A 56379-nucleotide genomic window follows, 5' to 3' on the forward strand; every position below is an offset into this window, starting at 1 on the left:
TCTGGCGGGTCGTTGGCAATGTCTGCGATCTCTTCACTGAGGAAGAGTGCTACAACTTCTTCAAGGCCGCAGGCTATGAAACTGATTGAACGCAACTCGCTCTAACTCAACGTCAATTCGAAACGGGGCCTGCCGATCCGCATTGATCGCCGCCAGCGCGTGGATCGAAAGTGACATGACGCGAGGAGGCGATCATGCGCACGAGAGCGACGTCCATATCGCTGAACGGAAATTTTCGGCTCGTAATGGCCGGGCTCGAGGTCGAGGTCCGGGCCAGCAGAGCGCGGGCGATCGTGGCGATCCTCGCTACCGCTCACGATCACAAGAAATCCCGCGATGCGCTGAAGGCAATGATTTGGCCGCGCAGCGATGAAAAGCAGGCCTCCGGCAGCATGCGCACGGCGCTTTCGAGCCTGCGCCATGACCTAGGCGAGAATGCCGACCTCGTCGGTGCGAACCGCACCCATATCTGGCTGAACGGCCCGGTCGAATTGCTCCGTCCCGACGATGGCGGGGCGTTTTTCGAAGATGCGCCGACGGATATCGGTGCGGATTTCGAGGATTGGCTGCAGACCGAGAGAAACCGCTCGGACCGGCAACTGCCCATCATCGCCCCGCTGGAATGTGGCCCGACGCGCCGCATCTGCATTGGCATCCTGCCGATCCATGAGCGGCTCGATGAACCGATGGCTGCGCTGCTGGCCACGCAGGTGCTCGATTTCGTGATCGAAAGCTTGAGAGCCCACGAAATATTTCAGCTTTTCGATTTCAGGGACCTCGAGACGGATCATTTCTCGGGCGGAGTTCCGGGCATCTCCGACCCGGAGATGTATCTGCGGCTGAGCCTCACAAAAGTGCGTTCGATGGCGCAGTTGTCGGTCTCGGTCCTGAGCGGACGCCAGATCCTGTGGGCCCATGCGACCTCGGCCGATCAGTCCGGTCCGTTCCTGTTTTCGCATGACGATGTGGCGGCCTTCGCAAACCAGACGGTGGATGCGATCCTGAAGGCCGCGTTTCGCAAATATGAAGGCGCCGCCTTTCGCGGCAAGGGGCCGCAATCCATGATCGGCGTCGTGCATCAGCTCTATGGCATGTCGCGCGAGGGCCAGTATTCGGTGCGCCGTTACCTTGAGGGGCATCCCGAATTGGAAGGCTCAGCGCTGGCCAACGCCTGCTACGCGTTGTCGGTTGCCAACACGCTGGGGGAGGGAGAGCCGACCTTGGCCGATCTCGAAGAGGCGCGGCGCCATGCAACGCGTGCCCTCGAACTCGATATGCAAAATCCCTTGGTTCTGGCGTTTTGTGGCCATGTTTTCGGCTTTGCCCTACGGGAATTTGCGGTCGGGGCCGAAGCCACGAAACTGGCGCGGCGGCAGGCGCCCGCAATGCCGCAGGCCTGGGATTTTTCGGCGATGAACGCAATCTATCGCGGTGCGCTTCCGGATGCGATGCGCTTCAGCCGAAAGGCGGCCCAGCTCGGCCAATACAGTCCATATCGTGAATTGTTCCGCTCGTCCCTTGCCATAACGGCGACCCTTACGGGCGAGCATGAGACCGCCGTGCAGGTGTCGCGCTCCGTATTGATGCGGTTGCCGGAATTCCTGGCCGTAATGCGCCATGCCGCGGCGAGTTATTCGGCGCTCGGCCAGCTTTCAGAGGCCGAGAGCATGGTCGAGCAGGTCCGGGCCCGCGATCACAGGTTCAGCCCTGAAGCCGTGCAGGACCCGAAATACCCATTGCCGAGCGCAGATAGCCGGGACGTGATCGGACGCACGTTCCGGATGCTCGGCCATAGTTGAAAGTGTTTTGAAAACGTCCGCAACGGGAGGATTTGATTATGTAATTTTCACGTCGCAGCGTCCTGCTGGGGGGCGCGTCGGCTCTGGTGGGCCTCAGGGTGGACGGCGCGTTTGCGCAAGGCTCGGACTGTTTCATCCCTACCAGGCAAGGATTTATCGGCAGCTTGCGGTCCGCGGTTTTGAGCGCGCAGACCCGCGGGGTTCCCAAGATCGTGAATTGCTACACGCCGCGTGGCGTCGCCCCGCTCGACCTTGCCGGGCTCTATGCGAAGCCGACGGGACGGTTCGTAGTGGAGGACGCACAGGGCAATCAAGAGACTGTGGTAGTGATCGGTCATGAAGCTCCGGCGGATGCCGTCATCGACGAGTCCCTCGCCATCTGTCACAGCCCGGCAGACGGATTTCCAGAAAACATCTTTGGGATCGATACGATCACCGGTCTCGGGCGCGGTCGTGGTCGGGGGCGCGGACGCCGGGGGCGCGGACGCCGAGGCCGGGGACGAGGGCGCGGGCCCGAAGGCATGCTGGCCGGGACCGGAAGCGGCCAACAGCGTCTCGACCTCCTCTTCGAAGAGGAGACGGCGCACTACCGCCAGCGCGTTACCGACAGCCTGCCGACGATTGCCGAATTGCTGCGGGAGCCGGGGGCCGACGATCCTTACGTGCTGCGGCCTCCGGAGTATTCCGGCACCGTGACGCAAGATGAAGTCGAGGCTCTCCTCGAGATGCAGATTTCCGACGAGCGCGACGTGCGCCTTCCAGAGATCAACGCGCAGGTCGACGATATCGCCACTCCGTTTCTCGAGCTGGTGTCGGATTACGCGGGCCCTCCAGCGGGCGTCTTGCGGGTCCTGAACCTGATGGACATGGCCGGCTTCGTGGTGGGCTATTACTTCAAACGTCAGTTCGGACGGTTGCGCCCGAACGTCTTCGATCCCCGGATCGTCCCGTCGATCCCGGTGCCGACGCATTCGTCCTATCCCAGCGCGCACGCGGTTCAGACCCATCTCATCGCGCATGGCTTGGCGGAAATCTACGAGGACTCCGCCCTGGTGGCGCGGTTCTTCGATACGGCGGAACGGATCAGCGTCAATCGCGAATATGCCGGGGTGCATTATGCGTCCGATACCGAGGCGGGCATCATCGCGGCCCGGGCCGCCTTTCCGATCCTGCGGCTGGTGATGGACGAAGTCTTCACCGACGCCATTGCGGAAATGAACATCAGCCCGCAAGCCAATTGCCACATGCTCGGAAGCCCCGGCGAGATCGAGCAACCGCCGGTGAAATCGGATCCTGCAGCGGGGAACGGTTGGAACCTCGGTGCGCTCGGAATTCGGAACGCCGGCCCGTCGGAGACCGGCAAGAAGACGGTCGTGGCGCTTTTCGACACTGCGGTGGATGTCCACCACCCCGCGCTTAAAGACGCGATCCAGAACGAGTTCATCAATCTTGACTATCCGATGCCATTGGATGACCCATGGTGCATGGGCTCGAAAGGGATCGGGCACGGAACGGCCATGGCGGGGCTTGTGGCCGGATCGATGGGCGGCAGGAGCCTCGGCGTCGCGCCCGATGCGAAGATCCTGCCTGTCCGCTGCGCGAACCTCGCGCGTGACGATCATGACGACCGGTTCGAGCTGGGCGTAGCCATCCTCGGCGTCGGTCTGGCGGGAAATCGCGGCATGCTGCCCAATTGCCCAGCGGAGGCTGACGCGGCCCGTATCGCGGCGGTGGTTCTGTCGCTCGACTTCCAGAAGCCTGATTACGACCGCGCCGGTTATCTCTCCGCCTACGAGATCCGAAAGGCCGCCGAGGAAGGTAAGCTGGCCGAGAAGATCAAGGAGGCCCGAGATGAGGACCGACCCGCCTGTGATCCTTTCGCCCTGGCGATCCTGATCGTGCAGACCCAAGTCGCCGTGGTAATCCCCGCGGGCAATGGCGGCGGCGACCGCCTGGCCTATCCGGGAAATCCCGACGACTACGCAGCGATTTTCGAATTACTGAAACATCCCGAGGGGCGCGATTTCGTGTACGATTTGCTGCTCGAAATGATCGACAGCTACAACATGTCGTTTTCGAGAGACATGCGGTTTGAAACGCGGCAAGCGTTTGATGCTTTCCGCGAGGACGCGCTGGAACCGCAGCCGCTCTACACGCGATCCCCCGATGACGACGGCGATCCGTTTGAGCAAACCGGGATCATCGTCGTGGGGGCGGCGAATTACGAAGGCGCGCCGGATCTCGACCCCGACAACTTGGATCGCAGCACCCATATTTGTGCGGGCTACAGCCAATATGGCCCGGGCCTTTGCGTCCTTGCGCCGTCCGACCGGGACACGGATCCGCCCTATCGCTGCGACACCGCGGATGGCGCGGGCAGCGTCCCCGTTCCCACCGCCGACATACGCGGGCCGGGCGGTTTCGCGGCCGATCCCCTCGCGGATTACAGCCATGCGGGCCAGAAATACGGCTTCGGCGGCACTTCGGCGGCCGCCGCGCAAGTCGGCGGTGTGATCTCTCTTCTCGCGGAACGGAAGATAACCCAAGCGCCTAGTGCACCCCTGAACGGTCCCGATTTGCGCAGAACGTTGACCGGCCTGGTCGTCGAGGCGCGGGATTATATTCCGGCCGCGCACGGGAAGGGCGCCGTCGACCTGACCGGATTTTGAACATGAAGCGAATCATGAATTATGCCTGCACCGCGGCCCTCTCTGCCTGTCTTGCTTTTGTCGTTCCGGCAGCACCCGCACAAGCACAGCAAGACTCGAGTGCGCTTTACGTCATGCCATATGCGAATCCGACCGAGGTCGTCAGCGCCTTCAACAGAAACCAAGGCGCTTTCTCGAGCCGGGGAGTTTTGGACTGGCCAATCGCACCGACCGTGCCCGAGGCCATCGCCGACGAATTGGTCGTGGACTATACCGAGCGCCACGTCGCGCTTCTCGAAAGGATTCCAGAGGCGCTTTGGCCCCGGATCGACGCTGGGCTCGACTGCGCGGGCGGCCGTGCGCTAATTCAGGTCGACCACGGGGAAACCTTTGCCGCCTATCTCTTGGGGGGCCAGCTGGTCGTCACCGATGCCGGCCGGACCCTGGAGCTGCGCGAGGACCTTCCGGACCAACTAGCGAGTGCCGGAGAGGTCGTGTTCCAGCCGGGTTCCGGGAGCGCTTTGCGCGATTGCGGAGATATCGTCAGCCTGTTCAACTTCGGTCGGCCCTTAGAGCCTCCGAAGAACGAAAACCGTCCCACCCTCGCGGGCAGCGGTCTGCGCATTCCCTGTGACGCGCTGAACCCCGACGCCAATATCGGCTGCGCGTTCCATACCGTGCGGCTGTCGGACATGGTCCGCGGCCTTTTCTGTACCGGCTCCCTAATCTCTCCGCGGCATGTATTGACGGCGGCGCATTGCCTCTGCGATCGTGTCGTCAACGGTCAATTGCGGGATGACGTGGCCGTTTCTGTGGGCATTTCGAACGATTGGGCCGCGATCTACCCCAAGCAGGACGGCGTTCACTTTTACAACCAGACCAGCGTCTGCGCCTCCAGCGGCGCGCCCTTCGAGCAAAGGATCGAAAACGGCGATCTTGCGCTTGTGACGCTACCAGACGGCAGTCTCGACGCGGCCAAGACGCAGTTGATCGAGAAGGGGCGCGACCCTGAACATGTGGCGCGCAGCCTCGTGTCGATCGCGGCGCGGGACCTCTCCGATACGGTCTGGGTGACTCCGAACGCGGGCCAGAACGAGTTCACGACGATCGGCTACGGCATCACGCAAGACTTGCAGGCCCGGGCGACGAAACGCGAAATGCGGATGGCCGCCCGGCAACTGGGCCCATGTCACGGGCCGGTGGAGGCCGACGGGCGCTGCGCCGGGCACCAATCAGCTGTGTTTCTCGAAGACGGCAAGGCGATCTGTCCCGGAGACAGCGGCAGCGGGATGTTCAAGTTCGCGGACGATCCGCCGGAGGGCTATGGTGGCCTCGTGCTGATGGGTGTCGTCTCCGGCATGGGCCTCGTGAACCGGTGCCACCACGCGGAGACCGATGCCGTGCTCGAGACGCAGCCGCCGCGCAATGTCGTCCGCATCGACACTAGGGCCGTTCAGGATTGGCTCGACGCGGTGATCGGGGAAGACAGGCTCGTGCGCGGCACGCCGCTCGATGCGCCGCTTGTTTTTGCCGAAGCCCCGCAATGAGTGCACCAAAATGCCAACGGCTGGATCTCCGCTTCCGACACGTCGGGGCGGCGGTCTTTTTGTGCCCTAAGACGCTGAAATTAATGATTTCTACATTATTGACGATAGCCTGACGGTGCATTTGCGCAGCGTTGCGCGTCCGGGCGCAGTCTGGGGCTGTTCCCGGGGATTTCTGGGACATTCAAAGCTGTGAAAAAGGAGAATTGATATGTTCATTCGTGTTGTCACCGCTGCTGCCCTCGCCATCGCGCTGCCCGGACTTGCCGCGCAGGCCCAGGAGTCCGTGCACGAGCGGTTCGCCCGCAAGCTGGGCCTCGATCCGGCGCAATACTCGCTCACCCAGGTCGTCCAGATCCGGAACGCCGATGTCCATAACGGCGAGCGCAAGGCCCGGATCGAGATCATCGACCGGCAGAACCAGGCCTTCCGCGACGCCGTGTTGCAGATGATGCAAGGCGGCTCGGTGGAGACCGTCACGCGCGCCGCCAATTGATGCGGCCACCGACCCCAGGTCGGCCTTCCAGAGGCCGATCCGGATGTCAGGACAGATCAGCGTGCATCGCCCGCCCGCCCGCTCGCCGACCCCGCCGGCCGGCGGGCGCGCTTGCGTTCGGGCGTCGCTAGCCGCGCGTCATCAGCGAGGGCAGGAATGTCGCGATCTCCGGAAAGACGATCAGCAGCGCCGTGGCCGCCACCAGCACGAGGAAGAAGGGAAAGGCCATCTTCGCGACCGACAGAAGATCGTGCCGCGTCATCGCCTGCAGGATGAACAGGTTGATCCCGACGGGCGGCGTGATCTGCGACATCTCGATGACGATTACCAGGTAGATGCCGAACCAGATCAGGTCGATCCCGGCCGCCTGCACCATCGGCATGATGACCGAGGCGGTGAGCACGACGATGGATATCCCGTCGAGAAAGCAGCCCATCACCACGAAGAGAAGCGTCAGCGCGATCAGCAGCTCGAACCGGCTCAGCTCGAACGAGCCGACCCAGGCGGCAAGGTTGCGCGGAATGCCGGTAAAGCCCATCGCCACCGACAGGAACGCGGCCCCTGCGAGGATCAACGTGATCATGCAGGTGGTGCGGGTGGCGCCCGCCACGCTTTCGGTGAAGGAGGACCAGCTCAGCATGCCCGACAGCGCCGACAGGATGAGCGCGCCCAGCACCCCGACGGCGGCGGCTTCGGTGGGGGTGGCAAAGCCCGCATAGATCGACCCGATCACCGCGATGATGAGCCCCAGCATCGGGAACAGACCCGCGGTGGCGCGGATGCGCTGCAGGAAGGGCACGCGCGGCTCCGGCGGCGGCGTGCGGTCGGGATGGGCGGCGGACCAGATCATGATGTAGCCCATGAAGAGCACCATCAGCATCAGCCCCGGCAGGATGCCCGCGATGAACAGCCGGCTGATCGACACCTCGGCGGCCACCCCGTAGACGATGAGGATGATCGAGGGCGGGATCAGGAAGCCCAGCGTCGCCGAACCGGCAAGACTGCCGACGATCATCTTCTGATCGTAGTCGCGCTTTTCCAGCTCCGGGATGGTGATCCGTCCGATCGTGGCCGTCGTCGCCGCGGACGATCCCGACACCGCCGCGAAGAGCCCGCAGCTGACCACGTTGACGTGCAGAAGGCGGCCGGGCAGGGCGTTCATCCACGGCGCGAGGCCCTTGAACATGTTGGCCGCCAGCTTCGTGCGATAGAGGATTTCGCCCATCCAGATGAAGAGCGGCAGCGCGGTCAGCGCCCAGGAATAGGACTGGCCCCAGATCGTCGTGGCCATGATCGCGCCCGCAGGCGCGCCGGAAAAGAGTGCGATCCCGAGAAAACCCACGATCATCAGCGTCAGCGCGACCCAGATGCCGAGGGCCAGCATCACCAGCATGATGCCGATCAGGAAGAAGGAGACGAGGCTTGGATCCATGAGAGGCGGGTCTCCTATGCTGACCGGGCCGAAGCGGCGCTGCGGGATGGGGCGACGGGCGACGGGGTCGAAATGATGCGGCGGGGCGGGATCATGGCCGGTTGCGGAGGGCTCACGACGCGGCGGGCGGATCGTCGCCCTCGGCGTTCCGGGCCTCAAGCTCGCGTTCGGCCGCGTTGAAGGCGGGCTGGCGCCCGGTCAGCGCGCAGAACAGATCCTCCAGAAGCGCGATCCCGAACAGCGTCACGCCGATGGCCATGCCCAGCTGCGGCACCCAGAGCGGCATCGGCACAAGCCCCGACGTGACCTCTCCGCGGCTGAAGTTCTGGATGACCATCCCGATCGTGTGCCAGGCCAAAAGCAGGGTGATCGCTGCCGCCGTCGCCAGCGCCAGCACCAGTAGCGCGCGTTCGGCCGTGCCGCGCAGGCCCTGCACGAACAGCGTCACCCGGATATGGCTGCCGCCGCGAAAGCTGTAGGCGAGGCCCAGAAACGACGTCGCCGCAAGGCAGAAGCCCGCATATTGATCCGCGGAGGGAATGATCGTGCCCATCTGCCGGGCCACAATCTGGCCCGTGACGATGACGCAGATCGCGACCAGGAAGACGCCCGCCAGCGCACCGGCCGCGTCGTAGAGCCTGTGGAGAAAGCCTGTCAGCATGAAATCGGTCCAATCGCCGGCACCGGCCTGCGCGCAGCGGGCGGATGCGGGGAAAACAAGGCCCGGACCCGCAGCCTGCGCTGCCGGACCGGGCCGGTGTCGCGGATCAGTTCAGCGCGTCGAGGATCGCCTGACCGTCTTCGCCGACGCTTTCGGCCCATTCGGCGGCCATCGTCTCGCCGACGGTGCCCAGATCGGCCTTCAGCGTGTCGCTCGGCATGTGCACGGTCATGTTCGCGCCCAGCTCGGCGACCGATTCCTCGGCGATGGCGGCGCTCATCTCCCAGCCGCGGGTCTCGGCGGCGGCGGCGGCATCAAGCACGGCCTGCTGCTGATCCTCGGGCAGGCTCGAGAAGGCCGCTTCGTTGACGATGATCATGTTCTTCGGCAGCCAGGCCTGCAGGTCGTAGAATTCCGTGGTGAAGTCCCACGCCTTCGTGCGCACGCCGGTCGCGCCCGAGGTGACCATCGCATCGACGATGCCCGTCGAGAAGGCCTGCGGGATCTCGACCGCCTCGATCGTTGTCGGTGCGGCGCCCAGAAGCTCGGCCATCCGCGCAGTCGTCGCGTTATAGGTGCGGAAGCGCATGCCTTCGAGGTCGCCCCCCGCCTCGAGCGCGGTGTTGGTGTAGAAGCCCTGGCCCGGCCACGGCACCGCATAGAGCAGGCGGATGCCGTCCTCGGCCAGCTTTTCCTCGACAAGCGGGCGCTGCGCGTCCCAAAGCGCCTTGGCCTCTTCGTAGGTCGTGGCGATGAAGGGGATGTTGTCGGCGCCGAAGATCGGGTCTTCGTTGAAGAGGTTCGCCATCAGCACCTCGCCGATGGGCACGAACTGGTTCTGCACCGCGCGCTTGATCTCGGGATGCTTGAACAGCGAGGAACCGGAATGCACCGTGATATTCAGCCCGCCCTCGGTCGCCGCCGAGATGTCTTCGGCGAATTGCGCGATGTTGCGGGTGTGGAATTCGGCGTCCGGGTAGGGCGTCGCCATGTCCCACGCGGTCTGCGCGACAACCGGCGCCGCATGGCCGAGCGTGACGAGCGTGGCCGAGACGGCCGCGAATGTCTTCAATCTGGTAAAGGTCGTCATCTTCATTCCCTGTTTCTATAGGCGCCTCTCGGGGCGCTCTGGTTTCGCCATGTGCCTGTCCACGGAGATCTTGCCGCCTCCTCCGGGCCATGGTGCCCGCCACATAAGAGCGGTTCGCACGCCATGGCGCAAGGGCGCTGCCACCGTGAAGGGGCGGGCCCGGCACCGGCCGCGCCGCCCTCTGCGCCGACATTTCCGTCCGCTTCCGCGGGGAATTGCAAGGCTTTGGCGTCCTTGGGGCGGGGTGGCGCACGACATCTGCCGCTTTCTTGGGCCGGGCTGGCCGGGCCCGCCCCCGGATGCCGGACGCTGGTGCGATAGCGGCACCCCGCCGCGCGCGACCGAGAAATCAGCCGACAGAAATCCCCCGAACTCCGTAGCTTTGGGTATTCCGCGGGTCGGCAGCGAACGCTAGTGTCACGCCACTTAACGATCCGCCGGGGAGAGGATCGTCGCGTCGCGCGCGGGGGATAACCCGCGCCGTGCGCCTCCTCCCGGCCATTAAATGGGAGGAACCACATGGATCGTCGTGCATTTCTGAGAACGTCCGCGCTTGGTGGCACCGCTGCCGCCGCCGCCTCGACGCTGGCCGCACCGGCCTATGCGCAGGGCAAGCGGACGCTCACCATGGTCACGTCCTGGCCCCGCGGCTTTGCCGTGCTGGACGATGCGGCCAGCTATCTCGAGCAGTATGTCGCGGCGCTGTCCGATGGCGAGCTGACCATCGACAAGAAGGCCCCGGGCGAACTGGTGGGCGCGCTCGAAGTGTTCGACGCCGTGTCCTCGGGCCAGGCCGACATGTATCACTCGGCCGATTACTACTTCGTCGGCCAGCATCCGGGCTACGCCTTCTTCACCGCCGTGCCCTTCGGCGGCACCGCGCAGGAGGTCACCAACTGGTACCACCATGGCGGCGGCCAGGAGCTGCATGACGAGCTGGGCTCGATCTTCAACCTCAAGGGCCTGATCGCAGGTAACTCGGGCTCCCAGTCGGGCGGCTGGTTCCGCAGCGAGATCACCTCGGCCGAGGATTTCAACGGCCTGAAGTTCCGCATGCCGGGCCTCGGCGGCCAGGTGCTGGGCAAGCTCGGCGCGTCGGTGCAGAACATCCCCGGCGGCGAGCTCTACCAGGCGCTGTCCTCGGGCGCGCTGGACGGTCTCGAGTGGGTGGGCCCGATGGCCGACGAGCGCGCGGGCTTCCAGGAAGTGGCGAAGATCTACTACACCGCCGGTTTCCACGAGCCGGGCTCTGCGCTCGCGGCCTCGGTGAACCTCGATGTCTGGAACGAGCTGAGCCAGAAGCACAAGGACATCCTGAACATCGCCTCCCAGGCCGTGACGCATTACCAGCTCTCCGAGACGCTGGCGAATAACGGCGCCGCACTGGCCCGCCTGCAAAGCCAAGGCGTGCAGACGCTGCAATTCCCCGACGATGTCTGGGATGCCTTCGGTGCCGCGTCGAAAGAGGTCATGGACGAGAACATGGGCGACGAGCTTTTCGCCAAGATCCGCACCTCCTTCGACGAGAGCCTCGCGGCCTCGGCGTCCTGGATCAACAAGTCCGACGGCTACTACGTCGCACAGCGCGTCCGCGTCCTCGGCGAGGGCTGATCCGCGCAGGACAGGAAACACGAAGGGCCCCGCATCCGCGTGGGCCCTTCGATCAAGACCAAGATAACTCCGGCGCACTGACCGGAGAGGGGGAGAGATGGAAGAGGAAGCAGCGATCGGCCTCGGCGGTGCCTTCGCGGCGCTCGGATCGGGCCTCGTCTGGGTGATCCAGAACATCGCGCTGGCGTTCTACAATTTCGGCTACGCGATCACCCATCCCGGGCTCTGGCTCGACTGGTCGAACAAAGAAGCGATCATGCGCTTCGTCTATTACGGCGGCTCGACCGAGTTCTTCTTCGTGGTCTTCACGGCCTTCCTGGTGCTGACCGGCGTGGGGCTGTGGAAAAACTCCATCATGTGGGGCGCGGTGCGGGGGCTCGAGGGGCTGGCCAACGTGCTGGGCCGCGTCTTCGCCTGGGCGGGGCTTCTGATGGTCATCCAGCAGGTGGTGATCGTCTTCATGCAGCGGATCTTCACCCGGCCCGACATCTCCTTCGGCTTCGGCATTCCGCTGAGCTTCGATATTTCCTGGTGGGCCGAGGAACTCAAGCTCTACAACGCCCTGGTGGTCGCGCTCTGCCTGACCTACACCTTCGTGCAGAAGGGCCATGTGCGCGTCGATCTGGTCTATGCCGCCGTCAGCTTCCGCACCAAGCGGGTGATCGACATGTTCGGCAGCCTGTTCTTCACGATGCCGATGGCCGTGCTGATCTGGCTCTATGCGTGGTTCTTCATGTGGCGGCACCTCATCGTGCCGAACCCCTCGGCCTCGGACACGCTCGACCGGCTTCTGCTCAAATCCCGCGCGCTGCGCTGGAACGTGGAGACCATCGGCTTCAGCCCGAACGGCTTCACCGGCTATTTCCTCTTCAAGATCCTGCTGCTCTCGATTGCGGGCCTCATCTTCCTGCAGGCCATCGCCTTCTTCTACCGCTCCTATCTGGAGTGGAAGGAAGGCCCCGAGAGCGAGGACAAATATCTCGACATCGACCGCCTCGACGATCCCGTCGAAGTGCACGCAGACCGCGTCGACATCTAAGGGGCAGGGGACAGACCTATGCTATTCGGACTGGACGGGGTCGAAATCGGCCTGATCATCGTCTTCATCACGCTCTTCTCGGCGATCCTGTCGGGCTTCCCGGTGGCCTTCGCCATCGGCGGGGCGGGGGTCATTTCCTTCGCGATCATCGCCGCACTCGACAGCGCGGGGCTGCTGATCCACCAGGCGCTCGATACGGGCTCCGCGGAATATGCCGCGGTGGTGGCCGCCGGGGCCAACGAGAAGGCGATCTCGATCTTCACCCATCCCGATCTGCCACGCGTGGCCGACGGGGTCTTCCCCGATGGCTGGCAGGTGGCGCTCGACCGCAACGTGTCCTTCATCGTGAACCGCATCAACGAGCGCGTGCTCGCGGGCCAGTCCATCGAGACGCTGCTCGCGGTGCTGATGTTCGTGCTCATGGGCATCGTGCTGGAACGCTCGAAGATCGCCAATGACCTGCTGACCACCATGGCGCGGGTCTTCGGCCCGCTGCCGGGCGGCCTTGCGGTCTCCATCGTCGTGGTGGGCGCGTTCCTCGCGGCCTCGACCGGCATCGTCGGCGCAACCGTGGTGACCATGGGCCTTCTGGCCCTGCCCACGATGCTCAGGAACAACTACTCGCCGGAGCTTGCGACGGGGGTCATCGCTGCCTCGGGCACGCTGGGCCAGATCATCCCGCCCTCCATCGTGATCGTGCTTCTGGGCACGCTTGCGGGCGATCTCTACTCGGCCGCGCAGGAAAACCGCGCCCAGCTTGCGGGCTGCACCGATGCGCTGACCTATCTGGGCGAGCCTGCCGTGGTCTCCGTCGGCACGCTTTTCCAAGCGGCGCTTCTGCCGGGGATCCTGCTGGCGTTTCTCTATGCCGCCTATGCCTTCGGCTACGCGCTGCTGAACCCCTCGAAGGCCCCCGCCGTCGAGATGGGCAGCGCCACGGGCGAGGTCATCACCCCGGGCGAGAAGCTGACCTGGTTCCTCTTCGTGCCCGTGGCCCTGATCGCCGGCACGCTGCTCCTGTCCAATGTCAACCTCGTGGGCAGCCAGTCCACGCAGGTCGACAGCTTCACCGCCTCGGGCGAGGCCGCGTCGCTGCGCACCAATGTCAGCCCCGAATGCCAGGCCTCGATGATCGAGCTGCATGGCCAGGAGGCCTGGGACGCCGCCGTCGCCGAACAGACGGCGATCAACGAGGCGGGCGGCAGCGTCACCAGCGAGCGGCGCACCCCCGAGGAGATCGAGGCCGCCCGTGCCGAGCAGATCGCCAATGCCGCCCCCATCGGCACCGGCATCGCGCTCATCGCGCTCTTCTTCGGCCTGATGCTGGCGGTGGGCCGGGGCGTAGCCCCCATAGACGAGCCCATGCCGCTCATTGCGGGGGCGGTCGGCACGCTTGGCGTGCTGCTGGTCGATATCGTCCTGATCTCGCCCATGACCTCGCCGCTCGCCACCGTGGCGCTGATCGCGATCCCGGCGCTGGTGGCGCTCTGGGGGGTGAAACACGCCGCCGCCCGCATGGCCCGGAACGAGCTGATCCGGGTGGTCTTCCCGCCGCTGGTGCTGATCGTGGCGGTGCTGGGCTCGATCCTCGGCGGCATCACCAACCCGACGCCCGCCGCGGCGCTCGGGGCGGCGGGGGCCATCATGCTCGCCGCCTACCGCAAGCTGAAAGAGCAGGACCGCGATCCCTGGATCATCACCTATGCCACGCTCGCGGTGATCGGCACGATCCTGATCGGCATCAATTTCGACCTCAGGATCAATATCGAGAATGTCTCCGCAGAGAACTGGTTCGCCTTCTTCGTGGGCTACGGGTTGTATCTCTTTGCCTTCTTCGGGCTGCTCTATGCCTGCTGGGTGCTTTTCGCTGGCGGGGTTCTGACGCCCGCGGTGCGCGAGACGGCGAAGGTGACCTCGATGGTCTTCACCATCCTCATCGCCTCGCAGCTTCTGAACCTCGTGGTGATCTCCTTCGGCGGAGAGCATTACATCCAGCAATTCCTGCAAAGCTTCGACAACGAGTTCAAGGTCTTCCTGATCGTGATGCTCGTGCTCTTCGTGCTGGGCTTCGTTCTGGACTTCCTCGAGATCATCTACATCGTCGTGCCCATCGTGGGCCCGGTGATCTATGGCGGGTCCTTCGACCCGAAATGGGTCACGATCATGATTGCGGTGAACCTGCAGACCTCGTTCCTGACGCCGCCCTTCGGCTTTGCGCTGTTCTACCTGCGCGGCGTCGCCCCGAAAGAGGTCACCACCGGGCATATCTACCGCGGCGTGGCGCCCTTCGTGGGAATCCAGGTTCTGGGCCTCGCGATACTGTGGTTCTTCCCCGGGATCGTCACCATCGTGCCGGACCTGATCCCGAACTGAGTGTCCAGTGTTGTAACGAGTGCCGGGGCGGTCCTTCGGGGCCGCCCCGTTTACGTGTCCGGAACGCGCAAGGCCACGCGACACAGGACGGACCTGCGCGCTCAGCGCTCGAAACGAAACTCGGGAAAGGTGGCGCGCTCAGCGCACCGGGTCGGGCAGGGCGATATTCGCCACCTGTTCGGCGATGGGATCGGTCCCGTCGGGCGACAGCTCTTCCGAGAAGTCCTCGCCCCCGGTAAGCCGCTCCCACGTGCCCTGGCGGAACACCTCGAGGCCGGTGAAGTTGCGCTTGTAGCCCATCTTCTGGCTGCCCGGCACCCAATAGCCCAGATAGACGTAAGGCAGGCCCGCTTCCCGCGCGAGATCGACATGATCGAGGATCATGTAGGCGCCCAGCGATTGCCGCGGCAGGTCCGGCTCGTAGAAGGAATAGACCATCGACACGCCGTCATCGAGCACGTCGGTCAGGCAGGTCGCGGTCAGCTTGTCGGTCCTGCGGTCGACATATTCCACCACCCGGCTGCGGATCGGGGTTTCCTCGATCATCGCGGCGAATTCGAAAATGTCCATGTCGGCCATGCCGCCATCGGCGTGACGCGCATCGAGATAGCGGCGGAAGAGGGCGTATTGCTCCTCCGTGGCCCAGGGGCTGGTGGCCCGGCGCACGAGGTGGCTGTTGCGGTTGATCGTGCGGCGCTGGCTTTTCGACGGCGCGAAGGCCGACACGTCGATCCGCGCCGAGAGGCAGGCCGAACATTCCGAACAGGACGGCCGGTAGAGCACGTTCTGCGACCGCCGGAAGCCCTGCTTCGACAGCGAATCGTTCAGCCGCTCGGCCTGCGGTCCCTGCAGCGCGGTGAACAGCTTCCGCTCCATCCGGCCTTCCAGGTACGGGCAGGGCTGCGGGGCCGTGACATAGAACTGGGGTGCCAGGGGCAGCGAATGGCGCATGGAGGGGTCGGGTCCGCTATTGATGTCCTCGGACGGTAGCAACGAAATCTGGAGCCGCCAAGGCCTCTGGGCGCGCCATCCGCGGAAAGACGCACCGGCCCCGGTTCGAAGGGCCGGGGCGCGCGGCGGGGCGGACCGGCGTCAGACGCGCCGGTTGATCATGACCGTGCCGAGAACGAGGTCGCTCAGGCCCTGTTTGCGCTCGGTGTTCAGCATCAGAAGCACCGATCCCAGCTGCACGATGAAGGTCGACACCGACAGCGCGTAGCCCAGCGTGTGCATGAAGGCCGTGCCCGCATCGAGCCGGTTGGCATAGGCGTCGCGCAGCTCGATCGCCATGGCGCGCATGCCCCAGGTGGCCGATCCGTTGGCGATGGTGATCCAGCGATAGGTGAAGCCCACGGCGATCCAGACCAGCGGGAAGAAGAACAGCGCGATGCCGAAGGTGAAGACGATGGCCGGCACCACCAGCAGGGCGACGAAGATCGTGTCGATCACCCAGGCGAGGAAGCGCTTGAGCGTGACGCTGTCGTAGAACTCGGGCTGGCGCACCGGGTCGGGCAGATGCGTATCGAAGGCGGTCATGGTCTCTGGGCTCCTCGCGGGGCTTTTCGTGACAGGGAGGTGGGGATTTCGCGCGGGCCGCGCAAGGGCCCGGGCCCCGGTCGGGGCCCGAAGGAAGGTCGGGTCTTGGCCTCAGGCGGTCTCGGCGCCGCCCTCGTGGTCCGCGCGGGCCTTGCGGTCTTCCATGAACTGGTCGAACTCCGCCTTGTCGCGCGCTTCGCGCAGGCGCCGCAGGAAGCTTTCGAACTCCGCCTGTTCCTGTTCGAGGCGGCGCAGCGTTTCGGACTTGTAGGCATCGAAGGCCATGTTGCCCGAGGGCTTCATCGCCGAAAAGGCGCTGCGCGAGGTCGAATGGCGGCGGGACGAACAGGAAAACATGCGTTTGCTCCAGATCATGTAGGCAAGAAGGGCGAGGCCCACGGGCCAGAAAAGGACGAAACCGAGGATCATGGCGGCGATCCAGGCGACTTTGCCTTTCTGATCGAGCCACGCTTCGGCGCGGCTCAGCCAGCCTGCATTGGCGGGCAGATTGTGGGTTTCGGCGGCGATACTCATCGGATCTCCTTTCGAGGGCTCGGGTGCTGCGATGTGAATGTCTTTCACATTGATGTAGATCGGAATGCCTTCCGGCGCTTTCAAGGGTCCATGTGAAGACTTTTAACATTTTTTTGCGGACCCACCCCGGCATATTTGAGCAACGGGGCGCTTCCCATGCATGGAGAGAGCGACGCGGCCCCACAGATCCGACCCGCCGCACGGCCCTCTTTCCAATCCCCGACCCGCCCCCCTGCCAGCCGGCAAGCCACGCCCCTCCGCGTCCCGCCGCCCTCGCGCCCATTGCGCTTTGTCCCCAGCCATGGCCACATCCCGACATGACCTTTGCATCCCGCATGACCCGCTGTCCGCGCCCCTTCGATGCCGATCACGGACGGGACGGCCGCGCCGCGGCGCCCTGGGCTGATGGCGCCATCGCCGACCTGATCGAGGGCGCGGCGGGGTCCAGCCCCTACCTGAAAAGCCTTGTCGAAAAGGAAACCGACTGGCTCCAAACCGCTTTGAACGATCCCGAAAGCGCCTTGGAGACCCTCTATTCCGATCTTCGCGACGGCGCTCCGGACAAGCGCGCCACCGATCTGCGGCAGGGCAAACGGCGGATCGCGCTGCTGTCCGGGCTGGCGGACCTGGCCGGTGTCTGGCCGCTCGAAACCGTCACCGGCACGCTGAGCGATTTCGCCGACCTGTCGGTGCAGCTCGCACTCGAGGCGACGATCGGCGCCGAGATCAAGCGCGGCAAGCTGCCCGGCGCCACCGAGGACGACATCGCCGCCGCGGGCGGCATGGTCGCGCTGGCCATGGGCAAGATGGGTGCGGGCGAGCTCAATTATTCTTCCGATATCGACCTCATCTGCCTCTTCGACGAAGGCCGGTTCGACCCGGACGATTACCACGAGGCGCGGGCGAGCTTCATCCGCGCCACCCGCAAGATGTCGTCCATGCTCTCCGAGATGACGGGCGAGGGCTACGTCTTCCGCACCGACCTGCGACTGCGCCCCGATCCCGCCGTCACCCCCGTCTGCATGGCGATGGAAGCGGCGGAGCGGTATTACGAAAGCGTCGGCCGGACATGGGAACGCGCGGCCTATATAAAGGCGCGCCCGGCGGCAGGCGATATCGCCGCGGGGCAGCAATTTCTCAAGACGCTGACCCCCTTCGTCTGGCGCCGTCATCTCGATTTCGCGGCCATCCAGGATGCCCACGACATGCGGCTGCGCATCCGCAAGCACAAGGGGCTGGGCGGGCCGATCACGCTTCCCGGGCACAACATGAAACTCGGTCGCGGCGGCATCCGCGAGATCGAGTTCTTCACCCAGACCCAGCAGATCATCGCCGGAGGGCGCGATCCGGACCTGCGTCTGCGCGGCACCGTGGAAAGCCTGCGGGTCCTGGCGAAAAAACAATGGATTCCAGAGGCTTTGGCCGCGACCTTGACGCAGAATTACCGCGCCCATCGCGAGGTCGAACACCGGGTGCAGATGATCCACGACGCGCAGACCCATCTGCTGCCCAATTCCGACGAGGGATTCGCGCGGCTGTCCTGCCTGATGGATATGGATATCAAGACGTTACAGGGTGATATTCATGCACGGCTGGAAGAGACCCACGCCGCGACCGAGGGCTTCTTCCGCCCCGATGCCGGGGCCGCGTCCTGCCCGCCGGACGCGCTCGATTTCGGCGGCGACGTGCTGGCGCGCTGGCCGACCTATCCCGCGCTCCGCTCGGCCCGCGCGGTGGCGATCTTCGACCGGCTGAAACCCGATATCCTGTCCCGCCTGCAGAAGGCCGCCCGCCCCGAAGAGGCGCTGGTCGCCTTCGACGGCTTCCTGTCCGGTCTGCCCGCCGGGGTGCAGCTTTTCTCGCTTTTCGAGGCCAACCCGCAGCTCATCGACCTGCTCGTCGATATTGTCGCGACATCTCCGGACCTTGCGCGCTATCTTTCACGCAATGCGCAGGTATTCGATGCGGTGATCGTGGGCGATTTCTTTGCCGAATGGCCGGGCTGCGACGCGCTGCGCGCGGCTCTCGACGACGTCCTCGCGCGCGAGGGCGATTACGAACGCTGCCTCGACGCGGCGCGCCGCTGGGGCAAGGAATGGCATTTCCGCGCCGGCGTGCACCTCCTGCGCGGGCTCATCACCCCCGAGGAGGCCGCAGCGCAATATGCCGATGTGGCCGAGGCCTCGCTCGCCGCGCTCTGGCCCATCGTGGTGGCCGAGTTTTCCCGCCGGCACGGCGCGCCCCCCGGCAAGGGGGCGGTGGTGCTGGGGATGGGATCGCTCGGGGCGCTGCGTCTGCATGCGCGCTCCGATCTCGATGTCATCGTCATCTACGATGCCGATGGCGTGGAGGAATCGAACGGCAAAAAATCCCTGTCCGCAAGGCCTTACTACGCGCGGCTCACGCAAGCGCTGGTGGCGGCGATCACCGCGCCCATGGCCGAGGGGCGGCTATACGAGATGGATATGCGGCTCAGGCCCTCGGGCAACCAGGGCCCCGTCGCCACCGCCTTTTCGGCCTTCCGCGAATACCAGCAGAGCCAGGCCTGGGTCTGGGAACACATGGCGCTGACCCGCGCGCGGCCCGTCGCCGGCGATACCGACCTGGGCGATGCGGTGGAGGCGTTCCGCCGCTCGCTTCTGTCCGGACGGACCACGCCGGAGGACGGGCTGCGCGAGCTTGCGGAGATGCGCGCGCGGATAAGTGCCGCGAAGGGGACCGGCAGCCCGTGGGATCCCAAGGTCGGGCGTGGCCGCCTGCAGGAGATCGAGCTCCTGGCCCAGACCGGCGCGCTCTTGTCCGAAGAGGTGCCGCGCGGCACCGATGAGGGCCTGCGCGCCGCGGCCGGGGCGGGGCTTTTCCCCAAGGCGGATGCAGAGGAGCTCTGCGACACCTATCGCTGGCTCTGGGCGCTCCAGATCGGCGCGCGTCTGGTCAGCGACGGCCCCTTCGATCCCGAAACCGCCGGCGGCGGGGCAGTGGATTTTCTGCTGCGGCTGAGCGGCGAGACCTCGACCGACGCGCTGGCGCAGCATATGGCGGAACGGACCGAGGCTGCGGGCCGGATCATCGACCGCGCGCTCGGCCAGGAGACCGCGCCATGAGCGAGACAGAATTCGACCCCAAGGGCCTGATCCGGGAAGCCTACCGGATCGAAGGGATAGACGAGGCGGATTGCCGGACGATCTTCCTCGACTGGGCGCTGGGACTGCCGATCGAGGTGGACAATGCCGAGGCGATCCGCGTCATGCTGGCGCGCCACGACGTCCCGGGCCACCCGATGACGAAGGTTTTGCAGGAAGGGCTGGTCAGCCTCGGCGCGCCGCGCAGGCGCGGCGGCTGGCGCGCCCGGCACTAGCTCAGCGTGCCAGCGCCGCCGCCTCGCGCGCCAGCGCCGTGATCCCGTCCCAGTCGCCCGCCTCCATCTTGTCCTTGGGTGCGACCCAGGAGCCGCCCACGCAGAGCGTGTTGGAGAGGCCCAGGTAATCCGGCGCATTGGCCAGAGACACGCCGCCCGTCGGGCAGAAGCGCACCTGTGGCAGCGGCGCGCCGATGGCCTTCAGCGCCTTGGCGCCGCCATTGGCCTCGGCGGGGAAGAATTTCTGTACGCTGTAGCCGCGTTCGAGCAGCCGCATGACCTCGGAGGAGGTGGCGGCGCCGGGCAGAAGCGGCAGGTCGGCGGCCTCGCAGGCCGACAGGATGGTGTCGGTGGCACCGGGCGAGACGCCGAATTTCGCGCCCGCCGCGACCGCCTTTTCCACATCCGCGGGTGTCAGCAGCGTGCCCGCGCCGACGACCCCGCCCTCGACCTTGGCCATCTCGGCGATGGCGTCGAGCGCGCAGGGCGTCCGCAGCGTCACTTCGAGGACCGGCAGGCCGCCCGCGACCAGCGCCTCGGCGAGGGGCCGCGCATGGGCCAGATCGTCGATGACGAGCACCGGGATCACCGGTGCCATGCGGCAGAGTTTTTCGGAGGCTTGGCTGGCGTCTTGGGGGCTGATCATGGTGCTGTCCGGTCTTGCTGGCGTCGTTATGCGTATGTGGAAAGAGGCAAGCGCAGAGGCGGGGTTCAGACCACCACCGCCGCGCCGTCGGAGGCGAGGCCCACGTTCTGGCGGAAGGCCTCGAACAGCTCGCGTCCGACGCCGTGGCCGTTATCGGCGAGGTCGGCTTCGACCGGCGTGCGGCTGTCGAAATCCTCCGCGAGGCAGCTGATCTCGCCCTTGACTGCGTCGACGCGGATCACGTCGCCGTCGCGCACCTTGGCCAGCGGCCCGCCCTTGGCGGCCTCGGGCGCGAGGTGGATGCAGGAGGGCACCTTGCCCGACGCCCCGGACATGCGCCCGTCGGTGACGAGCGCCACCTTGATCCCGCGATCCTGCAGCACGGCGAGGGTCGGGGTCAGCGAATGCAGCTCGGGCATGCCGTTGGCCGAGGGCCCCTGGAAACGCACCACGACCACCGTGTCCTCGGTGAACTCGCCCGCCTTGAAGGCGACCTTCACCGCCTCCTGGTCCTGGAAGACGCGGGCCTTGGCCTCGATCACGTGGCGTTCGGGGGCCACGGCAGAGGTCTTCATCATGCCGCGGCCAAGATTGCCCGCCAGCTGCTGCAGCCCGCCGGTCTTCTGGAACGGGTCGTCCGCGGGACGCAGGATCTTGTCGTTCTGGGTGATGCCCGCGCCCGCCTCGTAGACCACGCGGCCCTCTTTCAGCTTGGGCTCTTGCGTGTAGAGCGACAGCCCGTCGCCGGCGGCGGTCTTGACGTCCTCGTGCAGGAGGCCGTGCTTCAGAAGCTCGCCGATCATGTAAGAAAGCCCGCCCGCAGCGTGGAAATGGTTCACGTCCGCAAGGCCGTTCGGATAGACCTTGGCCATCAGCGGCACGGCGTTCGAGATCTCGTCGAAATCCTCGAGCGTAAGCTCGATCCCCGAGGCGCGCGCCATCGCCGGCAGGTGCAGGACGAGGTTGGTGGAGCCGCCCGTGGCCATCAGCCCGACGATGCCGTTCACGAAGGCCTTGGCGTCGAGGATGTCGCAGACCGGCCGGTAATCGTTGCCGAGCGCGGTGATCTCGGCCACCCGTTCGGTGCCCGCCACGGTCAGCGCCTCGCGCAGCGGCGTGTTCGGGTTGACGAAGGAGGCGCCGGGCAGGTGCAGGCCCATGAACTCCATCAGCATCTGGTTCGAATTCGCGGTGCCGTAGAAGGTGCAGGTGCCCGGCCCGTGATAGGAGGCCATCTCGGCCTCCATCAGCTTGTCGCGGCCCACTTCGCCCGCGGCGAATTGCTGGCGCACGCGGGCCTTTTCGTCATTGGGCAGGCCGCTCGTCATCGGGCCTGCGGGCATGAAGAGGCCGGGGATGTAGCCGAAGGTGCCCGCGGCGATCACGAGGCCCGGCACGATCTTGTCGCAGACGCCGAGATAGAGCGCCGCGTCGAAAGTGTTGTGCGACAGGGCCACGCCCGCGGCGAGTGCGATCACGTCGCGCGAAAAGAGCGACAGTTCCATGCCGACCTGGCCCTGGGTGACCCCGTCGCACATGGCCGGCACGCCGCCCGCCACCTGCGCCGTGGCGCCGACCTCGCGCGCCGCGGCGCGGATGATGTCGGGAAATTTCTCGAAGGGCTGATGCGCCGAGAGCATGTCGTTATAGGCCGTCACGATCCCGATGTTGGGCGCGCGGTGGCCCGCCAGCGCGTCCTTGTCGGCACCCATCGCGGCATAGGCATGGGCCTGGTTGCCGCAGGACAGATGCGCCCGGCGCGGGCCTTCCTCGGCGGCGCGGCGCATGCGGTCGAGATAGGTGGCGCGGCGGCTCTCCGAGCGTTCTTCGATCCGCTCGGTGACTTTGGCGATGGTGGGGTTCAAGGTCATGATCGGGACCTCCTTCTCGCTGAGAGGGGACGGCGTTCAGGGCGGATCTACATCGGTTAGCGCTAACGGTAAAGGCCCAAACGCTCACGGTAAAGTGCCCGAAATGTCGCGAAAGACCGGTTTTTCGCAAAGCGCTCCGCGTCGGATCGCGGCGCGCGGGACAGGCCGCGCGGGCCCCGCCGGGGGGCCGCCACCGATCAAGATGAACGGAAATTAACGTTAACGCGCCGCAATCCAGCCCGATTCGGCGCGCAGAACCGGCGGGGAAGAGAACCGTTCTACCGGAATGGGAGAATTGACATGACCATCCTCAAGCGCTTCGTGGCGATCGCGGCCCTGCTCGGGCTCACGGCCTGCAGCGGCATGGAAACCGCCTCGCGGAATGCCACCGGCCTCGGCGTGCAGAACGGCCCCGACGCCGCGCTCACCGTCACGCCGGAGCGGCTCGCGCCGGTCACGCTCGTGGGCTACGAGATCGAGGTGCCGCAAAGCCTCAAGGTCTCCGAGGCCAATGCCTATATCCCGCGCGGCGACATCGTCTGGCGCGGCGAGCCCCGCGGCGACCGTTACGGCCAGGTCAAGGCGATCTTCGACGACAGCCTGCGCGCCAGCGCCACCCAACTGACCGAGGGCGTGCCGGTCAACGTCAAGATCGTCGTGCGCCGCTTCCACGCGTTGACCGAAAAGGCCCGCTACACCACCGGCGGCGTGCATAACATCGTCTTCGACGTGGCGATCTTCCACGCCGTCTCGGGCGAGCTGCTGCGCCCGGTCAAGACGGTCCGCGCCGATCTCAAGGCCTATGGCGGGGCCGCCGCCATCGCCGCCGACGCGGCCGGGCAGACCCAGCGCGTGCGCATCACCGGGCATCTCGCGCAGACCTTCCTCGAGGAGCTGACCGCGCCCGCGGGTCATCAGAATGCGCAGCTCGGCGTCATTCAGGCGATGAACTACGCGCGCTGACTTCCCCCCGCGCACCGGACTGGATAAGAGGGCGCCATGACAGCGCCCTCTTATCCCGTGATCCGCCTGAAACCCAAAGCCAATGCCCGCGCTCTGCGGCGCGGCTTTCCTTGGGTCTTCGCCAATGAGCTCGTGCTCGACCGCCGCACCAAGGCGCTGGAGCCCGGCACCCTTGCCGTGCTCGAGGATCACGACCGCAAACCCCTGGGCGTGGTCGGCGTCACGCCCGGCTCCAAGATCGCCGCGCGGATGCTCGACCGCGACACGGAGGCGGTCATCGACGCGGGCTGGCTTTCCGCCCGGCTGGAACGCGCGCTGGCCCTGCGCACCCGGCTCTTCGAGGCTCCCTATTACCGGCTGGTGCACGCGGAAGCGGACGGTCTGCCGGGCGTCATCATCGACCGTTTCGGCGACATCGCCGTGATCCAGCCCAATGCCGCCTGGGCGGATACGGCGCTCGACGCGCTATGCGAGGCGCTGGTGCAGGTCACCGGCGTCACCACGATCCTGAAGAATTCCGGCGGGCGCGGGCGCCAACTCGAGGGGCTGGACGATGCCGATGCGGTCCTCGCGGGCAGCGCGCCCGACGCGCCTTTGCCGGTCGCGATGAACGGCGCCACCTACATGGCCGATCTGACCGGCGGTCAGAAGACCGGTCTCTTCTACGACCAGCGCCCGAACCAGGCCTTTGCGCAGCGCCTCGCGCGGGACGCGCGCGTGCTCGATGTCTTCTCCCATGTGGGCGGTTTCGCCCTTGCGGCACTGGCCGGCGGCGCGGCAAGCGCCCTGGCGGTGGACGGATCGGCGCCCGCTTTGGCGCTGGCCGAACAGGGCGCCGCGGCGATGGGGGCAGGGGACCGCTTCGCCACCCGGCAGGGCGATGCCTTCGACACGCTGACCGCGATGGGCGAGGAGGATGCGCGCTTCGATCTGGTGATCTGCGATCCGCCCGCTTTCGCGCCCGCCAAGCCGGCGCTCGAACCCGGTCTGCGCGCCTATGAGCGCATCGCGCGGCTGTCCGCACCGCTGGTGGCCGAGGGCGGCTATCTCGTGCTGTGTTCCTGCTCCCATGCGGCCGATCTGTCGTCGTTCCAGGGCGCCTGCCTGCGCGGCATCGGCCGGGCGGGGCGGCGCGCGCAGCTGATCCATACGGGCGGGGCGGGGCCGGACCATCCGCTACTGCCGCAACTGGCCGAGTCGGGCTATCTCAAAGCGCTGTTCTTCCGCCTGTGAAGGTGCTGATCGACACCTGCGTGCTTTACCCCACGGTGATGCGCGCGGTGGTGCTCGGCGTGGCGCGCAGCGGCGCGTTCGAACCGCTCTGGTCGGCGCGCATCCTCGAGGAATGGGCCCGCGCCGCGCGCAAGCTCGGCCCCGGCGGCGAGGCGCAGGCCCGCGCCGAGATCGCCGCGCTGCGGGCCGACTGGCCGGGGGCCGAGGTCACCTGGCCGCCCTCGCTCGAGGCGCGGCTCTGGCTGCCGGATCGCAATGACACCCATGTGCTGGCCGCCGCGATCGCGGGCTCGGCCGAGGTGATCCTGACCCTCAACGCCGCCGACTTCCCGCGCGGCACGCTGGCCGAGGAAGGGCTGTCGCGCGCCGATCCCGATGCCTTCCTTCTGGGCCAGTACCACGCCGCCCCCGGCGCCGTGGCGGCGGTCTGCGATGCGGTGCTGGCCGAGGCGCGGCGCCTGTCGGGGGCCGAGTGGCAGCTGCGCCCGCTGCTCAAGAAGGCCAAATTGCCGCGCCTTGCCAAAGCGCTGGAGGCGGGCAGGCAGACTTGATCCCGCGCGCTGCGGCTGTTAGCTGCCAGTGCCTGACGATTTTCATCGGTTTTTGGAGCGTACCGCGTGGCAGCCCCGCATCCCCGGCTTGAAATCCAGCACCTCACCCGCCGGTTCGAGGGCAAGACGGTCGTCGACGATGTGTCGCTGTCGATCCAGCCGGGCCATGTCACCTGCCTTCTCGGGCCGTCGGGCTGCGGAAAATCCACGACGCTGCGGATGATCGCGGGTGTCGACATGCAGGATTCCGGCAACATCTATGTCGATGGCAACCTCGTCTGCGACACGGTGTTCCGCATTCCGCCCGAACGCCGCTCCATCGGGCTCATGTTCCAGGATTTCGCGCTGTTCCCGCACCTGACGGTGGAGCGGAACGTGGCCTTCGGCCTCAACGGCACCCGGTCCGAGAATCGCGCCCGGGTGGAGCAGCTTCTGGACCGCGTGGGCCTTCTGCATTTCATCGACGCCTATCCGCACGAGCTTTCGGGCGGCGAGCAGCAGCGCGTGGCGCTGGCGCGCGCGCTGGCCCCGAAGCCGCGGGTGATGCTGATGGACGAGCCCTTCTCGGGCCTCGACAACCGGCTGCGCGACGGCATCCGCGACGAGACGCTGGCGCTTCTGAAAGAGGAAGGCACCTCGGTCCTGCTCGTCACCCACGAACCCGAGGAAGCGATGCGCATGGCCGACGAGATCGCGCTGATGCGCGAGGGCCGCATCGTCCAGCGCGGCGCGCCCTACAACATCTACAACGCCCCCGCCGACAAGGCCGCGGTGGCGTTCTTCTCGGATATCAATGTCATCACCGGCACGGTGCAGGGCGCGCTGACCGAGACCCCCTTCGGCCAGTTCCTCGCCCCCGGCGTGCCCGACGGCGCGCGGGTCGATATCGTGTTCCGCCCGCAGCACGTCTCGATCGACTTCGACCGGCAGGGCCGCGGCCCGAACCCCACCGCGATCCAGGGCACGCCCGCGCGCGGGGTGGTGGAACGGGCGCGCTTCATGGGCTCCGAAAGCCTCGTGGAGTTCCGCATGGACCATGACGGTCAGGTGCTGCGCGCCACCGTCCCGAACGTCTTCCTGCCCAAGATCGGCACGCCCATGTGGCTCTCGGTGCGGCGGGATCGCTGCTTTGTCTTTCCGGCACAGGACATGGACTGACTTTCAGCCCCAAAAAACCACTGTTTCGCTGAAACTCCGCCACCGCGAAATGCGTGAATTCTGAGGCGTCATCCGGGGGGATGGCCCGCCAGCGGGCGGTTTACGAGTCTCGTTGTAAAGGTGCCCCCCCGGGTGGCGCACCGGCCTTGCCGTGCGTGCCCCGGCCGGATGCCGGGCGCCGGACGCCGGGCGATCAGCCGGTCTGCTCCCGCTCCTGCGCCGCGCGGTAATCTTCCAGCCGCTTGCCGGGCTCGTCGACGAAGAGGCCGGGCAGGGGCCGCAGGGCGCGCACCCGGTCGATGCGGAAACTGGCGAAATCGCCCGCCCGCTCGTCCCAAACCACCGCCGTCCAGATCCGGCCCCAGTAATCCAGATGCAGCGGCCGCACGTCCCGCGGCGTGCTCTCCTCGGCCAGCTCGATGCGCAGCTTCTGGCGGGCACGGATCGCCGCGCGGAAGGCCGGCATGTGGCGGAAACCCTGCGCCGCCTCGGCGAAGGGATAGGTGGCGAAGCCGAAGCGCTTTGCGGCCATGCCGGTATCTTCGGGCAGAACCGCCTCGATCTTTTGCGAAAGCGCCTCCGCAGCCGCCGACACCCGGTCCATATTCGCGGCCCCCACCGCCGCGAGGCCCAGATGCAGCGCCTCGAGTTCGTCTTCGGTCAGGTTCAGCGGCGGCAGGGTCGTCATCGCCCGCGCGGTGAAGCCGCGCCCGCGCTCGCCCTCGATGGGCACGCCCGAGGCCGCGAGCGTGTCCATGTCCCGGTAGATCGTCCTGAGCGAGACACCCAGCATCCGCGCGAGGTCCTCGGCGCGGTGCAGGCGGCCATCCTTGAGGCGGGTCATCAGGGCATAAAGCCGGTCGGCGCGGCGCATGGGCGATTCTCTGGTGCTGGCAGGTGGATTTGTCACGAAACTGGCAACTGACAGGATAGTGGCAAGAAATGCGACATGACCAGCCCCCTCGGCCCTGATTTCGCGCTGCAGGACGCTTTCGCGGGCGGCCCGAACGCGCTATTGCAGCCGCAGGAGTACATGCGCAGCGGGCGCGCCGTCCCATCGGCGGGCCTGCCTCACGGGAGACGGATCATGCTCAACAATATCGGCCTTCCGGGCCTTCTTCTCATCGCGGTCGTGGTGCTCGTCCTGTTCGGACGCGGCAAGATCTCCAGCCTCATGGGCGAGGTCGGCAAGGGCATCACCGCCTTCAAGAAAGGCGTGAAGGATGGCAGCGAAGAGCAACTCGAGGACGAGGACGGCAAGTCGCAGACCGCACGCGACGTGACGCCCGAGACCGAAAAAGACAAGGTCTGAGGCCGCCCCCATGTTCGATCTGGGCTGGACCGAGCTTCTGGTCATCGGGATCGTCGCGTTGATCGTGGTCGGCCCGAAAGACCTGCCGATGCTGTTCCGCAACATCGGCCGCTTCGTCGGCAAGGCGAAGGGCATGGCGCGCGAGTTTTCCCGCGCCATGAACGAGGCGGCGGACGAATCGGGCATGAAGGACGTCCAGAAGACCTTCAAGGCGGCGTCCAACCCGCTCAATTCCGCGATGGACGGTGTGAAATCGGCGGCGCGGGACATGACCAACCTCAACCTCGACGACGACAAGCCCGCCAAGAAGGCCGATATCGGCAAGCCCAGCCCGGAACGGGCCGCGGCAGCCAAGAAGATCGAGGCCGCGACCGCCCGCAAGGCCGCCGAACGCAAGGCCCGCGAGGCCGAGGAGGCCATGAAGGCCGCCGATGCGCTCGAGGCGAAACTCGGCGGCGATGACGGAGACAAGGCGTGAGCGTCAAGGACGAGATCGAAGACAGCGCCGCCCCGCTGATCGAACATCTGGCCGAGCTGCGCACGCGGCTCATCCATTGCGTCGTCTATTTCCTCGTGGGCATGATCATCTGCTTCACCGTGGCTACGCCGATCTTCAACTTCCTGACCAATCCGCTCTGCCAGGTGCTCTCGGCGCGCGGGCAGGATTGCGACCTGATCTTCATCTCGCCGCAGGAAGGCTTCTTCGTGGCGATCAAGGTGTCGCTCCTGGGCGGCTTCATGCTGGCCTTTCCGTTCATCGCCAACCAGATGTGGCGCTTCGTGGCGCCGGGGCTCTACAAGTCCGAGAAGGGCGCGTTCCTGCCCTTCCTGATCGCCTCGCCCTTCATGTTCTTCCTGGGCGCGTCTTTTGCCTTCTATGTCGTGACGCCGCTGGCCTACGACTTCTTCCTCGGCTTCCAGCAATTCGGCGCGGATGGCGAGGCGGTGGTCGGCGAAGAGGTCCGCCAGGGTCTGTCGGTGGTCTTCCAGGGCTCCGCGCAGGAATATCTGAACCTCACCATCAAGTTCATCGTGGCCTTCGGGCTCTGCTTCCAGCTGCCGGTTTTGCTGACGCTGATGGGCAAGGCCGGGCTCGTCTCGGCCAAGGGCCTGGGCGATGTGCGCAAATACGCCGTGGTGGGCATCCTCGTGCTGGCGGCCCTCGTGACCCCGCCCGATGTCATCACCCAGGTGATCCTCTTCGTCGTGGTCTACGGCCTTTACGAAGTCTCGATCTTCCTCGTCCGCCGCGTCGAGAAGAAGCGCATCGCCGAGCTGAAGGCGCAGGGCGTCTGGTTCGAGGATGACGAGGACGAGGACCCGCTGATGTCCGAGTTCGACGAGGACGAGGGCCAAGGCAAGGACCGCAAGTGAGCGACCCGGCACTTCTGACCCGCATCGCCGAGGCGCTGGAGCGAATGGCGCCCGCCGCCCTCGATGCGCCCGACCTCGCGGGCGCGGATGCCTTCGTCTGGCACACCGCACCGGACCGGCTGGAGCCGGTGCCGGTGGTCAGCCGGATCGACCTGTCGCTCCTCGTGGGCATCGACCGCACCCGCGACACGCTGCTGCAGAATACCCGCCAATTCGCCGCCGGCCACGCCGCCAACAACGCGCTTCTTTGGGGCGCGCGGGGCATGGGCAAATCCTCGGTGGTGAAGGCGGTGCATGCGGCCATCGTCGCCGAGGGCCATCCGCTCAAGATCGTGGAGCTGCAGCGCGAAGATCTGCCCTCGGTCTCGCGGCTTCTGAACATCCTGCGCGCCGCACCCTTCCGGTTCCTGCTCTTTTGCGACGACCTGTCGTTTTCCCATGACGACCAGCATTACAAGTCGCTGAAGGCCGTGCTCGATGGCGGCATCGAGGGACGCCCGGAGAACGTGCTGTTCTACGCCACCTCGAACCGCCGCCACCTGATGCCGCGCGACATGATCGAGAACGAGCGTTCCTCCTCGATCAGCCCCTCCGAGGCGGTGGAGGAAAAGGTGTCGCTGTCCGACCGCTTCGGGCTGTGGCTGGGCTTCCACCCCTGTTCGCAGGACGAATACCTCGCGATGATCGACGGCTATTGCGCGGCGTATGGTCTTTCCGTCGATCCCGAACGCCTGCGCGCCGAGGCGATCGAATGGCAGGCCACCCGCGGCGCCCGGTCGGGCCGCGTCGCCTGGCAGTTCTTCACCGATCTCGCGGGGCGTCAGGGCATACGCGTGACCTGAGGATTTGCGCCCAGGCTACGCCTGGTCGCCCCGCGCGCGGCTGCGCCGCGCGGGCCCCTGCGGGGGCATGCTGGATGCCCCTGCGGGGCATGCGAGACGCCCCTGCGGGGCGATAGCGGCTACGCCGCTTTTTTCAGCTTTCGTGGCCGCACGCGGCTTTTGCGGACGTCTTCGGTGCCTGCCTGCCGATCATCTGCCCAGAGGCGCTTGAGCCGGCATTCTGCCTCTCAAGACGCCTGCCCGAGACTATCCCGATCCGGTCCGCCTCAAGGCCGGGCCGCGCGTGCCGCGCGGTGCCTGCGGCAGCCTTGACCCGGCCCGGATCGGGCGGGGGCGCTTCTCGGTGCGGCAGGCGCCCTAGTTCAGGTAGAGGTTCGGGTCCACCGCGTCGAAGCCGTCGCGCACCTCGAAATGCATCCGCGCCGGATCGCCCGCGCGCACCTTGGCGATGGTCTGCCCGCGGCTGACCGCGTCCCCCTTCGACACCGAGATGCCGTCGATATGGGTGTAGACGGTCAGGATGTTGTCCGGATGCTTGATGACGAGGATCGGGATGCCGTCGGTATTGGTGGTGATCGCCGCCACCGTGCCGCTGGCCGCCGCGGCGACCGGCGTGCCCGCCGGGGCCGCGATGTCGATGCCGTCATTGGTGCCCGGCGCGTATTCGCGGATGATCGTGCCCGCGACCGGCATGCGGAAGGCGCCGCCCGAAGAGGCGGGCTCCGAGACGGGGCCGACATCGGGCGCGGGTGTGGCCGGGGCCGCGGCGCTCGCATTGCCCGAAGCGGGCGGCAGCGCCGTGCCGTCGCTGACCGGCGCGGGGGGCAGCGGCTCGGCGGCCGAGGGCGGCGTCGGCGTCGGCGATCCGGCGCCGGGCGCGGAGACCGCCGCGCTGCGGGTGCCCCCGCCGGTGCCCGTGGCCACCGGGATCAGCAGATACTGCCCTTCGCGCACGGAATAATTCTGGTCGAGCCCGTTCCAGTCGGCCAAGGCGCGCGGCGTCACGTTGTAGAGTCGCGCGATGGAATAGGCGGTCTCGCCCCGGCTGACCTGGTGGCGCACCGGCTCGACGCCGCCGGGGGCGGGGGCCACGGTGCCCGCGGGCACCGGGGTCGCGGGCGCGCTGTTAATGGCGCTCGAGGCCAGCGCGCTGATATCCACCGCGCCCGTCGCGGCGGAGGGCTCGCTGACCCGGCGGGGCAGGGCCACGATCTCGCCCTCGCGCAGCACGTCGTTCCCCTCGATGCCGTTGTAGCGCGCCAGCTCGCCCACCGGCAGGCCGACCCGGGCCGCGACATCGCCCAGCGTGTCGCCCCGGCGCGCCACCGCCACCTGGTAGGCCGGGTAGGAGATCACGCCGCGCGCATCGGCGGCGGGCCGGTCGCCCACCGCGTTCAGCGCGGCATCCGAGGTATTCGCATCGGTCGGACGCAGGTCGAAATCCATCGGCCCCTCGCAGGCCCCCAGTGCCAGCACCAGAAGTCCCGCCTGGCCCGCCCGCCATGCCGCGCGGTATCGCGTGTCTGTCTTGGCCATCATGCTCTTCCTCAAGTCGCGGCCCCTTGTGCCGGGGCGTTTGGTCGTGATCTGCCGCTCTGCCGGGCGCGGCTCAACTGTCCCGCCCGAGCCCTTCGACCAGCGGGACGAACCGCACCGGACGCAATTCGCGGTAATCGAAGCCGCTCTCGCTTCGGCTCACGCGGATCAGACTCTGGACGGCATCGGACTGGCCGACCGGCAGCACCATGATACCGCCGATCTTCAACTGGGCCAATAGGGGGCCCGGCGGGTCCTCGGCGGCGGCGGTCACGATGATGCGGTCGAAGGGCGCCTGGTCGGGCAGGCCGTGGCTGCCATCGGCGGTGAAGGCGGTGATGTTGGTGAGACCCAGCGCATCGAAGACCTCGCGCGCCTCGCGCACCAGCCGCTTGTGCCGGTCGACGGTGTAGACGCGGCGCGCAAGCTGGCTCAGCACCGCGGCCTGGTAGCCCGAGCCGGTCCCCACCTCGAGCACCTTGTCGCGTGCGCTCACATCCAGCGCCTGGGTCATCAGCCCCACCACCGAGGGCTGCGAGATGGTCTGCCCGCAGGCGATGGGCAGCGGCATGTCCTCATAAGCGCGGTCGGTGAAGTAATGCCGGATGAACGGGCCCCGGTCGATCGCCTCCATCGCCGAGAGCACGCGCTTGTCCGTCACGCCCCGCGAGCGGAGCGCGAAGAGGAACTGCATCTTGCGTTCCGCCTCGTCGGTCATGAAAGCAGGTCTGCCAGCTTGTCCAGATCGTCATGCGCGGTCAGGTCCGCGCGCATCGGCGTGACCGAGATGAACCCCTTGAGGTTCACATCCGCATCCGAGCCCTTCGCCGTCGCGCGCCGCTGATCGCCGCCCTTGATCCAGAGAAAACGCCGCCCCGCGGGCGAAAGCTGCGGTTCGACCGAAAAACCGGTGGCGGGCCGCTTGCCTTGCGGCGCGGCGGTGATCCCGGCCACGGCGGCGGCGGGCACGGGCGGGAAGTTGACGTTGTAGAACAGCCGGTAGGGGTGATCGGCGCCCTGCACCCGCTCCAGCAGCCGGCGGACCACGTCGGCGCCATGCACCCGCGCGGCCTCGAACATGTCGGGCGCGTTCCAGTTCTCGGGGCCGAGATATTGCGACATGGCAATCGCCGGCAGGTCCTGCAGCGCGGCCTCCATCGCCGCACCGATCGTGCCGGAATACAGCACGTTCTCGGCGGAATTGTTGCCCCGGTTCACGCCTGAAAGCACCAGATCGGGGGGATGATCGGACATCACGTCATGGATGGCGGCCAGCACGCAATCGGCGGGGCTGCCCTCGGCGGCGAAGGTGCGCGCGCCCAGTTCGGACACCATGAAGGGGCTGGAATAGGAAATGGTGTGGCCCACGCCCGATTGCTCGAAGGCCGGTGCGACGGTCCAGACCTCGCCCGCATCGCCCGCGATCTCGGTCGCGATCTCCTTCAGAACCGCGAGGCCCGGCGCATTGATGCCGTCGTCGTTGGTGATGAGAATGCGCATGATCCCGCCTGTTTGTCGCTTTCCCCGTTCCTAGGGAAGGCGCGGGGCTTGGGCAAGGACGCTTTGGCGCGCGGCTGCCCGGGCGGCCCGCATCGGTGGCCCGCGTCGGATTGCGTTTTTCGGGAAAGGTGAACTTGGGGGGCTTGCGCCCGGAGGCCCGTGGGACGGCGCGGGCGGCCGGATGCGCGGGGCGCCCATGGCGAACAAGTCGCGCATCGCGCGCGGCGCGCGGGCGTTGCCGGTTGGCAAGGTGGTGGTCGGCGGTCGGGGCGTGTGAGGCGATGTGCCGCCGCCCCATGCGTCATCTTTCCGGGAAAACGCAAATCCCGAGGCCGCCAAGCCCTGCGCCTCGGGGGCGGCGCGATCAGGCGTCGCGGCTGCGCAGGATCTCGGGCAGGAGCGCCGCGGCGGCGTCCTGCGGGCTCGGCAGCGAGTCCTTCTCCTCGCCGGGGAAGAACCGACCGCGGGTCGCGCTGCGGAAGGGCGCGGGCGTCAGCACCCGCACATCGGGGCCCGTCTTCTCGGTCTCGGCGGCCCAGGACCGCGCCAGCGCGATCTGCGCCGCCTTGGTCGCGCCGTAGAGGCCGAAGAATTTCTGCCCGCCGCGCGGGTCGTCGAAGAACACCGCTTTGCCCTCGGGCCCGATCAGCGCCGAGATGAAGGGGATGAGATGGCCCATCGCGGTGACGTTCACGCCGACCGATTTGGACCAGTCCTTAGCGACGACGTGATCGGCGGGCGTCAGCGGCCCGGCATGGACGGCGCTGTGCACCCAAAGCGCCGCGCCGCCCCAGCGGTCATGCACCGAGCGGCAGAGATGCGCCATCGCGTCGCGATCGGTGATGTCCATCGGCGCCAGCGTCGCCTCGCCGCCGCGGGCCTTGATCCGGTCGTCCAGATCCTCGAGCCCGCCCACGGTGCGAGCCACCGCCACGACGTGATGCGTGTCGGACAAAAGCTCCGCCAATGCGAAGCCCAGACCCCGGGACGCCCCGGTCACCAATGCGGCAGGTTTGCTCATGGCGTGCATGTCGCCCGGCGCGCGGGCCTTGTCAACCGCGCCCGTCCTCGCTGCCCGGGATGGCGATCCAGGTGGTCCGGCCATCCGCCGAGGCGAGTGCCAGGCGGGCCGCGTCGATCGCCGCGACGGTGCGGTTGCCGACCTGCGTGCCGGGCGCGACCTTGGCGACCTCACCCGAGGGCAGGCGCAAAAGCGCGGTCGGCGCGGCCTCGGTGCCCATCACGCCCAGGAGCGCGATTTCGGACAGGTCGATATCTGCGTGGCGCGTCGCCTTCTCGGCGACGTTTTTCGGGGTCTCGGGATTGGACATGATGCCTCTGGTGTGGTGTTGCGCGGCATCTATGGGGCGCGCGCGACCGCCACAAGCGGCGCGATTGTGCATGTGCAGAAAGTCGCCGAGAGTGCTACGGGGAAGGGGCTATCCGCGCCCGGTGAGATGCGGGCGGATGTCCTCGCCGATCTCGGCATAGATGTCGAGCACCGCGTCGAAGGACAGCCCCTCGGCCAGCGCATCGGCGGCGGGGCCGGGCGCGGGCAGGAAGGTGGGCCGCGCCTCGGCGGCGCCGTGCCGCAGATGGCCCACCTCGATCTCGCCCAAGGGGCCGGGCAGGATGTTGGCCAGCACCGCCGCCATGTCGGCCGGGGCGCTGATGCCCGCCTCGATCCGCTCAAGCGTGGCGTAGAAATCCCCCGGCGCGACCTCGGCCCAGGGCGCGAGATGCACCGCGTCCCCGGCACCGCGCACCGGCACCGCCAGGTGCGCCCGAAGAAAACGCCGCGCGCCCAACCGGCACAACTCGGAGGACAGCCGGTCCTCGCCCGCCGCGATCACCGCGCCCGGTTCGGGCAGGGCATGCGGCCAGTCCCCGGGCGCGTCATAGCCGATATCGATCAGCCCGCCGAAGCTGCGCCCGCAGCACGGGCAGGCGTAATCGGGATCGTTCAGCCGCTGCCAGCGGGCATCGAGCTGCAGCAGGTTCACTCGGCCGCCGTCTTGAGCTGGAAGCCCTTCTCGATCTGGTCCGACGGCTCCACCGGGTATTCGCCCGAGAAGCAGGCATCGCAATATTGCGGGCTGGCCGCGTCGCGCCCCTTGGCCTCGCCCACCGCGCGGTAAAGCCCGTCGAGCGAGATGAAGCGCAGACTGTCCACCTGCAGATGCTCGCGCATTTCGTCCTCGGACATGGTCGCCGCCAGCAGCTTTTCGCGCTGGGGCGTGTCGACGCCGTAGAAACAGGGCCAGGCCGTGGGCGGGCTCGCGATGCGGAAATGCACCTCCGCCGCGCCCGCATCGAGGATCATCTCCTTGATCTTGCGGCTGGTGGTGCCGCGCACGACCGAATCGTCGACGAGGATCACGCGCTTGCCCTCGATTAGCGCGCGGTTGACGTTCAGCTTGAGGCGCACGCCCATGTTGCGGATCTGCTCGGTGGGCTCGATGAAGGTGCGGCCCATATACTGGTTGCGCACGATGCCCATGCCGTAGGGGATGCCCGATTGATGCGCGAAGCCGATGGCCGCGGGCGTGCCGCTGTCAGGCACCGGGCAGACGAGATCCGCGTCGACCGGCGCTTCTTTCGCCAGCTCCACGCCGATCTGGCGGCGCGTCTCGTAGACCGACCGGCTGCCGATGATCGAATCGGGGCGGCTGAAATAGACATGCTCGAAGATGCAGAAGCGCGGGCGCTGCGGGCGGAAGGGACGGTGGCTCTGTACGCCGTCCTTCTCGTTGATGACCACCATTTCGCCGGGCTCGATCTCACGCACGTATTCCGCGCCGATGATGTCGAGCGCGCAGGTCTCGGACGCGAGCGCCCAGGCATCGCCCACCCGGCCCAGGACCAGCGGACGCACGCCCAGGGGGTCGCGCACGCCGATCAGCTTCGTGCGGGTCATGGCGACGACCGAAAAGGCGCCCTCGACCCGCCGCAGCGCGTCTTCCATCCGGCTGGGGATGTCGCGCTGCAGCGAGCGGGCCATCAGGTGGATGATGCATTCGCTGTCCGAGGAGGACTGGAAGATCGAGCCGCGCTCGATCAGCTCGCGCCGCAGCGCATCGGCATTGGTGATGTTGCCGTTATGGGCGATGGCCGCGCCACCCATGGAGAACTCGCCGAAAAAGGGCTGCACGTCGCGGATCTGCGTCGGCCCCTTGGAGCCGGAGGTCGAATAGCGCACATGCCCGATGGCGAGGCTGCCGGGCAGGGTCTGCATCAGCGATTGCGAGGTGAAGTTGTCGCGCACGTAGCCGAAGCGGCGCGCGGAGTTGAAGCCCTGGGAGGGCTCGTAGCTGACGATGCCGCCCGCTTCCTGCCCGCGATGTTGCAGCGCGTGCAGGCCGAGGGCGACGAAATTGGCGGCATCCGCCGATCCGATCAGGCCGAAGACGCCGCATTCCTCGCGGAGCTTGTCGTCGTCGAACGGATGGGCGGGCGGCATGTGGGCGTCGGACAAGGGGCAGCGCTCCGATTCCAGTGCGGATTTCTGCTCTATCTAGTCCTTGCATGCCGCACTGTCACGGACCGATCACAAAGATGGGGATTGCAAATGCGCAATGGACGCGATTCGCCGCAATGGCAGGGCGCGGGCCGTTTCGTCGGACAAGCCGCCGCAAGCGCGTGAAGCCCGTGCCGGCGCAGCAGGCGGCGAAGATTGGCGGGCTTCATCAGGGGTCGCGCCGGCGTCATCGCGGAAATCGCACTTGGTGCGCAGCCCTGCCACTCGAGCCGGGTGTCGTCCACAAGGCCGCCTTGCGTGACCAGTGCGCTTTCGAGGCCGAGCCCCGCGACGGGCAGCACCTCGTGGCCGTCCAGCAGGAGGTGCCAATATTCCACCCCGACCGGCGGGCAGACGGGGGCGATGGCGTCGGCATGGGCCAGCGCGTGCACGGGGCCCATAACCTCCTGCCCGGCAAAACGCGACGGGTCCTCGGCGGGCACCCGGATCAGCACCCGGTGCTGACGCGACAGCGTGACATCGCAGGCGGGCAGGTTCGCTCCGAAAGCGCCCGCGCGGATACGGAAGGGCCGCAATCCGGCATGCAGACGCAACGCGGCGGGCGCGACGCGGCGCGACCCGATCGCGCGCAACGTGCCTTGCCGCCCGTCGATGAAAACGAGCCGGTCGCCCGGGCGCAGCGTCTCGATCCGCAGCGGCCCCTCGGGCGTTTCGATCATTGTGCCACGCAGGAAACAGACCACGCCTGCGTTGGAGATGCTGGAATACGTGGTGGAATTCGGGTTCGAAATCGAGGTGACCGTATAGGTCGTGTTGAGCGCCGGGGCCGGGTCGTCGAAAATGTAGTAGGAATTGCCGGTCGAGGCGATGAAGACCCGGTACATCACGAAACTGTCCGTGCCGTCGCTGAGCGTAATCGCCTCGCGCGGCTGGACCTGTCCGCTGTCGACCTGGTTGCCGAACTCGTCATAGACCGTGGCGATTTGGTCGCCATCCTCGTCGTCGCGGTCGTCGGTGCCGTCCTGCAGACTGGAATCGCCGTCCGAGATCTGGATCAGGTAGTCCGACGGTTCGGTGAACGTGATCGTCTCGCCGGTGGACGGTGTTCCGGCCGGGCCATGTGAAATCCGTCGTCGGATAGCCTGCGTAATCGTAAATTGCCATGACGCCTCGAACGATCCCAGTCGCGAGACAGGGATGCCCGAAAGGTCTGAAGATTTATTGACCGGCGTTTGACCGTTTCAAGGCACCGTGCGGTGAATCGCCCGTGTTCAGGCGTCGTTCGCGTCGCAGACGCCCACCAGCTCTTCGTATTGCCGGGTGACCCAGCCCAGGGCCTGGTCGGGATTGCGCGCCTCGATCTCGTCGGTGAAGCGCGAGAAGACCGCCGCCGCGCGGCTGTCATCGACCATCGGCACGTCCTGCGCGGTGATCACCGTCTCGTAGACGAAGAAGGCGATCGCCACGAGCAGGATGCCGCGCGCCACCCCGAAGAGAAACCCGAGCCCCTGGTCGAGCCCACCGAGGGCCGAGCGCTGCACGAGGCTCGAAAAGAGCGGCGTGAAGAACGACACCACGATCAGCGCCAGCGCGAAGACGCCCGCGAAGGCCGCGATGATCGACAATTCGCAGCTGTCCGACAGGAATTCGCCGATCACCGGCAATTCCTTGACCAGCGGCTGTACCTGGGCCGCGAAGATGAACGCGAGGAAGGCCGCGGCAACCCAGCCCGCGATGGCCATCGCCTCGCGGACGAGCCCGCGCGAATAGGCCAGGAGCGCCGACAGCACGATGATCACCGCCACCACGGCGTCGATTGCGGTAAAGCCTTCCATTGCCTGCCTCTTTCCTCAGCCTCAAAGCGGGCGGGCTCAGCCCGCTCCGAATACCTCGCCCACAAAGCTTGCCAGATCGTTCATGCGGGTCAGGCGCAGGCCGGACGCATCGACGGTCTTGCCTCCCTCGGGCGCAATCGCCGCGGAGAAACCAAGTTTCCGCGCTTCTTTCAACCTGTTTTCGGTCTGGCTGACCGGACGAAGGGCTCCTGATAGGCTGATTTCTCCGAAAACGACAGTCTCGGGGGGCAGAGCCGCGTCCTCCCGCGCGGAAAGTAGCGCAGCCGCCACAGCCAGATCCGCGGCCGGTTCGGTGACCTTCATGCCGCCCGCCACGTTCAGATAGACGTCGAGCCCGGTAAAGGGGATTCCGCAGCGCGCCTCCAGCACCGCCAGGATCATCGACAGCCGGCCGCCATCCCAGCCCACGGTCTGCCGCCGCGGCTGGGCATGCGGCGTGGGGGCGACCAGCGCCTGGAACTCGCAAAGCACCGGCCGCGTGCCTTCTATGCCTGAGAAAACCACCGAGCCGGGGCTCGGCGTGCCGCGCTCGGACAGGAACAGCGCCGAGGGGTTGGTGACCTCGGCGAGCCCCGCCCCGGTCATCTCGAAGACGCCGATCTCGTCGGCGGGACCGAAGCGGTTCTTCACCGCGCGCAGGATGCGGAACTGGTGGCCGCGCTCGCCCTCGAAATAGAGCACCGTGTCGACCATGTGCTCCACCACCCGCGGCCCGGCGATCTGGCCGTCCTTGGTGACGTGGCCCACCATCACGATGGCGGTATTCCGCCGCTTGGCGAAACTGGTCAGCTCATGCGCCGCCGCGCGCACCTGCGCCACCGATCCCGGCGCCGAGGCGACGTGATCGGCCCACATGGTCTGCACCGAATCGATGATCGCGAAATCCGGGCGCTCGGCTTCGAGCGTCGTCAGGATGTCGCGCAGGTTGGTCTCCGCGCCAAGCGCCACGGTCGCGTCGCCAAGCCCCAGCCGCTGCGCGCGCATGCGGATCTGCGCCGAGGCTTCCTCGCCCGAGATATAGACGACCTTCAGGCCCCGGCTCGCAAAGGCCGCGGCGGCCTGCAACAGCAGCGTGGACTTGCCGATGCCCGGATCGCCGCCCACGAGGATGGCCGAGGCCGGGACGAGCCCGCCGCCCAGCACCCGGTCCAGCTCCGACAGGCCGCAGGCGGTGCGCGGCGGCGGCGCTTCTCGGGCCGACAGATCGCTCAGCGGCACGGTCCGCCCGCGCTCCGACCCCAGCGTCTTGGCCGCGGGCCCCGTCGATAGCGGCACGTCCTCCTGGATGGCGTTCCAGGCGCCGCATGCCTCGCAGCGCCCCGACCATTTGGAGGTGGTGTTGCCGCATTCGGCACAGACGAAGGTGGGTTTACCGGGACGGGCCATGCCCGATCTTGTGGCCCATAAGGCGGCCTGCCGCAAGATGCAGGGGAAACGGGCGGGCCCGGAAATGCGCAGGGGCCGCGAAAGCCGCCTATTGCGCGGCGCGGCGCGAGAGCAGCTCGACGATGTCGCTGTCATCGGGCCGGGTGGCGCTCCCCGCCGCCTCGGCTTCCTCCGCCACGTCCTCGATCCAGTCGCGCTCGGTGCTGCGCACGGGGGCCGCGTCGGCTTTGGCCGCGCTTCCGGCTTCGGGCCCGGCATCGGCCAGCACGTCGGCCTGATCTTCAGGCAGGGCGTCGGACAGCTCGGGCAGCAAGTCGTTCAGCTCCTCGCAGATCCGCGCAAGCTGGGCCTCGGCGACGGCCTCGTCCATCTCCACGTCCTCGATCCAGCTGCGCAGGGCCACCGCGTGGGATTTCGCCGCGTCGAGCCTGCGGTTGAAATCGTCCACTTCGATCTGCCGCTGGGTCAGGAAATCCGTGGCCCGGCGCACGGCATCGTCGGAATAGACGCGCGCCAGATCGCGCGACAGGTGGCTCATCTGCGCCGCGACCTCGATCACCGGCGCTTCGAGTTCCGCAAGATCGGGATGGTCGCGCAGATAGGCGATCCGCTCGCGCACCGAATCGAATTCGGATTTCATATGGAAGACGCCCTCGCGATCGGCGGCATGGGCGAGGCGATAGGCGCGGGTGACGTCCTCCATGGTGATGTGGAACTTGCGGTGCGAGGTCTCCAGCGCCAGCACCCGCGCATTGCCCGGCAGATATGCCAGAAGCCCGACGATCAGCGCGGTGCCCGCGATCTGCAGCGCCATGCCCGCTTCGGGATAGGCGATACCGCCGAAACTCAGCGTCAGGTCCAGCCAGGGCAGATATCCCAGGGCAGAGCCGAGCGTCGCCGCCGTTGCCAGAAGTCCCAGTGAAATCAGAAGAGCAATAGTGATGAATTGAAATGCGACTCGAATCGCCCAAAGCAGCGAAATACTCACACGTGTCATGTCACGGTCCCCCCCGAGACCCGAAAAAAGAATCGCCCATACAGGCACAATTCCACCATCTTACGGGGAGAAAACGAATTTTGGCCAAAATGTGTCAAAAAAAGTGTGCATTGTCATGAAATGCGAACGAAATCCGCCTGGCGAGGGCATTGTGCGCGCCCGCGCGACAATCACATGAGCGTACTGCCCCAAAGCCCCAGAAAGCCTAGCAAAAACATCACATGCAGCGCGTCGATCCAGCGCCGTGCCCGGGTCGGCACGACGCCCGAGACGAAGAACAGCGCCGAGAGCGCGAGGGGCACGCGCAGCCCCTGTCCGGCGCTCAGCGCATGGGCCATGGGCGCGTACCACGCGGCCTCCTGCAGCCCCAGCGCCGGGGCGAAGGTCGTCAGGATGCACAGCGCGGCCAGCGCGAGAACGGCGGCGGCCACCCAGCGCGCGGCGCCACGGGCGAGGATCACGCGGGTCAGCGCCAGCGCGAAGAGCAGTTCGAAATAGACGAAGCGCTTGACGAAGATCAGCGCGATCAGGGCGGGATCGGGCTCGAACGCGCCCATCTCAGCCGCCGTGATAGCGCCGGGCGTAGCGCGCGCCGAGCGAGGTCAGGATCTCGTAGCCGATCGTGCCCGCCCAATCGGCCAGCGTGTCGATGGATTGATGCCGGCCCAGAAGCTCCACCTGTTCGGGCGGGGCGGCCAGCGCGGTCACGTCGACCGCGATGAGGTCCATCGAGATGCGGCCCAGCACCTTGCAGCGCGTCTCGCCTGCATAGACATGCGCCTCGGGACCCATGGCGCGCAGTACGCCATCCGCATAGCCCGCCGAGATGGTCGCGACGCGGGTCGGTTTGCGCGCGATCCAGCTGTTGCCGTAGCCCACGCTTTCGCCGGGCGCCACGTCGCGCACCTGGATCACCGGGATGTCGAGATAGACCACCGGCCGCGCGTCGATGAAGGGCAGCCCGCCATAAAGGCCGATGCCGGGGCGGGCGAGGTCGAAATGGTAGTCGGGGCCGAGCAGGATGCCGCCGGTCGCGGCCAGCGAGCGGGGCGCGTCGAGCCCGTCGGTCATCTCGCGGAAGGCCGCGCATTGATCGGGGTTCATCGCGTGATCGGGCTCGTCCGAACAGGCCAGGTGGCTCATCACGAGACGCGGGCGCTGGGCCATGGCGATGTCGCGCAGCGCGGCCCATTCCGCCGTCTCCATGCCCAGCCGGTTCATGCCCGAATCGAGCTGGATACCCAGCGGATGGCCGGGCAGAGCCTCCACATGGCGCAGCATCTGGTCGATGGAATTGAGCATCGGCACGAGATCGGCATCGCGCAGCAGCGCCGCATCCCCCGCCATGTGACCCGAGAAGACGCAGATCTCGGGGCCGGGCCCGAGGACCCTGCGCAGCGCCACGCCTTCCTCGGCGATGGCCACGAAGAACCGTCGCGCGCCGGCGCGGGCGAGCACCGGTGCGACCCGCGCCGCATCGAGCCCGTAGGCATCGGCCTTCACCACCGCGGCGGTCTTGCCGGTATTCTGCCGGTCGAGAGCGCGCCAATTGCCGACGATCGCGTCGAGATCGATATTCAGTTCTGCCTGGGCCATGGCCGCTCTTTGACACGGAGAATTTTCAGGTCAAGCCGGATTTGTGTTGGCGGGGCGTCGGCGGGGCGCTGGCGGGGCATCGGCGGGCGCGGCCGGGCCATGCGAAGGCCCCAGCAGGGCCCCGGCGGGCGCGGCTTCGCGCCGCCGCAAGCGGCAGCCCTAAGCCGCGCCCGCCCGCATGGATCATGCGGGCGGTGCCCGTGGCACCGGGGGCGGCCGGGACGGGGTGGCGGAATGCCGGGAGGGTGCGGGATCCCTGCTGAGAAGCGCTTCAGGGGCAGGTCTGCCCTGAAGCGTGCCTTCCCCGAGGATGAGGCCCGCCGGAGCCGCCTCAAGGCCGGGCCGCGCGTGCCGCGCGGTGCCTGCGGCAGCCTTGACCCGGCTCCGGCGGGCGCGCGGGAGGCGAGGCCGGTGCGCGGCCCGGGGCGGGGTCGGGACCTGTCGCGCAGCGCCGCGCGTCAGGGCAGGACCGTCACACCCTTGCCGGGATGCGCGCGGTAATGCGCAAGCCGCGTCTCCAGATCGCCCACATGCAGCTCCAGCCGGTGCCCGTCGGGATCGGCGACGTAAAGCGAGGCGCCTTCGGAGCGGTTCTCCTTCCAGACCGGTGCGGAAGCCCTGAGGCGCCCGGCCAGCGCGTCGAAGGCCGCCTGCGGGACCGAGAAGGCGTAATGGGTGCCGCCCGTGGCGGGCGACGCCGCATCGGAGGCCTCGAGACAGAGCCACAGCGAGCCGAGCTCGAGATAGGCCATGCCGGGCCCCCGGGCGCGCAGCTGGCCGCCGAGGAGGTCGCGGTAGAAGGCGATCGCGCGGTCGAGATCTGAGACCGCCAGCGTCAGGTGATTGAGCCCCGCGATCAAAACCCGCCTTCGGCGTTCTGCCAGGGTTTCACGAGGTTGCCGAAGCGCGTGAACTGGCCCTCGAAGGACAGCTCCACCGTGCCGATGGGCCCGTGCCGCTGCTTGCCGATGATGACCTCGGCGCGTCCATGCAGGCGCTCCATCTCTTCCTGCCAGGCGGCCATCTTGTCGAGGTCGTGATCGCCCGGCTTCTCGCGCTCTTTGTAATATTCCTCGCGGAACACGAACATCACCACGTCCGCGTCCTGTTCAATCGAGCCCGATTCCCTGAGATCCGACAGCTGCGGGCGCTTGTCCTCGCGGCTTTCCACCTGGCGGCTGAGCTGCGACAGCGCGATGACGGGGATTTCCAGCTCCTTGGCGATGGCCTTCAGGCCCATGGAGATCTCGGCGATCTCGTTCACCCGGTTCTGGTCGCCCTTGCCGGTGCCGCGCACCAGCTGCAGGTAGTCGACCATCAGCACATCGAGCCCGTGGGTGCGCTTCAGCCGCCGCGCCCGGGCCGCGAGCTGCGCGATGGGCAGGGCGGGCGTGTCGTCGATGTAAAGCGGGCAGGCCTCGAGGCTCTTCGCGGCCTCCACGAAGCGGCGGAATTCCTCTTCGGTCATGTCGCCGCGGCGGATCTGTTCGGACGGGACCTCGGCGGCCTCGGAGAGGATCCGCGCGGCCAGCTGCTCGGCCGACATCTCGAGCGAGTAGAAGCCCACGACGCCGCCCTCGATGGCGCCCTCGGTGCCGTCCTCGCGGGTGCCGCGCTTGTAGGCCTTGGCGACGTTGTAGGCGATGTTTGTGGCCAGCGACGTCTTGCCCATGGAGGGGCGCCCGGCAAGGATCAGCAGGTCGGATTTGTGCAGCCCGCCCAGCTTCTTGTCGAGATCGACAAGGCCGGTGGAGACGCCCGAGAGCCCGCCCTCGCGCTTGTAGGCGGCATTGGCGACGTTCACCGCGCCGGTGACCGCGCGCAGGAAGGACACGAAGCCGCGCTGCGCCTGGCCCTGTTCGGCCATCTGGTAGAGCGCCTGCTCGGCCTCGATGATCTGCTCGGAGGGCTCCGAGGCCACGTCGACCTTGGCGGCCTTGGCCGAGATGTCCCGCCCCAGCGCGATGAGGTCGCGGCGCACCGCGAGCTCGTAGATCATCTGCGCGTAATCCTTCACCGCGAAGGACGCGATCGCGGCGCCGGCGAGGCGCATCAGGTAGGCCGGGCCGCCGAGCTCCTTCAGGCCCTCATCCTCTTCCATGAAGGCCTTCAGCGTGACCGGCGAGGCGAGGTTGTTCTGCGCGATCCGGGCCGCAGCGACCTCGTAGATGCGGGCATGGACCGGGTCGTAGAAATGCTTGGCGGAGATGATCGCGGCGACGCGGTCATAGATGTCGTTGTTGGTCAGGATCGCGCCCAGAAGCTGCTGCTCGGCCTCGATGGAATGGGGCATGGTGTCGGGCGACTGCACCTCTGCGCCCGTCGCATTGAAGGTTGTGACCTCGTTCATCACCGCTCCGATTCTTTGTGTTTCCTGCTCGCGGGTCTGGTTAGGACAGGGGCATCGAGTCGCGCAAATTGTATGTTTCTGGGGATAAGTCCCGTGCGCGCCGGCCTGTCCCACATGATGGGGCAGGGTGGGCCTGCCCGTCAACATGCGGGGTCAATATCCGATGTGGAATGGCTCTGTTCAGAAAAACCGGACGGCTTGGCGCCGCCTATGCCCGAAGATCAGGCACCCCGTTCGGCCTGCCAGGCGCGCGGGTCGTTGAGGAAGCGCTCGACCTCCTCCAGCGTCTCCGCGTCGAAGGCTTCCCGGCGCTTGGCCTCGGCCAGCACGTCCCACCAGGTGCACAGGTGATGCAGCCGCACGCCATGCGCGCCCAGCGTCTCCAGCGTCTCGGGGAAGATGTCGTAATAGAAGATCACCGCCGTATGCCCGCAGACCGCCCCGGTGTCGCGGATCGCATCGACGAAGGACAGCTTGGAGCCGCCATCGGTGGTCAGGTCCTCGACCAGCAGCACCCGTTGGCCCTCGCTCATCGCGCCCTCGATCCGCGCGTTGCGGCCGTAGCCCTTGGGCTTCTTGCGCACATAGGTCATCGGCAGCGCCATCCGCTCGGCCACCAGCGCGGCGAAGGGGATGCCCGCCGTCTCGCCGCCGGCGATGTTGTCGAAAGCCTCGAGGCCCGCATCGCGCATCACCGTGACGGTCAGGAAATCCATCAGCGTGGAGCGGATGCGCGGAAAGGAAATGAGCTTGCGGCAATCGATATAGGAGGGCGAGGGCAGGCCCGAGGCCAGCGTATAGGGCTCGCGCGTGTTGAAATTCACCGCCTGGATATCGAGCAGCATACCGGCGGTCAGGCGCGCCATCTCTTCGCGGTCGGGGTAGGTGCTGGGGATCATCGGGGGGCCTTTCCTGTCGCGCTGTCCGGGCTTCGGTTACCCCGAAAGCGGCGCGGGGGGAAGGGCGGGCGTTGCGGTCCCGGCCCGCCGCCGGCGCTTTCCGGACAGCGTGCGCGCGGGACCTGCCTAGCCCACCCGCCAATGCAGCGGAAAATCCGGATCGAACACCGTGACCGGCCCGTCGCCGGTCTCGATCTTCTCGGGATAGGCCACCGGATCGCCCTTTTGCAGCGTGATCCGCGCCTCGTTGGGCTCCAGCCCGTAAAAGGCAGGCCCGTTCAGCGACGCGAAGGCCTCGAGCTTGTCGAGCGCTCCGTCCTGTTCGAACACTTCCGCCAGCACCGACATGGTGTTGGTCGCGGTGAAACAGCCCGCGCAGCCGCAGCCCGTCTCCTTCGCGGCATCCACATGCGGCGCGGAATCGGTGCCGAGGAAGAAAGACGCCTCGCCGCTCGTCGCCGCCGCGCGCAGCGCCAGCCGGTGGATTTCGCGCTTGGCGACCGGCAGGCAGTAGTAATGCGGCCGGATGCCGCCCACGAGCAGGTTGTTGCGGTTGATGACGAGGTGATGCGTGGTGATCGTGGCGCCCAGATCGGCGCCGCCCGCGCGCGCATATTCGACGCCCTCGCGGGTGGTGATATGCTCCATCACCACGCGCAGACCCGGCGTCGCCTGCCGCACCGGGTCGAGCACGCGTTCGATGAAGACCTTCTCGCGGTCGAAGATGTCGATCTCGGAATCGGTCACCTCGCCATGCACGCAAAGCGGCAGGCCGATCTCGGCCATCCGCTCCAGCACCGGGCGGACCTTGTCGAAATCCCGCACACCCGAGGCGGAGTTCGTGGTCGCCCCGGCAGGATACAGCTTCACCGCGCGCACGAGCCCGTCCGCATGGGCCTGCGCCACGTCATCCGCATCGGTCTCTTCGGTCAGGTAAAGCGTCATCAAGGGCTCGAACGCGGCCCCCTCGGGCAGGGCGTCGAGGATCCGCGCCCGGTAGGCGGCGGCATCGCGCCCCGTGACCACCGGGGGCACGAGGTTCGGCATGATGATCGCACGGGCGAAATGCCGGGCGGTTTCGGGCAGGACGGCCTTCAGCATCGCGCCGTCGCGCAGATGCAGGTGCCAGTCGTCGGGGCGGCGCAGGGTCAAGCTTTCCATGCCGACCCCGGTAGCATGACCGCCGCGCCCGCGCCAGAGAGTGCCGCGCCGGGGCCCTTGGGCGGCCGCGCGGTGCTGCGCATGATTGAGCCCGACATTGAGCCCGACGGCGGGATCGGGCAGGAAGAGACATACGAACCCCTTCGCACGAAACGGAACGCGATCATGCTCCTCACCTTCTTCGTGGCGATCTGCGCGGGCGCGGCGGTGATGTCGTTGCAGCCGCGCGTGACCGAACTGCTGTGGCAATGGCTCGGAGAGCGGCATCTGCCCGACGAGGCGGGCCGCCGGGTCATCTCCTTCGCGATCGCGCTGGCCATCGCCGTGGCGATCCTCTGGCTGCTCAATGTCCGGGCCAGCCCGATGGCGCTTCTGGCGGGCGGGCTGGTGGGCCATTTCCAGCAGCCATTGCGCGAGATCATCCTCGCGCGCCGGAAGTAACGCCGGGGGCTATTCCGCGGCGGTCTGGCCGTCGGGGCCGATATCGGCTGCGTCCTCCGCCGCGTGCCCGGCCTCGGCTTCCGCCTCTGCCGTCTCGATCCGGCGCAGGGCACGCAGGCGCCGGCGGAAGCGCGGCGCGCTCTTGCGGCTGGCCACGTTGGCGCAGAGAAGCCGCGTCAACTCCAGCCGCTCATCGGCCTCGACCCGGGCCAGTAGGCGGCGCAGATAGGGGCCGTAGTCGCGCCGGGCCCGCATCATCCGCGCGAAGGACAGCGCGTCGAGCGTGCCGTCCGCGGCCTGTCGCAGCACCGGGCCCAGAAGCTCCATGTCGATGAGCGCGGTCTGCAGCGTCGCGCCCATGAACGGCATCGGCAGGCGCGTCACGCCCTCCCGGTGAAACAGCGCCGCATGCATGGCATCGAGCGTCTCGCGCGGATCGACCAGCACATAGGCCCGGAGTGCGGCATCCAGCATGTCGGGCGCGTAGCCGTAGCGGTCGGTGAAATCCATCCGCCGGTACTCGGTGAAGCGCTCGTCCCAGTTCGTCAGCCGCGGATCGAGCGTTGCCTGCGGTTGCGCCGCGACCACCACGGCGCCCGGCGCGCTGACCGAGAACGCCGCTGCCGCGTAGCCGCAGGGGCCCGCGCCGTAGAACACCACCCGGTCGAAATCGTCGAAGAACCCGTCATCGGTCAGCTGGTCGAAAAAGCCGAAGACCGCGCCGTCGCGAAACCAGGTGTCGTTCTTCGAGACCACCGACAGCAGCGACCAATCCTCCGCCTCGGCCACCGGCAGCGCGATGGGCCGCGCCTTTTCGTCGAGCGCGGTGATGCCTGCGAAGCTTTCGAAACTGACCAGAAGCGTATCGCCGCGTTCGTCGAACAGCGCATGGTGGCGCGCGCCCAGCGGCTCGAAGAAGCCGGTCTCTTCGCCGATCTCCTCAAGCCGCGCGCGCCATGCGCCATAGTCGAGCTCCGAAAGCTCGATATCCCATGCGGTCTCAGTCGGCATGATGCCACCCATAATCGAATCCCGGCGCAAGGATACGCGCCGTGTCTTGGAAACAATGCCCTCTCATTTTGACGAAAATGCGCCTGATGCGCGGAAATTCAAAGGGGGTCGCGGTCACGTGTCGGCGGATTGCGCCGCCCGGAGCCCGTAGGACTTGAGAAATTGCGCGGCATCTTGGTCCAGCGGGCGCGATCCGGGCGTGGTCATCAGCCGCCCCATCAGCGCGCGGTAGGGCTCCTCCAGCATCAGCGAATCGAACCGCGCGCGGCGCCACGCGACCGCGTCGTCATGCAGCGCGGCCAGCGTCGGATCGGCCGCGAAGGCCGCCCTGTGCACCGCCGCCCGCGCCGTGAGCGGCGCGATGCTGCGGTCCTCCTCGATGTTGAAGTTCCGCTCCACCCAGTAATCCAGCCCCAACAAGTGATCGGAATGCACCGCCCGTCCGCGCGCGGCCTTCAACACGTATTCCTCCATCGAGCCCAGGGGATAATGGTTGAGCTGCGCCATCGCGCCATTGTCCTGCCCGAAATTCGAAAAGATGCGCCGGGTGCGGAATTGCGCGTCGAGTTCGCGCCCCGACCCGTCGAACCAGCGCGCCGCCTCGGCCCGCGCCGGGCGCGGATCGCGGGGGCGGTGCACGCCGGGTTTCCGGTAGGTGCCGTCGTTGCGGTAGAGCGTCTTGAACATCGCCGCGCGCCACGGCCAATGCATGACCTGCGGCGCGGCGCGGGTGAAGCGCTCGGGCACCGGCGCGGGATCGTAGCGCACCTGTCCGCCGCAGCCGAACAGCCGCCAGGTCAGGGTGATCGCCTGTGCCTCGGGCAGGGCCGCGATCAGCGCGGGCAGCGTCCGGTCGCCCACATGCACGTTGACGAACTCGTCCACATCGAGCGGCAAAATCCAGTCCGCCGCCCTGGTGACGGGCTGTTTCGCGGCATCCTTCAGCGCGGTGAACTGGATGCCGCCCTTGTCGTAGGGGCCGGGATTGGGCCGATGCGTGACGTGCCCCAATGCCGCCATCCGGTCGAGCATCGCATCGGTGCCGTCTTCGCAATCGTTCGAATAGGCCAGCACATGGCCGATCCCCGCCGCCTGCGCATGCGCCAGCCAGTCGAGCAGATAGGCCGCTTCGTTTCGGACGCAGAGGATCGCAAGGATATTCAACGCCCTAGAAGCCTTTCTTGAAGCAGACGACCTTGGCGTGGCTGACCTTCGGGAAATAGGTCAGACCGGCGCGGTGGAAGGCGTCGAACACCGCCTGCACGCCCGCCTGGCCGATCCATTGCGGGTGCAGTTCGACCACCGCCGCGCGCAGATGGCTCAGATCCGCCGCCGGCAGCAAGCTCGCCTCCGCGCCCTCGATATCGCAGACGAGGAAGGTGGGTTTCAGCCGCGCCGTCACCTCCTGGATATCCATCTGCGGCACCTGCACGACCTCTTCGATAGTGTCGGGATCGTCCTCGCGGCAGAGCGACGAGGCCAGGAAATCGCGCCGGATATAGAAGGGCACCGCATCGCCGCCGCCATCGGACAAGACCGCGTTCCGCGCCTCGATCTCGCTGCGGTCGTTCAGCGCGTGCACCTGGCGGATGAAGGGCAGGAGGCGCGGATTGGCCTCGTAGGTCTCGATCGCCTCGAGCGGACGGCGCCGCGCCATCAGCGTCGACATGTAGCCGATGCCCGATCCCAGCTCGAGAACCCGGTCGTCCCGGCGCAGCAGCTGGATCACGGCGCGGGTTTCCTTGTCCTCGTAACCCTCTGATTTCAGGGCGCGCTCCGTGCGCCTGTCGATGAAATCCGGGTTCCGGGGAAAGCGCAGACCGTTCGGTGTCTCGAAGGTCTCGGTCGCGGCGATATCCATCCTGTCAGCTCTCCATATCCAGCGCCAGCGCATAGGCGACGCGTTCGGTTTCCGTCAGCTCCAGCCGCAGCGCCTGCTGATAGAGGTCCTCGAATTCCGGCATGCCGTGCAGCTCCGCGGCCTTGGCCCGGTGCCAGGCGAGGCCCTGTTCGTGCAGGCGCTTCAGGTCGGGATCGGCCAGAAGCCGGTCGTATTCTGCGCGCAGCCGCGGCACGTTGCGCTTGATCGTGATATCGCGCGCGCCCGACCAATCCATCCGGATCCAGTAGTTCAGCCCGATGGAGCGATCCACATGCAGCGCGCGTCCGCGCTGGCGCTTGATGAGGAAGCTTTCCGCCGACCGCAGCGCATAATGATTGAGCTGCAAAAGGTCGTAACCAATGGATTTTTTCGAAGACCGCCAACCGTTGGTCAGCGCCTCGCCGGTCATGTCCTGCCCCGATCCGTTGACCCAGCGCACGCGCGTCTCCGCACCCTCCACCAGCTTGTTCGGCCGGTGGCAGGAGATCTTCTGATAGGCGCCGATATTGCGGAACATCGTCTTGTAGCCCCAGACCGTGTGCGGCTTCGGGCAATAGCGCGGGGCGCATTGGTCGAACTGCTCGATCACGAATTCATCCGACAGGCGCGTCACCCCCGAATGCCCGAAAAGCCGCCATGTCATCGCGACATTCGTGGCTTCGGGCACCCGCGCGAGGAAATCGTCGAGCGTGCCGTTGCCGCAGCGCACGTTGATGAACTCGTCCACGTCGATATGGATGATCCACTCGGCCTGCCGGATCACCGGCTCCTTCAGCGCGAGGTTGAGCGCGTGCTGCTGCGGCGACTTGCCTTTCCAGTCGTCGTTGTTGCGGTGGTGCACGATGCCAAGCGCATCGAGCCGATCGAGGATTTCACTCGTCCCGTCCTCGCAACCGTTTGTATAGATGAGAAAAGTATCGACGCCGATGGCCCTGTGATAGGCCACCCATTCGAGGATATAGGGCGCCTCGTTCTTCATGCAGCCGACGATGACGCGGCCCGTCTGTCCCTCGGGCAGGTGACGCTCCGGCATCTCCGGGAAGGCGGCGGCCAGCTCTTCCTCGTTGACGCGGCCAAGCTTGTTGTGCGGGGCGAAGGGCGAGTTCTTCAGCTGCGCGAATTTCTGTTTCGCCAGCGGCGGCATCACCGCCTTGGCGGCAGTGGTCAGCCCGTCTTCCGGCACCGGGCCGGTGACCGGGGCCGCGCTCGGCAGGCCGACCTCGAGTTGGGCCAGCTCCGCGGCCTTGCTTTCGCGTTCCTCCTTCGCGGCCTGGTCGATGCGCCAGCGCGCGGCCATCAGGTATTGCGTCGCGCGGAAACCCATCTCCGGATCGGCCTCTGTCCAGGGCTCCGACTGCACGGGCGGGATCAGCGGCGCGAAACCGAGGCCCGGATGCTGTTCCTGCAACACTTTCATGTCGTCCTGGAAGCGACTGGAAACGCTGAACAATGCACCTGTATTGACCGGCGGGCCGTCCCGCTTCATCTCCATCACCAGCCTGCGCCAGAGCGGGCGTCCGAGGACCGTCTCGGGCTTCTGCAAGAGCCGCAGCACCACGTCGTTGAACATTCGGGCCCGGGTCAGCCAGACCTCGGGCGGGGCCGCGGGCGGCGCCATCGCCTCGGCGCGCCCGAAGGTTGCCTCGATCCCGAACGCCGCGCGCAACGCTTCCGTCGCGCGCTCCGACCAGAGCGCGTCGGGATCGAGCCCCCAGAGCCGCGTCGCCCCGGACCCGAACGTCCCGTCCCATTCTGCGACAAACCGTTTCAGATCAAGCCAGTAGGGCGCCCCCTGCACGTCGGCGAAGACGCCCTGTTCCGGCGCCGGTGCGGGTCGCGTGGCCAGCGCCGCCTCCCACCAGCTTTCCGCGTCCACCAGACCCAATTCCTGTGACAGCGGCACCGCGCGCCCCTCGATCACCTGCGCGGCGTAGGCGCGCGTCAGCATCCGCGCTGGGTCGTCCACCTGCGCCAGCACGGTGATATCGTCCGAGATCGGCAGCAGCAGGTCGCGCAGACGGGCGCGTTCGCTTTCGGATGTCAGCGCCGATCCCAGCTGGTGACAGGACAGGATCAGCAGGTCGGGCGCGACCCGCTCCGCTTCCGCGCGCAACGCCGCGGCCACCTCGTCGCGCAGCGCCGCCTGTTTCTCCGGCAGGGTGAAACCCCGGTTGAAGCGCAGGGTATCGACCGCATCCGGGTCGCTCACCGCCATGAAAAGCCGCGTGTGGTTCTTGGCGCCGGGCGAGCGAGCATAAAGCACGCCCTTGCCCGCCAATTGCTCACGCTTGTCGTTGAAGATGCGCTGGATACGTTCGGAGGATTGCGCTTCCGGCCCGATATGCAGGACGATCCTCACGAGGCCGCCTCCGGGGCGCGTTCGTTGGCGTGGCCCCACCACGGCAGATCGCGCCCGATGAATTCTCCAATCTTCGCAGGCGCGTCCGGGTCGGAGATCATGTATTCCATGAAGTCCGCGCGCCCCGCGAACGCCGCGCGCAGATAGGCGTAATGGCCCGCGACCCAGCGTTCCAGTTCATGCGCCTCCTGGCCGAAGCCCTCGGGCAGGCCCGGGATCGCGTTCTTGGGCAGCCGCCCGGTGCCCAGGTTCCGCCAGGCCATCATCGAGCCCACGATCGCCTCGGGCGGGCGGTAGGACAGCAGGAATTTCGTGCCGGGATGGTGCGCGGCGATGGCCGAGAGCAGGCCGAAATCGAACTGCGGCCAGTAATTCGCACCGCCGCCGATGGCGCTGATCTCCGAAAAGGCATCGAACTCGCCCATCGCGGCCAGGGGATCGCCGGTGGCGAAATAGGCGTCATAGAGGCACTTGCCGACGAATTCGTCCTTGAGCGCGTCATGCTCGCTTTGACCGGGCCGGATCTTCCAGTCCGCCACGTTCAGCCCCGCGCGCCTCAGCGCCTTGCCCAGCGTCGTCGTGCCCGATTTCGGCAGGCCCAGATTGACCACGCGCAGGCGGCTCATGACGCGAGCCCCAGTTCCTGCATCAGCTCGTATTCGCCGGGCGGATAGGGCGGCAGCGCCTTCAGATGCGCGTACATGTCCGCATAGGCGTCCTGCGCCATCAACGCGTCGCGCTTGGCGATATGGGCGGCGACGCAGGCCGCATGCAGCGCGCCCAGCTCCGGATCGGCCTTGAGTGCCGCGAGCGCGCCCTCGAGCGCGGGCAGGTAGCGCTGGATCGACGGGTCATGCCAGGCGGGGTCGTTGCGTTCGCGCCAATAGGTGTCGTCGAAGGCGCGGTTCTCGCGGTTCACGTCGCCCCGGTCGTTCTTCACGAGGTAGCTGTCGAGCGAGCGCAGCGCGTAATGGTTGAGCGTGGCGAAATCGCGCGCGCCCGAAGCCGGGAACTTGCGGATGCGGCGCGGATTGTCCGCCATCAGGAACTTGCGCGGCACCTTGCGCCCCGATCCGTCGGTCCAGGCGGGATAGTTATGCGTCTCCACCCGCTTGTTGAAAAAGGGCCGGTGCGCGCCGTAATATTGCAGCGGAAAATCCTGCCGCACCAAGGACTTGACCTCGATCGCGCTTTCGCCGCACCACAGGTCCGGATTGTGGCTGCGGGTGAATTGCGCGATCACCGGCCGGTCCTCGAAGGCGGTCACGCCGTCATTGGCGAAGAACTGGAAGGTCACCGAGATGGCGCCCGGATCGCCGCAGGCCGCGACCAGCGCGGGGATGGTGTGATCGCCCACATGGATGTTGAGAAACTCGTCCACATCCGCGATCCAGACCCAGTCGGCGGCCTTCACCACGCTCTGATGCGCCGCGTCCTTCAGCGCCTCCATCTGGTAATTGCGCCCCTCGGCGGGGTTCGGCAGATGGATGACGCCGCCGCGCGCCTCCAGCGCATCGAGCAGCGCGTCGGTCCCGTCGGTGCAATCGTTGGAATAGAACAGGAAGTCGGTGACGCCGAGCAGCCGGTGGAAGGCGACCCATTCCAGCAGGAACGGCCCTTCGTTCTTCACGCATGTCACCGCGGTTATCCGCATGACCGCGCGCCCTTGCCGCTGCCGCCCATTCGCCCCGATCCTTGCCCGCTCCGTCGGTGCCCGTCTACCGCGGGACCGTTTCTTTTGCCTGAACATAGGCCAGGGCCGGGAATCGCGTCAATTCCACATCTCCCGGCGGGTGCACGAGTGCGACCTATGCGCTATTGATTCCCCGGGGCGATCCGGGCCCTCTGGCCGGACATCACGCGCGGGGAGGCGACATGACGACACCGGCATCCATCGACGAGGTCCAGACCATGCTGGGCGGGGCGGGCTATGTCTGCGGGCGCGCGCTGGCGACCGTGGTCTTCCTGTCACTCAAACTGGGCCGGCCCCTGTTTCTCGAAGGAGAGGCCGGCGTCGGCAAGACCGAGATCGCCAAGGCCTTGTCCGCCTGCCTCGGGCGCAAGCTCATCCGGCTGCAATGCTACGAGGGGCTCGACGCCTCCTCGGCGGTCTACGAATGGAACTTCCCGGCCCAGATGATCGCGATCCGCACCGCCGAGGCCGAGGGCAATGCCGACCGCGACATCCTCAACCGCGAGCTTTTCAGCCCCGACTACCTGATCGAGCGCCCGCTTCTCGAGGCGATGCGCCCCGACGAGAACGGCGCGCCGATCCTGCTGATCGACGAGCTCGACCGCACCGACGAACCCTTCGAGGCGTTCCTCCTCGAGGCGCTGTCGGATTTCCAGGTCACCATCCCCGAGCTTGGCACGATCAAGGCGCCCGAGCCGCCCATCGTGATCCTGACCTCGAACCGCACCCGCGAGGTGCATGACGCGCTGAAGCGCCGCTGCCTCTATCACTGGGTCGATTACCCGACCTTCGCGCGCGAGGTGGAGATCCTGAACGCCCAGGCGCCGGGCCTCTCCGAGGCGCTCTCGCGCGAGGTGGTGGCCTTCGTCCAGCGCCTGCGCACCGAGGATATCTTCAAGAAACCGGGCGTGGCCGAGACCATCGACTGGGCCAAGTGCCTGCTCGCGCTCGACGTGATCGACCTCTCGCCCGAGGTGATCTCCGACACGCTGGGCGCGATCCTGAAATACCAGGACGACATCCAGAAGCTGCAGGGCTCGGAGGCCAAGAAGATCCTCGACGATGCGCGGGCCAGCGTGGTGAACGCGTGAGGGGGTGCCCAATTGCGGCGCGCGCGCGGGTCGGCCTGCGGGTTGTTTGCGTATTTTCGAAGAGGTAAGGCAGCATGCGCGCGCCCCTGTCTTGCTTCTTGCCAAATACGCGGACGCTACCCGTGCCCCATGCGCGGCGCCGGGGTGACTCGGGTCCGGGAGCGGGCCTAGCGCCCGGCGCGGTGCAGATCCGCAAGCCGCGTCACGGGCCGCAGATCGGCCGTCCCGCGCGGCTTGATCGCGCCGAACATCTTCGTCAAAGCGCCGCGCCGCTCCGGCCAGTCGAGATGCAGCGTCGCGAAGGGCGCCTCCCATCCGGTGATCGCAAGCACCACGTCGTCGCCGTCATCGGAGCGCCCGATCACGTCGAACCGGTGATCCGACAGCGCGTGCATGCCGTCGATTTCGCGGAAGATCTCGGATTTGAGCGCGCGCGCCTCGATGGCATGCAGCCCGTGCCAGCCCAGTGGCCAGCGATGGTTTTGTCCCTGTTCCATACGCGCAGCATAGCACGAAACGCTGCCGCGACGGATCGTTTTTCGGGCCCCGGCAGAGGGTGCCGGGATGGTTGAATACGCCCCGCTCGAATTGCCCGACAACCCGCGCCTTGCGCAGAACGTCATCCATTTCGCCCGCGCCCTGCGCAAGGCGGGGCTGCCGGTGGGGCCGGGCCGGGTGATCGACGCCATCCGCGCGGTCGAGGCGGCGGGCTTCACCGAGCGGTCCGATTTCTTCTGGACGCTGCATGCCTGCTTCGTCTCGCGCCCGGAACACCGCGCGGTCTTCGCGCAGATCTTCCGGCTCTACTGGCGCGATCCGCGCTATCTCGAACACATGATGTCGATGATGATCCCGGCGATCCGCGGCGTGCAGGAAGAACGCCACGCCCAGGCCGCCGAGAAGCGCGCGGCGGAATCGCTCCTGGACGGGTTGCAGCCCGACCTGCCCGAGCCCCCCGAGCCGAAGGAGGAAGAGGTCCGGATCGAGATCGACGCCTCCCAGACCATGTCCGAGAAAGAGCGGCTGCGCAGTCTCGATTTCGAACAGATGTCCAATGCCGAGATCGCCGAGG

54 protein-coding genes (1 of these 54 only partly in view) are annotated in these 56379 nt (G+C 67.1%); 20 read left to right on the top strand and 34 right to left on the bottom strand.

The features are described from left to right. Window positions 1–425: 425 nt before the first annotated feature. Window positions 426–791, bottom strand: coding sequence for a hypothetical protein (locus tag BW990_RS21360; protein ID WP_159441638.1), 366 nt, complete (start codon window positions 789–791; stop codon window positions 426–428). 36 nt (window positions 792–827) lie between these two features. Between BW990_RS21360 and BW990_RS11390 the strand changes: the two genes are divergently transcribed. The 4 genes from BW990_RS11390 to BW990_RS11405 all read left to right on the top strand — a co-directional run bounded on the left by BW990_RS11390 (window position 828) and on the right by BW990_RS11405 (window position 6487). Beyond that, window positions 828–1799 carry a tetratricopeptide repeat protein gene (locus tag BW990_RS11390; protein ID WP_159441639.1) on the top strand — a complete coding sequence of 324 codons (972 nt, stop codon included), beginning with the start codon at window positions 828–830 and terminating at the stop codon, window positions 1797–1799. Window positions 1800–1978: 179 nt separating this feature from the next. Then, on the top strand, window positions 1979–4468 hold the full coding sequence (locus BW990_RS11395) for a S8 family serine peptidase (RefSeq protein ID WP_159441640.1): 2490 nt from the start codon (window positions 1979–1981) through the stop codon (window positions 4466–4468). 188 nt (window positions 4469–4656) lie between these two features. Next, window positions 4657–5994 (top strand): trypsin-like serine protease, encoded by a 1338-nt coding sequence (locus BW990_RS11400; RefSeq protein WP_159441641.1) that lies wholly within the window; start codon window positions 4657–4659, stop codon window positions 5992–5994. 208 nt (window positions 5995–6202) lie between these two features. After that, the gene (locus BW990_RS11405) at window positions 6203–6487 is read left to right on the top strand and encodes a hypothetical protein (RefSeq protein WP_076448174.1); all 285 of its coding nucleotides are present in this window, start codon (window positions 6203–6205) and stop codon (window positions 6485–6487) included. A 127-nt stretch (window positions 6488–6614) separates the two neighbouring features. Here BW990_RS11405 and BW990_RS11410 read toward each other — a convergent pair whose 3' ends face one another. The 3 genes from BW990_RS11410 to BW990_RS11420 form a co-directional block, all read right to left on the bottom strand. Then, a complete protein-coding gene (locus BW990_RS11410; protein ID WP_076448175.1) occupies window positions 6615–7919 on the bottom strand; it encodes a TRAP transporter large permease in 1305 nt (434 codons plus the stop codon). A 112-nt stretch (window positions 7920–8031) separates the two neighbouring features. Continuing rightward, window positions 8032–8580, bottom strand: a complete 549-nt coding sequence (locus BW990_RS11415) for a TRAP transporter small permease (RefSeq protein ID WP_076448176.1) — start codon at window positions 8578–8580, stop codon at window positions 8032–8034. Between the two features lie 106 nt (window positions 8581–8686). Further along, a complete protein-coding gene (locus tag BW990_RS11420) occupies window positions 8687–9652 on the bottom strand; it encodes a TRAP transporter substrate-binding protein (protein ID WP_234990234.1) in 966 nt (321 codons plus the stop codon). 537 nt (window positions 9653–10189) lie between these two features. Between BW990_RS11420 and BW990_RS11425 the strand changes: the two genes are divergently transcribed. From BW990_RS11425 to BW990_RS11435, 3 genes are all read left to right on the top strand, one after another. Further along, the gene (locus tag BW990_RS11425; protein ID WP_076448178.1) at window positions 10190–11281 is read left to right on the top strand and encodes a TRAP transporter substrate-binding protein; all 1092 of its coding nucleotides are present in this window, start codon (window positions 10190–10192) and stop codon (window positions 11279–11281) included. 97 nt (window positions 11282–11378) lie between these two features. After that, a complete protein-coding gene (locus BW990_RS11430; RefSeq protein WP_076448179.1) occupies window positions 11379–12320 on the top strand; it encodes a TRAP transporter small permease subunit in 942 nt (313 codons plus the stop codon). Between the two features lie 18 nt (window positions 12321–12338). Next, the gene (locus BW990_RS11435; protein ID WP_076448180.1) at window positions 12339–14693 is read left to right on the top strand and encodes a TRAP transporter large permease; all 2355 of its coding nucleotides are present in this window, start codon (window positions 12339–12341) and stop codon (window positions 14691–14693) included. Between the two features lie 138 nt (window positions 14694–14831). On the opposite strand, the gene BW990_RS11440 is transcribed toward BW990_RS11435, so the two are convergent. The 3 genes from BW990_RS11440 to BW990_RS11450 form a co-directional block, all read right to left on the bottom strand. Then, the gene (locus BW990_RS11440; RefSeq protein ID WP_076448181.1) at window positions 14832–15644 is read right to left on the bottom strand and encodes an arginyltransferase; all 813 of its coding nucleotides are present in this window, start codon (window positions 15642–15644) and stop codon (window positions 14832–14834) included. Between the two features lie 141 nt (window positions 15645–15785). Beyond that, complete coding sequence (locus tag BW990_RS11445; protein WP_076448182.1) at window positions 15786–16229, bottom strand: RDD family protein; 444 nt, start codon at window positions 16227–16229, stop codon at window positions 15786–15788. 111 nt (window positions 16230–16340) lie between these two features. Beyond that, window positions 16341–16763 carry a DUF2852 domain-containing protein gene (locus BW990_RS11450; protein ID WP_076448183.1) on the bottom strand — a complete coding sequence of 141 codons (423 nt, stop codon included), beginning with the start codon at window positions 16761–16763 and terminating at the stop codon, window positions 16341–16343. Window positions 16764–17080: 317 nt separating this feature from the next. Between BW990_RS11450 and BW990_RS11455 the strand changes: the two genes are divergently transcribed. Then, complete coding sequence (locus BW990_RS11455; protein WP_076448184.1) at window positions 17081–19867, top strand: [protein-PII] uridylyltransferase family protein; 2787 nt, start codon at window positions 17081–17083, stop codon at window positions 19865–19867. Continuing rightward, on the top strand, window positions 19864–20121 hold the full coding sequence (locus BW990_RS11460; protein WP_076448185.1) for a hypothetical protein: 258 nt from the start codon (window positions 19864–19866) through the stop codon (window positions 20119–20121). The genes BW990_RS11455 and BW990_RS11460 overlap by 4 nt, the downstream gene beginning before the upstream one ends. 1 nt (window position 20122) lies before the next feature. Here the strand turns inward: BW990_RS11460 and BW990_RS11465 are convergent, their stop codons facing one another. Both BW990_RS11465 and edd read right to left on the bottom strand, forming a co-directional pair. Further along, complete coding sequence (locus BW990_RS11465) at window positions 20123–20767, bottom strand: bifunctional 4-hydroxy-2-oxoglutarate aldolase/2-dehydro-3-deoxy-phosphogluconate aldolase (protein WP_076448186.1); 645 nt, start codon at window positions 20765–20767, stop codon at window positions 20123–20125. Between the two features lie 65 nt (window positions 20768–20832). Further along, window positions 20833–22638, bottom strand: coding sequence for a phosphogluconate dehydratase (gene edd / locus BW990_RS11470; protein WP_076448187.1), 1806 nt, complete (start codon window positions 22636–22638; stop codon window positions 20833–20835). A gap of 300 nt (window positions 22639–22938) precedes the next feature. On the opposite strand from edd, the gene BW990_RS11475 reads away from it, so the two are divergent. The 4 genes from BW990_RS11475 (at window position 22939) to BW990_RS11490 (ending at window position 26543) form a co-directional block, all read left to right on the top strand. Continuing rightward, window positions 22939–23601 (top strand): DUF6778 family protein, encoded by a 663-nt coding sequence (locus BW990_RS11475; RefSeq protein WP_076448188.1) that lies wholly within the window; start codon window positions 22939–22941, stop codon window positions 23599–23601. A gap of 36 nt (window positions 23602–23637) precedes the next feature. Then, window positions 23638–24834 carry an RSP_2647 family RNA methyltransferase gene (locus BW990_RS11480; protein ID WP_076448189.1) on the top strand — a complete coding sequence of 399 codons (1197 nt, stop codon included), beginning with the start codon at window positions 23638–23640 and terminating at the stop codon, window positions 24832–24834. After that, window positions 24831–25385 carry an RSP_2648 family PIN domain-containing protein gene (locus BW990_RS11485; RefSeq protein WP_076448190.1) on the top strand — a complete coding sequence of 185 codons (555 nt, stop codon included), beginning with the start codon at window positions 24831–24833 and terminating at the stop codon, window positions 25383–25385. The genes BW990_RS11480 and BW990_RS11485 overlap by 4 nt, the downstream gene beginning before the upstream one ends. Window positions 25386–25451: 66 nt before the next feature. Next, the gene (locus tag BW990_RS11490) at window positions 25452–26543 is read left to right on the top strand and encodes an ABC transporter ATP-binding protein (protein WP_076448191.1); all 1092 of its coding nucleotides are present in this window, start codon (window positions 25452–25454) and stop codon (window positions 26541–26543) included. A gap of 193 nt (window positions 26544–26736) precedes the next feature. Here BW990_RS11490 and BW990_RS11495 read toward each other — a convergent pair whose 3' ends face one another. Further along, window positions 26737–27417, bottom strand: coding sequence for a helix-turn-helix transcriptional regulator (locus BW990_RS11495; RefSeq protein WP_076448192.1), 681 nt, complete (start codon window positions 27415–27417; stop codon window positions 26737–26739). A 213-nt stretch (window positions 27418–27630) separates the two neighbouring features. Here BW990_RS11495 and BW990_RS11500 point away from each other — a divergent pair, with 213 nt between their 5' ends. From BW990_RS11500 to BW990_RS11515, 4 genes are read left to right on the top strand one after another with little or no spacing between them, the layout of a single operon-like run. Continuing rightward, window positions 27631–27855, top strand: a complete 225-nt coding sequence (locus BW990_RS11500) for a twin-arginine translocase TatA/TatE family subunit (protein ID WP_076448338.1) — start codon at window positions 27631–27633, stop codon at window positions 27853–27855. A gap of 10 nt (window positions 27856–27865) precedes the next feature. Then, on the top strand, window positions 27866–28333 hold the full coding sequence (tatB, locus tag BW990_RS11505) for a Sec-independent protein translocase protein TatB (protein ID WP_076448193.1): 468 nt from the start codon (window positions 27866–27868) through the stop codon (window positions 28331–28333). After that, the gene (gene tatC / locus BW990_RS11510; protein WP_076448194.1) at window positions 28330–29229 is read left to right on the top strand and encodes a twin-arginine translocase subunit TatC; all 900 of its coding nucleotides are present in this window, start codon (window positions 28330–28332) and stop codon (window positions 29227–29229) included. The genes tatB and tatC overlap by 4 nt, the downstream gene beginning before the upstream one ends. 44 nt (window positions 29230–29273) lie before the next feature. Continuing rightward, on the top strand, window positions 29274–30071 hold the full coding sequence (locus tag BW990_RS11515) for an ATP-binding protein (RefSeq protein ID WP_076448339.1): 798 nt from the start codon (window positions 29274–29276) through the stop codon (window positions 30069–30071). A gap of 357 nt (window positions 30072–30428) precedes the next feature. Here BW990_RS11515 and BW990_RS11520 read toward each other — a convergent pair whose 3' ends face one another. The 17 genes from BW990_RS11520 to pyrC all read right to left on the bottom strand — a co-directional run bounded on the left by BW990_RS11520 (window position 30429) and on the right by pyrC (window position 46830). Continuing rightward, entirely contained in the window at window positions 30429–31607 is a 1179-nt protein-coding gene (locus tag BW990_RS11520) for a peptidoglycan DD-metalloendopeptidase family protein (RefSeq protein WP_143526169.1), read from the bottom strand. A gap of 73 nt (window positions 31608–31680) precedes the next feature. Next, window positions 31681–32325: a protein-L-isoaspartate(D-aspartate) O-methyltransferase gene (locus tag BW990_RS11525; protein WP_076448196.1), complete on the bottom strand. Its 645-nt coding sequence runs from the start codon at window positions 32323–32325 to the stop codon at window positions 31681–31683. Continuing rightward, window positions 32322–33107, bottom strand: a complete 786-nt coding sequence (gene surE / locus BW990_RS11530) for a 5'/3'-nucleotidase SurE (protein ID WP_076448197.1) — start codon at window positions 33105–33107, stop codon at window positions 32322–32324. The genes BW990_RS11525 and surE overlap by 4 nt, the downstream gene beginning before the upstream one ends. A gap of 364 nt (window positions 33108–33471) precedes the next feature. Further along, window positions 33472–34128, bottom strand: coding sequence for an SDR family NAD(P)-dependent oxidoreductase (locus BW990_RS11535; RefSeq protein ID WP_076448340.1), 657 nt, complete (start codon window positions 34126–34128; stop codon window positions 33472–33474). A gap of 31 nt (window positions 34129–34159) precedes the next feature. Then, window positions 34160–34438 (bottom strand): hypothetical protein, encoded by a 279-nt coding sequence (locus BW990_RS11540; protein ID WP_076448198.1) that lies wholly within the window; start codon window positions 34436–34438, stop codon window positions 34160–34162. Window positions 34439–34546: 108 nt separating this feature from the next. After that, window positions 34547–35110 carry a DUF2199 domain-containing protein gene (locus BW990_RS11545; RefSeq protein WP_076448199.1) on the bottom strand — a complete coding sequence of 188 codons (564 nt, stop codon included), beginning with the start codon at window positions 35108–35110 and terminating at the stop codon, window positions 34547–34549. Further along, a complete protein-coding gene (purF, locus tag BW990_RS11550; RefSeq protein WP_076448200.1) occupies window positions 35107–36567 on the bottom strand; it encodes an amidophosphoribosyltransferase in 1461 nt (486 codons plus the stop codon). Before purF ends, BW990_RS11545 begins: the two co-directional genes overlap by 4 nt. A 50-nt stretch (window positions 36568–36617) precedes the next feature. Beyond that, on the bottom strand, window positions 36618–37469 hold the full coding sequence (locus BW990_RS11555; RefSeq protein ID WP_076448201.1) for a Hint domain-containing protein: 852 nt from the start codon (window positions 37467–37469) through the stop codon (window positions 36618–36620). Between the two features lie 387 nt (window positions 37470–37856). Continuing rightward, a complete protein-coding gene (locus BW990_RS11560; protein WP_076448202.1) occupies window positions 37857–38420 on the bottom strand; it encodes a CvpA family protein in 564 nt (187 codons plus the stop codon). A gap of 36 nt (window positions 38421–38456) precedes the next feature. Further along, window positions 38457–39827 carry a DNA repair protein RadA gene (radA, locus tag BW990_RS11565; protein WP_076448203.1) on the bottom strand — a complete coding sequence of 457 codons (1371 nt, stop codon included), beginning with the start codon at window positions 39825–39827 and terminating at the stop codon, window positions 38457–38459. 88 nt (window positions 39828–39915) lie between these two features. Then, complete coding sequence (locus tag BW990_RS11570) at window positions 39916–40824, bottom strand: DNA repair protein (protein ID WP_143526161.1); 909 nt, start codon at window positions 40822–40824, stop codon at window positions 39916–39918. A 170-nt stretch (window positions 40825–40994) separates the two neighbouring features. After that, window positions 40995–41381, bottom strand: coding sequence for a hypothetical protein (locus BW990_RS11575; protein WP_076448205.1), 387 nt, complete (start codon window positions 41379–41381; stop codon window positions 40995–40997). Window position 41382: 1 nt separating this feature from the next. Beyond that, complete coding sequence (gene alr, locus BW990_RS11580; protein ID WP_076448206.1) at window positions 41383–42420, bottom strand: alanine racemase; 1038 nt, start codon at window positions 42418–42420, stop codon at window positions 41383–41385. Between the two features lie 458 nt (window positions 42421–42878). Next, window positions 42879–43280: a VOC family protein gene (locus BW990_RS11585; protein WP_076448207.1), complete on the bottom strand. Its 402-nt coding sequence runs from the start codon at window positions 43278–43280 to the stop codon at window positions 42879–42881. Next, window positions 43277–44770, bottom strand: a complete 1494-nt coding sequence (locus tag BW990_RS11590) for a replicative DNA helicase (RefSeq protein ID WP_076448208.1) — start codon at window positions 44768–44770, stop codon at window positions 43277–43279. The genes BW990_RS11585 and BW990_RS11590 overlap by 4 nt, the downstream gene beginning before the upstream one ends. Before the next feature lie 221 nt (window positions 44771–44991). Beyond that, window positions 44992–45669, bottom strand: a complete 678-nt coding sequence (locus BW990_RS11595) for an orotate phosphoribosyltransferase (protein ID WP_076448209.1) — start codon at window positions 45667–45669, stop codon at window positions 44992–44994. Between the two features lie 126 nt (window positions 45670–45795). Next, window positions 45796–46830 carry a dihydroorotase gene (pyrC, locus tag BW990_RS11600; protein ID WP_076448210.1) on the bottom strand — a complete coding sequence of 345 codons (1035 nt, stop codon included), beginning with the start codon at window positions 46828–46830 and terminating at the stop codon, window positions 45796–45798. A 15-nt stretch (window positions 46831–46845) separates the two neighbouring features. Between pyrC and BW990_RS11605 the strand changes: the two genes are divergently transcribed. Continuing rightward, window positions 46846–47271, top strand: a complete 426-nt coding sequence (locus BW990_RS11605; protein ID WP_143526162.1) for a hypothetical protein — start codon at window positions 46846–46848, stop codon at window positions 47269–47271. 9 nt (window positions 47272–47280) lie between these two features. Here BW990_RS11605 and BW990_RS11610 read toward each other — a convergent pair whose 3' ends face one another. The 6 genes from BW990_RS11610 to BW990_RS11635 all read right to left on the bottom strand — a co-directional run bounded on the left by BW990_RS11610 (window position 47281) and on the right by BW990_RS11635 (window position 54177). Next, window positions 47281–48282 (bottom strand): phosphoadenosine phosphosulfate reductase, encoded by a 1002-nt coding sequence (locus BW990_RS11610; protein WP_234990236.1) that lies wholly within the window; start codon window positions 48280–48282, stop codon window positions 47281–47283. A 114-nt stretch (window positions 48283–48396) separates the two neighbouring features. Beyond that, the gene (locus BW990_RS11615; protein WP_076448213.1) at window positions 48397–49446 is read right to left on the bottom strand and encodes a glycosyltransferase family 2 protein; all 1050 of its coding nucleotides are present in this window, start codon (window positions 49444–49446) and stop codon (window positions 48397–48399) included. Window positions 49447–49450: 4 nt separating this feature from the next. Further along, on the bottom strand, window positions 49451–50143 hold the full coding sequence (locus BW990_RS11620; protein ID WP_076448214.1) for an FkbM family methyltransferase: 693 nt from the start codon (window positions 50141–50143) through the stop codon (window positions 49451–49453). Window positions 50144–50147: 4 nt separating this feature from the next. Beyond that, window positions 50148–52523 carry a glycosyltransferase family 2 protein gene (locus tag BW990_RS11625; RefSeq protein WP_076448215.1) on the bottom strand — a complete coding sequence of 792 codons (2376 nt, stop codon included), beginning with the start codon at window positions 52521–52523 and terminating at the stop codon, window positions 50148–50150. Then, complete coding sequence (locus BW990_RS11630) at window positions 52520–53149, bottom strand: sulfotransferase family protein (protein ID WP_076448216.1); 630 nt, start codon at window positions 53147–53149, stop codon at window positions 52520–52522. The genes BW990_RS11625 and BW990_RS11630 overlap by 4 nt, the downstream gene beginning before the upstream one ends. Next, a complete protein-coding gene (locus BW990_RS11635; protein WP_076448217.1) occupies window positions 53146–54177 on the bottom strand; it encodes a glycosyltransferase family 2 protein in 1032 nt (343 codons plus the stop codon). The genes BW990_RS11630 and BW990_RS11635 overlap by 4 nt, the downstream gene beginning before the upstream one ends. A gap of 221 nt (window positions 54178–54398) precedes the next feature. On the opposite strand from BW990_RS11635, the gene BW990_RS11640 reads away from it, so the two are divergent. Then, on the top strand, window positions 54399–55307 hold the full coding sequence (locus tag BW990_RS11640) for an AAA family ATPase (protein WP_076448218.1): 909 nt from the start codon (window positions 54399–54401) through the stop codon (window positions 55305–55307). Window positions 55308–55474: 167 nt separating this feature from the next. Here the strand turns inward: BW990_RS11640 and BW990_RS11645 are convergent, their stop codons facing one another. Beyond that, window positions 55475–55804 carry a hypothetical protein gene (locus BW990_RS11645; RefSeq protein ID WP_076448219.1) on the bottom strand — a complete coding sequence of 110 codons (330 nt, stop codon included), beginning with the start codon at window positions 55802–55804 and terminating at the stop codon, window positions 55475–55477. Window positions 55805–55871: 67 nt separating this feature from the next. Here BW990_RS11645 and BW990_RS11650 point away from each other — a divergent pair, with 67 nt between their 5' ends. Further along, window positions 55872–56379 carry the beginning of a vWA domain-containing protein gene (locus BW990_RS11650; protein WP_076448220.1) on the top strand. 755 nt of this gene lie beyond the right edge of the window, so only the first 508 of its 1263 coding nucleotides appear in the window; its start codon is at window positions 55872–55874; its stop codon lies off the right edge, out of view.

The organism is Roseivivax lentus (assembly GCF_900156805.1).
Taxonomy (GTDB): domain Bacteria; phylum Pseudomonadota; class Alphaproteobacteria; order Rhodobacterales; family Rhodobacteraceae; genus Roseivivax; species Roseivivax lentus.

What these genes read in the sequence shown, in the direction of transcription:
- BW990_RS11520 (WP_143526169.1), bottom strand. Translation starts at nt 31,607, where the DNA reads ATGGCCAAGACAGACACGCGATACCGCGCGGCATGGCGGGCGGGCCAG.
- BW990_RS11445 (WP_076448182.1), bottom strand. Translation starts at nt 16,229, where the DNA reads ATGACCGCCTTCGATACGCATCTGCCCGACCCGGTGCGCCAGCCCGAG.
- BW990_RS11590 (WP_076448208.1), bottom strand. Translation starts at nt 44,770, where the DNA reads ATGAACGAGGTCACAACCTTCAATGCGACGGGCGCAGAGGTGCAGTCG.
- BW990_RS11475 (WP_076448188.1), top strand. Translation starts at nt 22,939, where the DNA reads ATGACCATCCTCAAGCGCTTCGTGGCGATCGCGGCCCTGCTCGGGCTC.
- BW990_RS11560 (WP_076448202.1), bottom strand. Translation starts at nt 38,420, where the DNA reads ATGGAAGGCTTTACCGCAATCGACGCCGTGGTGGCGGTGATCATCGTG.
- alr (WP_076448206.1), bottom strand. Translation starts at nt 42,420, where the DNA reads ATGGCCCAGGCAGAACTGAATATCGATCTCGACGCGATCGTCGGCAAT.
- radA (WP_076448203.1), bottom strand. Translation starts at nt 39,827, where the DNA reads ATGGCCCGTCCCGGTAAACCCACCTTCGTCTGTGCCGAATGCGGCAAC.
- BW990_RS11410 (WP_076448175.1), bottom strand. Translation starts at nt 7,919, where the DNA reads ATGGATCCAAGCCTCGTCTCCTTCTTCCTGATCGGCATCATGCTGGTG.
- purF (WP_076448200.1), bottom strand. Translation starts at nt 36,567, where the DNA reads ATGCCGCCCGCCCATCCGTTCGACGACGACAAGCTCCGCGAGGAATGC.
- BW990_RS11440 (WP_076448181.1), bottom strand. Translation starts at nt 15,644, where the DNA reads ATGCGCCATTCGCTGCCCCTGGCACCCCAGTTCTATGTCACGGCCCCG.
- BW990_RS11500 (WP_076448338.1), top strand. Translation starts at nt 27,631, where the DNA reads ATGCTCAACAATATCGGCCTTCCGGGCCTTCTTCTCATCGCGGTCGTG.
- pyrC (WP_076448210.1), bottom strand. Translation starts at nt 46,830, where the DNA reads ATGGAAAGCTTGACCCTGCGCCGCCCCGACGACTGGCACCTGCATCTG.
- BW990_RS11605 (WP_143526162.1), top strand. Translation starts at nt 46,846, where the DNA reads ATGACCGCCGCGCCCGCGCCAGAGAGTGCCGCGCCGGGGCCCTTGGGC.
- BW990_RS11595 (WP_076448209.1), bottom strand. Translation starts at nt 45,669, where the DNA reads ATGATCCCCAGCACCTACCCCGACCGCGAAGAGATGGCGCGCCTGACC.
- BW990_RS11515 (WP_076448339.1), top strand. Translation starts at nt 29,274, where the DNA reads ATGGCGCCCGCCGCCCTCGATGCGCCCGACCTCGCGGGCGCGGATGCC.
- BW990_RS11640 (WP_076448218.1), top strand. Translation starts at nt 54,399, where the DNA reads ATGACGACACCGGCATCCATCGACGAGGTCCAGACCATGCTGGGCGGG.
- BW990_RS11535 (WP_076448340.1), bottom strand. Translation starts at nt 34,128, where the DNA reads ATGAGCAAACCTGCCGCATTGGTGACCGGGGCGTCCCGGGGTCTGGGC.
- BW990_RS11455 (WP_076448184.1), top strand. Translation starts at nt 17,081, where the DNA reads ATGACCTTTGCATCCCGCATGACCCGCTGTCCGCGCCCCTTCGATGCC.
- surE (WP_076448197.1), bottom strand. Translation starts at nt 33,107, where the DNA reads ATGCGCATTCTCATCACCAACGACGACGGCATCAATGCGCCGGGCCTC.
- BW990_RS11620 (WP_076448214.1), bottom strand. Translation starts at nt 50,143, where the DNA reads ATGGATATCGCCGCGACCGAGACCTTCGAGACACCGAACGGTCTGCGC.
- BW990_RS11480 (WP_076448189.1), top strand. Translation starts at nt 23,638, where the DNA reads ATGACAGCGCCCTCTTATCCCGTGATCCGCCTGAAACCCAAAGCCAAT.
- BW990_RS11635 (WP_076448217.1), bottom strand. Translation starts at nt 54,177, where the DNA reads ATGCGGATAACCGCGGTGACATGCGTGAAGAACGAAGGGCCGTTCCTG.
- BW990_RS11460 (WP_076448185.1), top strand. Translation starts at nt 19,864, where the DNA reads ATGAGCGAGACAGAATTCGACCCCAAGGGCCTGATCCGGGAAGCCTAC.
- BW990_RS11630 (WP_076448216.1), bottom strand. Translation starts at nt 53,149, where the DNA reads ATGAGCCGCCTGCGCGTGGTCAATCTGGGCCTGCCGAAATCGGGCACG.
- BW990_RS11575 (WP_076448205.1), bottom strand. Translation starts at nt 41,381, where the DNA reads ATGGGCGCGTTCGAGCCCGATCCCGCCCTGATCGCGCTGATCTTCGTC.
- BW990_RS11570 (WP_143526161.1), bottom strand. Translation starts at nt 40,824, where the DNA reads ATGACACGTGTGAGTATTTCGCTGCTTTGGGCGATTCGAGTCGCATTT.
- BW990_RS11610 (WP_234990236.1), bottom strand. Translation starts at nt 48,282, where the DNA reads ATGCCGACTGAGACCGCATGGGATATCGAGCTTTCGGAGCTCGACTAT.
- BW990_RS11425 (WP_076448178.1), top strand. Translation starts at nt 10,190, where the DNA reads ATGGATCGTCGTGCATTTCTGAGAACGTCCGCGCTTGGTGGCACCGCT.
- BW990_RS11390 (WP_159441639.1), top strand. Translation starts at nt 828, where the DNA reads ATGTATCTGCGGCTGAGCCTCACAAAAGTGCGTTCGATGGCGCAGTTG.
- BW990_RS11450 (WP_076448183.1), bottom strand. Translation starts at nt 16,763, where the DNA reads ATGAGTATCGCCGCCGAAACCCACAATCTGCCCGCCAATGCAGGCTGG.
- BW990_RS11430 (WP_076448179.1), top strand. Translation starts at nt 11,379, where the DNA reads ATGGAAGAGGAAGCAGCGATCGGCCTCGGCGGTGCCTTCGCGGCGCTC.
- BW990_RS11525 (WP_076448196.1), bottom strand. Translation starts at nt 32,325, where the DNA reads ATGACCGACGAGGCGGAACGCAAGATGCAGTTCCTCTTCGCGCTCCGC.
- BW990_RS11435 (WP_076448180.1), top strand. Translation starts at nt 12,339, where the DNA reads ATGCTATTCGGACTGGACGGGGTCGAAATCGGCCTGATCATCGTCTTC.
- tatB (WP_076448193.1), top strand. Translation starts at nt 27,866, where the DNA reads ATGTTCGATCTGGGCTGGACCGAGCTTCTGGTCATCGGGATCGTCGCG.
- BW990_RS11465 (WP_076448186.1), bottom strand. Translation starts at nt 20,767, where the DNA reads ATGATCAGCCCCCAAGACGCCAGCCAAGCCTCCGAAAAACTCTGCCGC.
- BW990_RS11495 (WP_076448192.1), bottom strand. Translation starts at nt 27,417, where the DNA reads ATGCGCCGCGCCGACCGGCTTTATGCCCTGATGACCCGCCTCAAGGAT.
- BW990_RS11645 (WP_076448219.1), bottom strand. Translation starts at nt 55,804, where the DNA reads ATGGAACAGGGACAAAACCATCGCTGGCCACTGGGCTGGCACGGGCTG.
- BW990_RS21360 (WP_159441638.1), bottom strand. Translation starts at nt 791, where the DNA reads ATGATCCGTCTCGAGGTCCCTGAAATCGAAAAGCTGAAATATTTCGTG.
- BW990_RS11540 (WP_076448198.1), bottom strand. Translation starts at nt 34,438, where the DNA reads ATGTCCAATCCCGAGACCCCGAAAAACGTCGCCGAGAAGGCGACGCGC.
- BW990_RS11405 (WP_076448174.1), top strand. Translation starts at nt 6,203, where the DNA reads ATGTTCATTCGTGTTGTCACCGCTGCTGCCCTCGCCATCGCGCTGCCC.
- edd (WP_076448187.1), bottom strand. Translation starts at nt 22,638, where the DNA reads ATGACCTTGAACCCCACCATCGCCAAAGTCACCGAGCGGATCGAAGAA.
- BW990_RS11555 (WP_076448201.1), bottom strand. Translation starts at nt 37,469, where the DNA reads ATGTACCGGGTCTTCATCGCCTCGACCGGCAATTCCTACTACATTTTC.
- BW990_RS11415 (WP_076448176.1), bottom strand. Translation starts at nt 8,580, where the DNA reads ATGCTGACAGGCTTTCTCCACAGGCTCTACGACGCGGCCGGTGCGCTG.